The following is a 40854-nucleotide window of genomic DNA, read 5'->3' as shown; positions in this document are numbered from 1 at the left end:
ATGTTCTTTGTTTCCACCTCACGAATGAGGATTCCATTTATTACTTCTTCCATGATTTCTGTACCTCTAACACTTTATTAAATCCTTCCGGCATTTCCTGAATCATATTTTCATCCCCTATGATAGGGACAAGGTCTTCCTTCATAAACACCGGAATGCCGAGCTTATCTGCCTGATCCGCCAGAGACCATGCCCATTCCGGCTCCGTATGAATCTTCCTGCTCTGAGCTCCGGTCATGGTGCCGACAACGATCCAATTGATTTCGGAAAGGTCAACTGTGCCGGGATCGTCGAATAACGGCTCAAAGGTAACATGGTAATGTTTTGCTCTGACGTTTTTCCGAAGGGCGTCGATACGCCACAGTTCTGCTTTCCTCGTCACCGTAACGCCAAACCATGCGTTTTCCAGATCGGTATCAAAATCCAGCAAATCAGGTCGCTTGGTAAGGAACAGGAACTGATGCTGTGGATTTTCACGGATCTTTGCAAATACCTCGTCTCTCCATTCCGGCTTCCATCCGGAGAGATCGCTCATGCCGGTAAGAAGAAAGTTCTGCGGACGTTTCTTTTCCATCATCTTGAGCTTACCCGGAAAGAATTCAGGGTCAGCGAAGTCATCCATCATATGCCAGCGTTTCACATTANCTTGGTAAGGAACAGGAACTGATGCTGTGGATTTTCACGGATCTTTGCAAATACCTCGTCTCTCCATTCCGGCTTCCATCCAGAAAGATCGCTCATGCCGGTAAGAAGAAAGTTCTGCGGACGTTTCTTTTCCATCATCTTGAGCTTACTCGGAAAGAATTCAGGGTCAGCGAAATCATCAATCATATGCCAGCGTTTCACGTTGTTGCGGGCATAGCAATATGTACACCCCACTGTGCAGCCAATGACGATATTCATGTTCTGAATCTGATCTTTGATACAAATACTCATGACTTCTGCCACTCCTCAAGATTCTTTCTGATGCGGTCGAGGCATTCCTCAAACCGGGTAATTTCTTCCTCTGAAAAACCTTTGTAGTAAATACTGCCCATCTCATCAGATACAGAATCGTACTCGCCCTTTAAGGCATGTGCTTTCTCAGTCAGAAACAGGAGCGTTTTCCTTTTGTCCGTTTCAGACTGAANAGATCGGTATCAAAATCCAGCAAATCAGGTCGCTTGGTAAGGAACAGGAACTGATGCTGTGGATTTTCACGGATCTTTGCAAATACCTCGTCTCTCCATTCCGGCTTCCATCCGGAGAGATCGCTCATGCCGGTAAGAAGAAAGTTCTGCGGACGTTTCTTTTCCATCATCTTGAGCTTACCCGGAAAGAATTCAGGGTCAGCGAAGTCATCCATCATATGCCAGCGTTTCACATTATTGTGGGCATAGCAATATGCACACCCCACTGTGCAGCCGATGACGATATTCATGTTCTGAATCTGATCTTTGATACAAATACTCATGATTCCTGCCAACCCTCAAGATTTTTTCTGATACGGTCGAGGTATTCCTCAAACTGGGCAATTTCTTCCTCTGAAAAACCTTTGTAGTAAATACTTCCCATCTCATCAGATACAGAATCGTACTCGCCCTTTAAGGCATGTGCTTTCTCAGTCAGAAACAGGAGCGTTTTCCTTTTGTCCGTTTCAGACTGAACACGGCTTATCAGCCCTTGATTTTCCATTCTTTCCAGCATCGTAGTAAGAGATGTTATCGCTAATCCGCATTTAGTCGAGAGTGACCTGATTGAAATACCATCCTTCTGCCACAGCACATAAAGAATACGCCCTTGGGCTCCATTAAACGCATCAATATTCTTTTCACTGAGAATCTTCTCGAAAATCCGGTCTCCAAGCTGTTTTATTTTGGTGACAAGAAATCCTCCATTCATTTCCATACAAAAGCTCCTATATAGTAGTTTGTTAAAAACATACTATATAGGAGTTTTATTGTCAAGAGTTTATATGTCTTAATAGGTGAATTCCGTTTTTTCAATTCTCCAAACTGGAACTTGTCGGGGCGAGTCCCCTCCATCTTGCTGCCGCAAGACCGTTCTGTCGCTTAAAAGCCCCACTGGGGCTTTCATTGTTCCGCTTCGCTCCACAAACGCGAATTTTCAAATTAGTCTTTGCAAATAACCTTTGAACCTTCACCATCAATTACAATTCCCTGACGGTTGTTAATCGGGCATAGATTCAAATCCGAAAACTCAGTCATTATTTTCTCGGTAACTTTCTTAAATGGTGCTGTAAGATAATGCGGAAGAACATAGAAATCAATCAAATCAAGCCCTGCATCATCTTCTTGTGAGTAGTCCTCCGGCTTTTCATCCATTTGCTCGATATATTGGATGCTTGGAGCGCATATAATCGCACCTGCCGATTCACCAATCATCAGTTTTCCCTTTGCCAATTCTTTCTTCAACAGCTCATCCGTTCCCGTTTTACGGAGCTGGTCTATAAGGAAAAAAGAATTTCCGCCGGTAAAATATATCACATCCGCATCTTCAAAAACAGACTGTATCGTTGAATAAGCCTCCGTTGAAATATCAATTTCAGTTACGATTGCTCCCAACTTTTTGAATAATTTTCGAGCCGAGCCGACATAACCGGTGTAGCCTTCACGCAGCGAAGCTGTTGGAATAAATGCGACTTTTTTATTTTCAATTTCTTCCTTTATCAGACTTCCTACACTTGAAAAGTGCGAACATAAAAATAGTTTCATCAATATTCTCCTTTATATATAAATTCGCGTTTGTGGAGCGAAGCGGAACAATGAAAGCCCCAGTGGGGCTTTTAAGTGACAGAACGGTCTTGCGTAGCAAGATGGAGGGGCCTCGCCCCGACAAGTTTCGATTTGTTGAATCAAGTATAGCATATTGCGAACAAAAAAAGCAAAGCTGTGAATGCATGATATTATCCCGCATTGACAAAACTGCGCAGAATCAGTACAATAAAACATAGCTATCCGCAAATTTTTTGCATGAGAATAAAGGAGCGTTTTTCTATGCCGAGCAATAAAGTCCGCACCCGTTTTGCGCCGTCGCCCACGGGTTATATGCACGTTGGCAACCTGCGCACTGCCCTGTACACCTACCTGATGGCAAAGCACGAGGATGGCACCTTCATCCTGCGCATCGAGGATACCGATCAGGGCCGCTATGTGGAGGGCGCTGTGGATGTCATCTACAACACCCTGCGGGAGACCGGCCTGCTGTGGGACGAAGGCCCGGACATCGGCGGCCCCGTGGGCCCCTATGTGCAGAGCGAGCGCATGGGCATGTTCAAACAGTATGCCGAGCAGCTGGTGGCAGAGGGCAAGGCATACTATTGCTTCTGCACCGAGGAGCGTCTGGAGGCCCTGCATGCTGAGCAGCGCGCCAACGGTGAGATGACCCACTATGACGGATGCTGCCGCGACCTGCCCAAGGAGGAAGTGGAAAAGCGTCTTGCTGCCGGGGAACCCTATGTTATCCGCCAGAAGATCCCCCGCGAGGGCGTGACCGGCTTCGACGATGTGGTGTACGGCCACATCGAGGTGAACAACAGCGAGATGGACGACCAGATCCTCATCAAGACCGACGGCATGCCCACCTACAACTTTGCCAACGTGGTGGACGATCACCTCATGGGCATCACCCACGTGATCCGCGGCAGCGAGTATCTGTCCTCTACCCCCAAGTACAACCTGCTGTATCAGGCGTTCGGCTGGGAGATCCCCACCTACATCCACTGCCCGCCGGTCATGAAGGATGCGCAGAATAAGCTTTCCAAGCGCAACGGCGATGCCAGCTATCAGGATCTGGTGGCAAAGGGCTACCTGACCGAGGCCGTGCTGAACTACATCTGCCTGCTGGGCTGGAGCCCCAAGGGCGAGTATGCCGAGCAGGAGATCTTCTCCCTGCCGGAACTGGTCAAGATCTGGTCTCCGGACGGCATCTCCAAGTCTCCCGCCATCTTCGATCCCCTCAAGCTGCGGGCCATCAACGCGGAATATATCCGCCGCCTGTCCCCGGAAGAGTTCCAGAAGAAGGCGGAGCCGTGGATCGACAAGGCCGTGCACACCTCCATCGACAAGAAGCTGCTGTGCGCAAACCTGCAGCCCCGCTGCGAAGTGCTGGGCGAGATCCCGGAGCAGCTGGATTTCTTTGATGCGATGCCCGAGTACGATGTGAGCATGTACGCCAACAAGAAGCAGAAGACCACCCCGGAGACCGCCAAGGAGGCACTGGAAGCCCTGCTGCCTGTGCTCAGCGACGAAGCACTGGATTTTGGCAATCGCGATGCCGTCTTCGATGCCTGCAAGGCCAAGGCTGAGGAGCTGGGCAAGAAGAACGGCTGGCTGCTGTACCCGCTGGGCATTGCCCTTTCTGGCAAGCAGCGCACCCCCGGCGGCGGCACCGACCTTGCCTGCATGATGGGCCGCGAAACCACCCTTGCCCGCGTAAAAGCGGCAATTGAAAAGCTGAACGGCTGATTTTTGCCATAAAACCACAAAGCTCTGCAGCATTTTTGAACGCTGCAGGGCTTTTTTGCGTCTTTGGGCCGGTTTGCGGCAGAACACTGCACCGCGCCAAAAATCGCCGCGCGCCCGCGCTACAGTATATGCAGAAAGCGCGGGGAACAGAACCACAACGCCCCGCCGGAAAGCGGGGAGTTTTTATGACAGAGCGGATGGGTCTGGCAGCGGTCGGGCGGCAGAACAGACAGCGGGCAGCGCTGGCACGGCGGGCGGAGCTGCGCCCGGCAGCGCGCAGGCTGGCGGCTGTGGCAGTGGGATTTGCAGGCGGCTGGGCCGTTCTGTACGGTGCACTGATGCCTTTTGGTCTGGGCTTTGTGCTGGGCTTTGCAGAGGACTGCTTTGCCCCCTGTGCGGCGGGTGCGGCGCTGGGTGTGCTGCTGCACGGGTTTGGCGCGCTCTCGCTGCGCAGTGTCTGTATGCTGTGCGCACTGGGTGCTGCAGTGGCAGCGCGGTGGATGGGTGCCAGAACACTGACCCCGGCGGCACTGGCGGGCTGCGGCACGCTGGTGGGCGTGGCGCTGTGCTTTGCCTTTGGCGGCGGCGGGGCAGAGCTGGTGCTTTACAGTGCGGCAGATGCCCTGCTGGCCGCAGCCATGGGCTTTTGTCTGCGGCAGTTCGCGCCCGAAAAGCCGGGTGCCGGGATGCTTCTGGTGGGTGCGGCGGCAGCGGCGGCGCTGGGCAGTGTGCAGCTGTGGCAGCTGCTGCCGGGCGTGATCGTCTGCGCGGCGCTGGAACTGTATTTATGCAGCAAAGGGCAGGCCAAAGCCGCGCTTGCGGCCTGCGCGGTGCTGGGCGCTGCGCTGTGCGCGGCAGACCCGGCCCTCAGCTTTGCGGCATCCGGCCTTGCCTGTGCCACGGTGGCAGCGGCGGTGCTGGCACCCGGACGGCGCATGGAAACGGTAGCCGCCTACGCGGGCGGCTGCGTGACCGGTGCACTCTGTGTGCAGCCGCCCGGGAGCGCGTTCCAATATCTGCTGAACGTCTGCATCGGCATCACGGCCGTAGCGGCCATGCCCGCAGCATGGCTTGTGCCGGAGCCGGAAGAAAAGCCGCAGGCAGGGCAGGCCCAGCCGCAGCAGTACAGTGCAGCGGCCACCCGGCTGGAACAGGTGTCCCAGAGCCTTGCATCGCTGGCAGAGACCGTGAACGATGTCTACGAAACGCTGCCGCACCGGCGTGAGGATTTCCATTGGGTAATTGACAACACACATGATACCCTTTGTTTTAACTGCGGACGGCGGGATACCTGCTGGAAGCAGGAGTATGCCGCCACGCTGGAGGGCATGGAAGCACTGCGTCCTCTGCTGGAAAGCAGCGGCGGGCTGGAAACGGCTCAATTGCCCGGGCAATTATCCCGGTGCATCCACCCGGCAGCACTGTGCGCAGCGGCAAACCGCTCCTTTGCGCTGTATCGCAGCCGCAAGGAGGCCCGCCTTCATGCCGAAGCCATGCGCACTGCCCTGACCGAGCAGTACAGCGCCGTGGCCGAAGCGCTGGGCGTGTTGGGAGAACAGCTGGGCCGTCCGGGCGACCCGGAACCCTATAAATCCGGCCGGGTGGCGGACTTTTTTGCGCAGCTTGGCACTCCGCCGCAGGAGTGTGCCGTCACGCTGGATGATCTGGGCCGCACCCATGCGGCGGTCACGCTGCCGCGCACCCGCTTCTCGGCGCAGGAGCTGGCCGCGCTGGCCGGGGAGGTGGGCCGCATTTGCCGCCGCACGCTGGAAGTGCCGCAGGTGCTTTCCTGCAAGGGAATGACCACCCTGCTGTTCAGCGAAAAGCCTGTGCTGCGGGCCGTGTTCGGCATGGCGGGCGCGGCGGCGCGGGGCAGTATTTCCGGCGATGCGGTGCAGCAGTTCTGCAGCCCGGCGGCAGCGCAGATGATCCTGTGCGACGGCATGGGCACCGGCAGGCCTGCAGCCGTGGATGGCAACCTTGCCGCCGAGCTGACGGCCCGGCTGCTCAAGGCGGGCTTTACCGCAGAGCTGGCGGCAAGGCTGGTCAACGTGGCCCTTGCCCTGAAAAGTGAGGATGAGAGCGGTGCCACGCTGGACCTCATCAGCGTGGATCTTTACACCGGCACGGCAAGGCTGTTCAAGGCCGGTGCGGCACCGGGCTTCCTTGTGCACGGCGGGCGGGTGCGTGCTGTGGGCGACACCAGCCTGCCGGTGGGCATTCTGGGCGGAGTGAACGGCCAGAGACGGGTGGTGCATTTGACGGTGGGCGATTATGCGGTGCTGGTCTCGGACGGGCTGCTGGTGGACGGTCCGGGCTGGGTGGCAAAGCAGCTGGAGCTTTCCGCTGCGGCAGGAGAAGCGCCGGAAAAAGTTGCAAAAACGCTGGTGGAAACGGCCCGCGTGCGCGCCCAGAAGACCGGCAGGCCGGACGACATTACGGCGGCGGTGCTGCGGCTGGAAAAATGCGTTTGATGTTCATACAAACTTCGTTGATTTTCGACGGAGGAGAAGGTATACTATGGAAGCATAGAAACAAAACGGGAGGACAGAAACATGCTTACCATAACCGTAGCGCAGGATGGCAGCGGCGATTTTGCTTCGGTGTCCGAAGCGGTGCTGGCCGTGCCTTATGCCTGCGCAGCAGAGATCCGCATTGGCCCGGGAGTTTACCGCGAAAAGCTGGTGTGCGAAAAACAGGATATCACCCTGATCGGCGCAGGCATGGAAAGCACCCGCATCGTGTGGGGCGACGGCGGCAGGCTGCCGCACCCGGACGGCAGGCCCACCCACACCTTCCGCAGCTATACCGCGTTTTTCCGGGGGATAGAACTGCGGGTGCGGGACCTGACCATTGAAAACGATGCCGGCCCCGGGGCAAAGGTGGGGCAGGCCGTGGCGGCTTATGTGGACTGCTCTCACACCCTCTTTGAGAATGTGCGGCTGCTGAGCAATCAGGATACGCTGTTCTGCGCCCCTCTGCCGGAGAAGGAGCGGGAGAAGGATGGCTTCCTTGGCCCGGGCCGCTTTGCGCCCCGCCGACCGACGGCCCAGTATTACCGGCACTGCGAGATCGCGGGAGATATCGATTTTATTTTTGGCGGCGCGGACGCTCTGTTTGAGCAGTGCACCATCCGCACCGTGAACAACCACCTGCCTGCAAGCTACGTCACGGCTCCCTCGGGCCGTTCCGATGGCCTCGGGTTTGTGTTCTGGGACTGCGACTTTGTTTCGGACGACTGCCCGGCGGGCACGGTGTTTCTGGGCAGGCCGTGGCGGCCCACCGGTAAAACGGCTGTGCTGGACTGCCGTCTGGGAGCCCACATTGCACCGGAAGGCTTTTCGCCCTGGCAGAGCCGCACCGACTCGGACCTTGCCTGCTTTGCCGAAGCGGGCAGCACCGGCGAGGGCGCAGCAGCGCGCGGTGCATGGGTGAAGCAGCTGGACAGCCAGCAGGCCGAAGAGCTGCTCAGATGTGCACGGAAGCTTTGCAGACCGGAATAAAAGCGGAAAATATAAAATAAAGTATAAAACGGATTTGAAGGATCTTCTATGAAAAAACTGCCGAATTTTGTCAAATGGATCATCATTCTGGCGGCACTGGCTGCAATGGGCTGGATGATGTGGGCTGTGAATGATCGTGCCTCCCGGGTGGAAATGCCCGCACCGGATAATACATTCGGAATTTATCGCACAGCAGATTCCAGCCAGTAAATCATTTGGAATGGCCGCAGCATTGCGGGCAGAAACGATGCTCTATAGAAAAAGCAAAAGCCGGGACGACCACACGGTCATCCCGGCTTTAAAATTATTCCTGATTATTCCTGCCCGGCCATCTCGGCTGCATTGGCGGGCAGGTCGTTCATGATGAACCAGAACGTAGTGCCCATGCCAATGGCACTCTGCACACCAAAGCGGAAGCCGTGCTGCTGGAAGATGGCCTTGGTGATGGAAAGGCCCAGACCGGTGCCCTGCTTGCCGGCATCCGAACGGGAGCGGTAGTACCGATCAAAGATATAGGGCAGGTCGTCGGCAGAGATGCCGGGGCCGTGGTCCTCCACCTCGATCCGCACGCCCTCGGTGCAGCGCTGGGCCCGCAGGATGAAGATGCCGTCTTTGCCGATGTGGTGCATGGCGTTGCCCAGCAGGTTATGCAGTGCGCGCTGCATCATGTTGGGGTCTGCGTAAACGGGCAGTTCCTCGTCCGGAAGCTCCAGCTGGAGCTGCCAGCCGTTCTGGGCGCAGATGGCATCGTACCGTTCGCTCACCTCGTCGCACAGCTGGCCCATATCAAAGTGCACGCGCTCGCATTTGTCGGCACCGCTGGTCACCTTGCTCAGCTCCATCACGCTGGAGACCAGTGCGGTCAGGCGGTCGGTCTCGTCCACGATAATGTTCATCTGCTCATCGCGGTGGGCCTTGTCGTCGCCGGTAATGTCGCGCACCGTCTCGGCATAGCCCTTGATAAGGGTCAGCGGGGTGCGCAGGTCGTGGGAGACGTTGGCCAGCAGATCGCGCTGCATCTGCGAAGAATGCTGCACCTCGCTTGCCATGTGGTTGAAGTCCCGGGCCAGATCGCCCAGCTCATCGCTGCGGCGGGTATCCACCTGCACGGCATAGTTGCCCATGGCCATCTGGCGGGCAGCGCTGGAAAGCTGGCGCAGCGGCTTTGTGAACCACTCACTGAACAGCCATGCCGCCGTCATGGCAAAGGCAAAGATCAGCGCCGCTGCCATGGGCAGCACGGTGCTCAGCACCCTGCCGGCTTCAGCCACATGCACAAGGCTGGTAGTGACCAGAACGGTGTACTCGCCGCCGGAGGTGTTGCGCCCTACCAGCAGCTGTGCCGAGCCGGAGAGCCGCGGCGGATTCAGGGTCTGCACAAAGCCGCCGGTGGTGCGGCATTTCTTGCGCATGGCCACAGCGGTGGAAACGATCATATCGTTGTTGGCGGAATCCGAGAGCAGCGTTTCGTGCAGGTTGCAGTAGGACTGGTTCTCGATCTTATAGATCGTGCGCATGGTGGTATCGGAAATATCCACACAGAAGCTGTTCAGCGAACCGCTGGCGTACAGCTGAGTGGCAAGCCGGTCAAAAAACGTGGTGTTGACCGTAAGATGGCCAAAAGACCATGCCGAAAGGGCTTCGCCGTTTGCAATAGCCTTGTCCAGCTCGGCGGTGATGCTTTCTGCCTGAGTGGTCAGCTGTTTTTCAATGTGCTTGGTGTACAGCGGTTCCAGCAGCTGGGTGGACAGAAACCACACCAGTGCCAGCAGGAACAGACAGATACAACACAAAAACCACATCAGCTGGCCGCGGATGCCGGGGGAGTGATGGTGCCGCATGAATCCTCCACTCCTTTATCAGCGCGTTGCGTCGGGGTCGAATTTGTAGCCGATGCCCCACACGGTAGCAATGTAGCTGCGGCACTTGCCCAGATGGCCCCGCAGCATTTTGACATGGGTATCCACGGTGCGGTCCTCGCCAAAGTAGTCGTAGTTCCACACCTTCTGCAGGATCTTTTCACGGCTGAGGGCGATGCCCTTGTTGGAAGCAAGGAACACCAGCAGGTCGAACTCCTTGGGGGTCAGGGCCACCTCCTCGCCGGAAACGCGCACCGTGTGGCTGGCCGTGTCGATGGTCAGCTCACCAAAGGTCATGGTGTCGGAGGCAGCGGCGGGCTTGGGCATGGTGCGGTTCAGCACGGCCTTGACGCGGGCTACCAGCTCACGGGGAGAGAAGGGCTTGACAACGTAGTCGTCGGCACCGCTCTCCAGGCCGGCCAGCTTGTCGTATTCCTCGCCGCGGGCGGTCAGGATGATGACCGGCGTGTTGATGTGGCGGGCGCGCATCTCCCGCAGGCAGGTCATACCGTCCATGAACGGCATCATCAGGTCCAGAATGACCAGATCGAAGGCTCCGCCGGAAAGCTGGGTCAGCGCAGCTGTGCCGTCGGCGGCTTCTTCACAGATATAACCGGAATATTGTAAATGTTCACGGATCAGCTCGCGGATGCGCGGCTCATCGTCAACGATCAGGATCTTAGCCATAATACAGACACCTTCCTCAATAATAGACTTCTTGACCAGAATATCATACAGCAAGAATAAAAAAAAGCTGTGAAGTTTGCGTGAATGCTTTTCAAAAAAAGTGCCCGCAGCGGCGGGCTGCTTCCAGTACCAGTATACCACAGAAAAACGGCCCTGCACAGCCAGAGTTTGCGGGGCAGACCGCAGGCCCAGCCGGATGGTGGTGCTTTCCGACCTGCACAATTCCGAGTTTGGCGCATATAATAGTGAGCTTGTGGATAAGGTGCGGCGGCGCTGGCCTGCTTTTATCTGCGCATCCCGGTGGGCCATGTGGAAGCCGGACTGCGCACCTACGATCTGGATTCCCCCTATCCGGAGGAGCTCAACCGGCAGGCGGTGGGCGTGCTGGCAAGATACAACTTCGCGCCCACCGAGCAGGCCAAGCAGAACCTGCTGCGGGAGTGGTTCAGCTGGTGGACGGCACCGAGAACATTTCCAGCGTGGCACACTGCATGATTCGACTGCGGTTCGCGGTCAAGGACCTGAACAAGGCCGATCAGGAAGCGCTGAAGAAAATCCCCGGCGTGCTGTCCGTCACCCCAGCGGCATGATGTTCTGCGGTGCAGTGCCCAGAAACGCCGGTGTCTCCGGCGACGCAGCGGTCAGGTTCGTCTTGCTCACCTTCCACCACAGGCGGGTGGTGCCGTCCGGCGCGGTAAAGATCAGGTTCCAGTCAAAGGGATTCTCGCTGGTGGAGTTCAGCTGCACCGGAAGAGCGTTCGGCGCAGCTGGTGCGCAGGGGGCAAAGTCGTGGGCGCGGATGCCCACGGCGGTGCAGGTTTCCGGTACCTCGGCGGCAAGGTGAAGGGGCGCATCCCAGCCGGTCAGGCGCACGGTGTGGGCATCCACGCGGGTACAGGACAGAATGTTCTTGCAGCCGGTCAGCCGTGCGGCGGTGGTGCTCTGCGGGTCTGCAAACACCTCTTTGGTGCCGCCGGTGCGCAGCACCTGCCCGCCATCCATCACGATCATATCCCGGCACAGGCGGTAGGCTTCGTCACGGTTGTGTGTGACCAGCAGCGCCGTGCCGCCAAACCCGGCCAGCAGGCTGCCCACTTCGCCCTCCATTTCCTCGCGCAGGTAGCTGTCCAGCGCACTGAACGGCTCGTCCAGCATCAGAATTTTGGGCCTGCCCACAAGGATGCGTGCCAGCGCGGTGCGCTGCTGCTGTCCGCCGGAAAGCTGGGCCGGGTAGCGCTTGGCAAGGGATTCCAGCCGCATGGCCTGCAGCATTTCGGCGCAGCGGGCCTTACGGGCGGCCTTGTCTTTTTCGGCTTTCAGGCCGCAGAGCACGTTCTGCTCCACGGTCATGTTGGGGAACAATGCGTAGTTCTGGAACAGCAGGCCCACGCCGCGCTGCTGCGGCGGCAGGTCGATGTGCTGGGCGCTGTCAAACAGCACCCGGCCGTCCAGTACGATGCGGCCCGCATCCGGCTTTACGATACCGGCAATGCAGCGCAGGGTCATGCTTTTGCCGCAGCCGGACGCGCCCAGAATGGCCGTGGCGGTGCTGCGCGCGGCAAAGTTGGCGTGAAGGGTAAAGCCATCCAGCTTTTTGGTAATGTTCACTTCAAGACTCATGCGCGGCCACCTGCTTTCTGTTTTTTCTCCAGCAGATTCACGGCCAGCAGCACCACTGCCGAGATCACGATATCCACCAGCACCCAGCGCATGGCACCGGCTTCGTCGTTGGTGCGCCACAGCTGGTACACGGTGGTGGCAATGGTGGCGGTCTTGCCGGGGGTGTAGCCTGCGATCATGCTGGTGGCACCGTACTCGCCCAGCGCGCGGGCAAAGGCCAGCACCGTGCCGGCCAGAATGCCTTGACGGCAGCAGGGCATCCGCACCCGCCAGAAGATCCACACGTCCGACTGGCCCAGCGTTTGCGCCGACCATGCCAGCGTTTCGTCAAAGCTTTCAAACGCGCCGCGCGCCGTGCGGTACATCAGCGGAAAGGCCACCACGATGGATGCAAAGATGGCACTGTACCAGTTCATGACCAGCTTCACGCCGAAATGCTCCATGAAAAAGGCACCCAGCGGCCGCTTTGCGCCGAACAAAAGCAGTAGAAAATAGCCCACCACCGTGGGCGGCAGCACCATGGGCAGGGTGAGCACCACGTCCAGCGCGCCCTTGACAGTGCGCGGCAGCTTGGCAATATAGTAGGCGGCAAAAATGCCAAGGAAGAACACCGCCGCGCAGCTGACGAGGGCGATGCGCAGGCTGTTCCAAAGGGGATACCAGTCCATAAATGATACCTCCGAATAAAAAGGCTTCCCCCGGAGGGGAAGCTCTGAAAAACAACGGATTTACAGTGCGGTGAAGCCCACGCTCTCGAACACGGTCGCGGCGCGGTCGGTCTGCAGATAGGCCAGAAACTCCCTGGCAGCCTCGGCGTTGGGGGCGGCCTTCAGCACGGCGGCAGGGTAGATCACCTGACCGCACATCTCCTTGGTGGCCTCATCCACGGGGGTCAGGCCTGCGCTGTAGGCATCGGTGCAGTACACGACACCGGCATCCACGCTGGCTTCGGTGATCTGGGTGGTGACCTCCTTGACGTTGGAGCCGTAGGTGATGACACCGGCTGCGGCCAGTGCTTCCTCGTCCAGAGCGTAGTAGGCAAGGATCTTCTGGGTGTACTGGCCCACGGGCACATCGCTGTTGCCCATGCAGAACAGAATGTCCCCGGCCTTGAGGTGCTCGGCCAGAGAATCGAAGCTGTCGATGCCCTTATTGCCATTCTCGGGCACGCACAGAACGACCTTGTTCTCCAGCAGGTCCACGCGGGAATCGCTGTCCACGAAGTCCAGTCCTTCGGTGTTCACATCGGCGGAAGCGGTGCTGTCCAGCTGGTTCATCTGCTTCTGACCGGCGGAGATGAACAGGTCGCAGTCCGCGCCTTCCTGGATCTGGGTCTTGAGGGTGCCGGAGGAGTCGAAGTTGAAGCTGAAGGTCACGCCGGGGTTCTCGGCAGAGTAGATCTCGCCGATGGCGGTGAGGGTCTCGGTGAGGGATGCGGCGGCAAACACGATCAGCTCCATGGATCCACCGGCAGCTTCAGAAGAAGCAGCGGCAGAGCCTGCCACGGAAGATGCAGTGCTGGAAGCGGAGGAGCCGCAGGCGGTCAGGGCCGCAGCGGCACCGGCGATACCGGCAGCAGCCAGAAAGCTGCGGCGGGAAATTTTAGTGTTGTTCATGATAAGCGCTCCTGCTTTTAAAATGAATCTTTGCATTTGATACGGTACAGGATGCGGTGCCGCCCACCGGGATACTTTTTTACTTCCGGGCGCATTCGCCGTCCAGCCCGGCGGCAAGGCGGATGCCGTGCGCAAGGCTGGGCAGGATGTACTCGAGGTTTTCTTTTACGGCCTTAGGGCTGCCCGGCAGGTTCACGATCAGGGTCTTGCCGCGCAGCACACTGGCGGCACGGCTCAGCATCCCGCGCGGTGTGATGGTAAGGCTATGGTACCGCATGGCCTCGGCAATGCCGGGCGCGTTGCGTTCGGCTACGCTCAAAGTCACCTCCGGGGTGATATCCCGGGGTGCAAAGCCGGTGCCGCCGGTGGTGAGAATCAGGTTCACCTGACGGGCATCCGCAAGGCGCAGCAGCTGGGTTTTGAGCTGGGCGGCATCGTCCGGCAGAAGCAGCGCTTCCTCCACCTTGTAGCCTGTGGCGGTGAGCATTTCCACAATGAGCGGGCCGCTTTTGTCCTCCCGTTCGCCGCGGCTGCCCTTATCGGAAAGGGTGATCACTGCCGCGCGCAGGGGCAAATCTGCCGGGGTGGACAGCAGCTTCATCTCGTCGCCGGTGTGGATGGTGCCGCCTTTTACCACCCGTGCGAACACGCCCTCCCGCGGCATGATGCAGTCGCCGGTCTGCCGGCGGATGGCGCAGTCGCTGTGGCACTCCTTGCCGATCTGGGTCATTTCCAGCACGGCATCCCCAATGGCAAAAAAGCTGGGCACCGGCAGGGTGGCAAGATCGAACCCTTCCACCACCAGATTTTCGCCAAAGGCACCGTAGTCCACCCAGAGCTTTTGACGGAAAACTTCAATTTTTTCCGCGCTCAGCAGGCTGACCTGCCGGTGCCAGCTGCCGCCGTGGGCATCGCCCACAATACCCCACTCCGGGGTGAGAACAGCGGACGGCACCGGCGTTTTCAAGGTGCCGCGCCGGGGGCTTGTGCAGATAGCCAGAATTTTACCCATAAATTTGTGTTATCCTCCGATCCGGTACATCCCTCGTGTGGCGGGCATAGAGCCTTGGCCGAAGTGATGTTCCCGGGGTTTTGCCAGAATCGTGTTTTGAATGGCCTGCAAAAGGGCCGCGTCGACCGCGCCGCTGCGCAGCAGAGCACGCAGGTCGGTGCCGGATTCGCTGGCAAGGCACGGACGCAGAAAGCCCTGACTTGTCAGCCGCACCCGGTTGCAGGAAGCGCAGAATTTGCCGTGCACGGCAGCGATCAACCCGATGCTGCCGCGCCAGCCGGGCGCAGAATAATACACCGCCGGCCCATCGCCAAAGGCCGCACCGGTCACCGGCTGCAGCTGCGGCCAGCGGCGGTAAAAGCGCTCCAGCAGTTCCGGGCCGGAAAGGCCGGGCAGCCCGGCACCAAAGCCAATGGGCATCATCTCAATAAAGCGCACCTGCAGCGGATGCTCCTGTGCGAAGGCAGCAAGGCTTTCCAGCTCGCCCTCGTTCACGCCGGGCTGCGGCACACAGTTCAGCTTGACCGGAATGCCGCTGGCAAGGGCCGCCCGGATGCCGTTTTGCACGGCGGCAAGCTCGTCTTTGCCGGTGATGCGCCGGAAGGTCTCCGGGTGCAAGGTGTCAAGGCTGATGTTCACGCTGTCAAGGCCCGCCGCCAGCAGGGCGGGCAGCTTCTGGGCCAGCAGCACGCCGTTGGTGGTAAGGGCAACGCGGCGGATGCCGGGAATGGCTTTCAGGCCCGCCGTCAGTTGTTCCACGCCCTGGCGCACCAGCGGTTCACCGCCGGTGATGCGCACCGTGTCGATGCCGCACTGGGCGAACAGCGCAGCCAGCCGCAGAAATTCCTCATAGGTCAGAATATCTTCGTGGGCCAGCTTTGGCACGCCGTCCGGCATACAGTAGCGGCAGCGCAGGTTGCACAGGTCGGTGACCGAAAGGCGCAGATAGTGGATATTGCGGCCGTATGCATCAAACATAGCCGCCCTCGGCCCGCACATAGTGCCCGCTCTTGCCGCCGGTCTTCTCGACCAAGTGGATCTCGCCCAGCTCCATGCCCTTATCCACGGCCTTGCACATATCGTAGATGGTGAGCAGCGCGGCAGAAACGCCGGTCAGAGCTTCCATTTCCACGCCGGTCACGCCGATGGTCCTGGCGGTGCACACGGCCTCTACGGCCTGCTGTTCGGGCAGAAGGTGAAAATCCACAGTCAGCTTGCTCAGCGGCAGCGGATGGCACAGGGGGATCAGCTCGCTGGTGCGCTTGGCCGCCATGATGCCTGCAATGCGGGCCACGCCCAGCACGTCGCCCTTCTGGGCGGTGCCGTCCCGAACAGCGGCAAAGGCTGCCGCATTCATAGTGATGATGCCGCGGGCCACAGCCTGCCGTGCAGTGACGGGCTTTTCGCTCACATCCACCATCACGGCGCTGCCGGACGCATCAAAATGAGAAAGTTTTGTTTCGCTCATAATTTTTACCTTGATAAAGCTCTCCCCTTTGGGAGAGCTGGCAAAGCCGTAAGGCTTTGACTGAGAGGGTTTCAGCAATGCCCGAAGCCGCAGTTGGGCCAGTGGCATTCGGCGCAGCCTAAGCACAGCCCGCCCTCGCCCAGCCGGGCAATGTCCTCGGCAGTGATGGGGTCGTCGGCCAGCAGGCGCGGCAGCAGCAGGTCAAAAATGGTGCGCTTGGCGTACATCACGCAGCCGGGCAGGCCGCACACCGGCACACCGTCCAGATAGCTCACAAGGAACATGGCACCCGGCAGCACCGGTGCGCCATAGGTGATGATCTCGGCACCGGTGTTCTTGATGGCAAGCGGCGTGCGGTCGTCGGGGTCTACGCTCATGCCACCGGTGGTAAAGATCATCTCGCAGCCTGCGGCCTTTGCTTCCAGAATGGCGGCGGTGATCCCGGCGGGGTCGTCGTCGCAGGTTTTGTGATAGGTCATCTCGCAGCCGTATTCGGCCAGCTTGCCCACCAGAATGGGGGTGAATCTGTCCTCGATGCGTCCCTTGAATACCTCGCTGCCGGTGGTGATGACCGCAAACTTTTTCGGGTGGAAAGGCAGCACGTTCAGGATGGGTTCGCTGCCTGCTGCGGCCTGCATGGCATCCATCTTCTCCTGCTCGATCACCAGCGGGATGATGCGGGTGCCGGCCAGCTTCTGGCCCTTTTTCACGGGCAGGTCGCCGTGGATGGTAGCGATCATCATTTGGGGTGTGCGGTTCACGGCCAGCAGGGCGGCGCGGTCGATCTTCAAAAGACCGTCGCAGTCGGCAACCAGTTCGATCTTGCCTTCCTTCGGCTCAGTGCCGTGGATGTTGCGGCCCGCCGCTGCCTTGTACAAAAGGGCAGCGGCTTCGTCCTCGTGCAGGATGCCGGGGCGCTTCTCCCAGACATAGAGATTCTCTTTGCCAATGGAGAGCAACACGGGGATATCCTCCGGCTGGACGATGTGCCCTTTGCGGAAGCGTGCTCCCTTGAACTGGCCGGGAATGATCTGTGTGATGTCGTGGCAGAGCACCTGCCCGACAGCGTCTTCGGTACGGATGAGTTTCATGCAGAACCTCCGTTACAGGGACGGCATCTGGTTCTCGATCCAGTCTGCCAGAGCAGCAGGATCGTCCAGTGCAAAATCAGCGCCCGGCACATCGCCCACGATGGCCATGGGCTGGAACGCGGTGCCCACCGGGCTGACCGAGCTGCGCACCACCTCGATCTTGGCCCAGCCGCTGTCGCCAAAGCCTTCCAGCAGTACAAGGTCGTAGCCGTGGCGCTCGAACAAAGCCAGCAGGTCCTGCTCGTTCAGGCGGAACTGCTCGGTAAGCAGATAGCGCCCGGCAGTAAACACGGCCACACCCTCGGCACCGGCCTCATGCAGGCGGTCGGTCTCGGCGGGCAGGCGCAGATCGTCAGCCTCGCGGATCACGCCCACCTTCAGCCCGCGGCTCTTGAGCACCGGCAGCAGCGCGGCCAGCAGAGCGGTCTTGCCGCTGCCTGCGGAACCGCTGACAGCCAGCACTGCCGGATGCTTGAAGCTCAGTTCGGCGGCAAGCGCCTGTTTTTGTTCACTGTACAAAAGTATCACCCTCCGTTTTATCCCATCGGCAAAAACTGCCGGTTCACTCCTCAATGCGCACAAAGCGCGGCTGCACTTTGCCGTCCCGCTCCACGGTCTCGCACCACATGGCGGCAGGACGCACCCAAAGCCCGCGTTCCCCGTACAGGGCGCGGTACACCACCATTTCCTCTTCGGTCTCGCTGTGGCGGGCCATGCCCAGCACTTCGTATTCGTTGCCCTTGAAATGCCGGTAGCGGCCCGGCTGCACATGATATTTGAATGCTTCCATGCTATCCTCTTTTACACTGACATGCGGCATTCCGGTACAGAATGCCATATTTATAATCAGTATAGCATATTTCAGCACGGCAAAAAAGTCTTTGGCAGGAAAGATGGAGAAAAAGGCGGCAGGCGGCGGCAAAAGCCGGGAGACAGAGTTGGGTGCTTGAACTGCCGCGCCACAGATGCTATACTGAAACGATAAGGGGATACCCCCCCTGAAAAAGCTCTGAAGATAAAGGAAAAAGCCCTATGAGGATCGGACTTGTTGAATTTCTGCTCATCCTTGCCATTGCGTCGCTCACCATCGGGCCGCAGGTGGCATTGTTCGTGGATCGCTGGATGCGCCGGGCAAACCGCGCCAATGCCCGCGCTGCCCGCCGCCGTGCCGAGTATGCGGCCCAGATGGCGGTGGAGCGGGACGCGCTGCTCAAGCGGTTCCGCACGGCCAGCACGGTGTTTGGCGTGTGCATCCTGCTGGCGCTGGTGTATGCACTGGTGTTCCGGCCCATCGATACGCCGCCACAAGGCTACACCGCGCCGGATGTCCGGCAGGACACCGGTGCAGCACAGACGGCCCTTGCCGCCGATCATAAGGGAACGCTGGATCTGGGCGAATATCAGGGTGTGGACTGCATCCGCACACAGGACGGCCTTGTGTATGCCGCAGCATACGACGGCGCAGCCTTAAAAAAGCGCACGAGCGACCTTGTACGCACCGACGGCGGACACGATGCGGCCATCCTTTCCGTGGACGGTGAGCTGACCGGTTTTGCCTTTGACGGCAGCGGGGACCTGTGGCTGAGCATCCTCACGCCCGGCGGCGGCAGCCTGTGCCGCGCCGCCCACGACAGCTGGGGCACGGCGGTGGAGCAGGTAGTGACCCAGATCGACGGTGCACCGCTGGGGGCTGTCTCAGCGGTGGAAGCCGCGCCGGACGGCAGGATCTACTTTGCGGTTGCTGCCAGTGCCAGTGCCGCGGACGGGCTGGAGAGCACTCTGCGCACCGAACTGCTGGCCCACACCGGCACGGGCTGCGTGTATGTATACGACCCGGCAGCACGTACGGTGCAGAAGGTGCTGGGCGGTGTGGCCGGTGCTTCCGGGCTGGCCCTGAGCCGGGACGGCAGCACGCTGTTCGTGGCTGACCTTGGGAACCGCTGTGTGTGGAGCGCTGCCGCCGATGCCCGCGACCTGACGGCGGGCGGTAAAAACTGCCAGAGCTTTGTTTCCGGCCTGCCGGGGTATCCCGGTGCGCTTGCTATGGATGCAGACGGCACCCTGTACATCGGCTACCGGTGGGCGCGCAGCAGCTGGCTGGAAAAGAACGCCGACAGCACCCTGCTGCGGGGAATTGCCCTGCGTGCAGGCCGGAATCTGCAGGAAAAGCTATTCAGCCTGCCTGCCGATGCGCCCTGCGCGGAAGCTGTGGATACGGCAGACGGCAGCTGGAAGCGGACGGTCTCCAGCAAGGGTGCAGGCGGTGTGACAGCTCTGTGCCCGGTGGAGAGCAGGCTGTATCTCGGCCTTGCAGGCAGCGAAAAGGTGCGCAGTGCAAATCTTTGATTTTTGATAAAAACCGAGGTGTTTTTTATGACAGAAGAATTCAAAAAACAGATCGAGATGCAGGCCCGGCAGGCAGTGACCGAACTGCTGGCCGAAGCAAAGCTGAAAAAGGGCGATGTGTTCGTGGTGGGCTGCTCGTCCAGCGAGATCGTGGGCGGGCACATTGGCAAGGATTCCAGTCTGGAAGCCGCGCAGGCCGTGTACGCGGGCATTGCCCCAGTGCTGGGCGAAAACGGCATCTGGCTGGCCGCGCAGTGCTGTGAGCATCTGAACCGCGCTATTATCATCGAGCGCGAAGCCGCCGAAAAATACGGCTGGGAAGAGGTGTGCGTGGTGCCGCGCCCCCACGCAGGCGGCAGCTGGGCCACTACCTGCTGGAAGAAGTTCCGGGAGCCGGTGGCCGTGGAAGAGATCCGTGCCCATGCAGGCATTGATATCGGCGGCACCCTGATCGGGATGCACCTGAAGCGGGTGGCGGTGCCGGTGCGGCTGAGCCTTTCCAAAATTGGTGAAGCGAACATTCTGTGCGCCCGCACCCGCCCGAAGCTCATCGGCGGCGAACGCGCCAAGTATACCGAGGAGGACTGAGCATCATGGCAGAAAAGAATCTGGAACAGATGCAGGAGGCCGTGGCAGAGATCCGGGAAAAGATGGCAGCCGCGGCCCGTGAAGCAGGCCGCGACCCGGCAGCGGTGCAGCTGTGCGCCGCCTGCAAGACCCGCACGGCGCAGACCGTGGCTGCAAGCGCAGCCCTGCCCATTGATGTGTTCGGTGAGAACCATGTGCAGGAGCTGTGCGCAAACTTTGACGCAGGTGCTTACTGCGGCAAGCCCAGCCACTTTATCGGCCATCTGCAGACGAACAAAATTAAAAAAGTGCTGGGCCGTGCCAGCCTCATCCAAAGCGTGGACAGCGAGCATCTGCTGAACGCCATCGAGAAGGAAGCAGCCAAGGCCGGCATCGTGCAGAACGTGCTGCTGGAGGTGAACATCGGTGGCGAGGAGAGCAAGACCGGCGTGGCACCGGAAGCGCTCTGGCCGCTGCTGGATGCTGCTGCCGCACAGGAGCACATCCGGGTCAAGGGGCTGATGGCCATTCCGCCCGTGAACGACGACGATGCCCGCAACCGCCGCTATCTGGCCGAGGTGTACAAGCTGTTTGTGCAGGCTGGAGAGCGCGGCTATTCCAACGTGTCCATGGAGACCCTCTCCATGGGCATGAGCGGCGACTTTGAAAACGCCATCCGGGAGGGTGCCACCCTTGTGCGCATCGGCACCGCCATCTACGGCGAGCGGGATTACAGTAAAAAAGTGTAAAAATAAAAACGGCCTCGCCCTCTCAGTCGCTTGCGCGACAGCTCCCCCAGAGTGGGAGCCTTTGGCAGTCCACGCAAACTTCATCTCTTTGCCAAGGGCTCTCCCTTTGGGAGAGCTGGCAAATCCGAAGGATTTGACTGAGAGGGCGAGCCCACTGAAAAGTATCTGAAACATCCTGAATCGTAAAGGCCTAAAGAAACCAAAAAACGGAGGAACCATGTCAAAAACCAAAATCAACGACCCCGGGGCGCACCACGCAGGCAGCGGTGCGCTGATCCGGCGTTTTCTGCCCTATCTGGCAAAGTACAAAATGACCCTGTTTCTGGACCTGTTCTGTGCGGCGCTGACCACCCTGTGTGACATCGTGCTGCCCAAGATCATGAGCACTATCACCAACGCCGCCATGGGCGTGGGCATCACTCTGACGGCAGGCATCGTGCTGCGGCTGGCAGCACTCTATTTTGTGCTGCGCATCATCGACGGTGCAGCCAGCTATTACATGTCCAGCATCGGTCATATCATGGGCGTGCACATCGAGACGGATATGCGCCGCGATGCCTTTGACCACCTGCTCAAGCTGGACCACACCTACTACAACAACACCAAGGTAGGCACCATCATGGGCCGCATCACCAACGACCTGTTCGATGTGACCGAGTTTGCCCACCACTGCCCGGAGGAATTTTTCATTGCGGCCATCAAGATCGTGGTGTCCTTTATTATCCTGTGCCGGGCCAGTGTGCCGCTGACGCTGGCGGTGTTCGCCTGCGTGCCGCTGATGGGCGTGGTGTCCGTTTACCTGAACGGACGGCTGCGGGCGCGGTTCCGCCAGCAGCGCGTGCAGATCGGCGAGCTGAACTCCACCATCGAGGACAGCCTGCTGGGGCAGGGTGTCGTGAAGGCCTTTGCCGCCGAGGATGAGGAACGCGAGAAGTTTGCCAAGGGCAACAGGGATTTTGAGCAGATCAAGACCCTCGGCTACTACGCCATGGGTGCCTTCAACACCTCCACCCGCCTGTTCGACGGCCTGATGTATCTGGTGGTCATTCTGGCAGGCGGCCTCTCGCTGGTGTACGGCAGGATCACCGCCGGTGACATGGTGGCCTATATGCTGTACGTCACCACCCTTATTGCCACCATCCGCCGCATCGTGGAGTTTGCCGAGCAGTTCCAGCGCGGCATGACCGGCATCGAGCGCTTTGCCGAGATCATGGACACCCCTGTGACCATCGGCGACGCCCCGGACGCGGTGCCGCTGCAGCCCGGCCCCGGTGACATCCGGTTTGAAAACGTCAGCTTTGAGTACCCGGACGACCACAACAAGGTCCTGCACAACGTCAGTCTGGATATCCGGGCGGGCGAACGGCTGGCGCTGGTCGGCCCTTCGGGCGGCGGCAAGACCACCCTGTGCAACCTCATCCCCCGCTTCTACGAGGTGACCAGCGGCCGCATCCTGATCGATGGGCAGGATATCCGCCATGTCACCCTGAAAAGCCTGCGGCAGGATATCGGCATCGTGCAGCAGGACGTGTATCTGTTCAGCGGCACGGTGGCCCAGAACATCGCCTACGGCAAGCCCGGCGCCACCCGCGAAGAGATCATGGAAGCGGCGCGTCTGGCCGGGGCGGAAAAGTTCATTCTGGCCCTGAAGGATGGCTTTGATACCTATGTGGGTGAGCGCGGTGTCAAGCTCTCCGGCGGACAGAAGCAGCGCATCGCCATTGCGCGGGTGTTCCTGAAGAACCCGCCCATCCTCATTCTGGACGAGGCCACCAGCGCACTGGACAACGAAAGCGAGATCCTGGTGGGCCAGAGCCTTGAAAAGCTGGCCCATGGCCGCACCACCCTGACCATCGCCCACCGCCTGACCACCATCAAGGACTACGACCGCATCCTTGTGCTGGGCGAAGAGGGCATCGTGGAATCCGGCACCCACGACCAGCTGCTGGCAAAGCAGGGCGTCTACTACCGCCTGTGGAACCAGCTGCCGGGGGAAGATACGCTGTAAAAAAGCACGCATACAAAAAAGCTCTGCCGCAAGCACGGCAGAGCTTTTTGCGTACAGAGGGATCATTCGCCCACGATCAGGCGCACAGAACCATAGATACCGGCATCGTTGCCGAGGATGGCGGGCACGATGGGGGTCTCACGGCAGGACTTGAAGGCATAGACCTTGAAGTGCTCCCGCAGCGGGGCAAACAGCACATCACCGGCGCGGGACACGCCGCCGCCGATCATGAACATTTCCGGGTCCACGGTGTTGGCAACATTGGCCAGCGCCATGCCGAGGGTGTCGGTCATCTCGTCCACCTCACGGGCGGCAAGGGCGTCGCCATTGCGGGCGGCATCAAACACGTCCTTGGCGGCAAACTCGGTGCCGCGCAGGGTGCAGGGGGTGTCCGGGTTCTCGTCCAGCAGCTTCTTCATGCAGCGCACAACGCCGGTAGCACTGGAATACTGTTCCAGACATCCGTGCTTGCCGCAGCCGCAGGCGGCGGTCTCGTGGCGGTCCACCGTGATGTGGCCGATCTCACCGCCGGCACCGTGGGTGCCATCGATGACCTTGCCGTTGACGATGACGCCGCCGCCCACACCGGTGCCCAGCGTGACCATGACTGCGCTGCGGCAGCCCTTGGCTGCGCCCATCCAGATCTCGCCCAGAGCGGCCACGTTGGCGTCATTGCCCACAAGGACCCGGATGCCGCCCAGCATGGTGCTCAGCTCTTCGGCTACATTATGCTTGCCCCAGCCGCCGAGGTTTGCGCAGATGATGGGCACGATGCGGCTGTCCAGCACAGGGCCGGGCACGCCCACGCCCACGCCTTCCACCTGAGCGGCGGCAAGACCCTTTTCCTGCATCTTGCCCTGCACGGCAGCGGCCAGATTTTCCAGAATGTGTTCACCGGCGTTGGAGGTGTCGGTGGGAACTTCCCACTTTTCCAGCAGCTCGCCGGTGGTCTTGAACAGGCCGATCTTAGCGGTGGTACCGCCCAGATCGATGCCGAATGCGTATTCCTTCATAGTTCATTTACCCCTTCTGCGGCCCGGGGCCGCATTTTTCATTCATACAGCCAGTATAGCACACCCGCTCCGAAAAGAGCAGTGCCGCTGCGGATTTTCATGCAAACAGACGGAAAACGCAGCGGATATTTGGCACAAATGCCAGTGCTCACCGCACGGTGTTGGTCAGGCTGCCAATGCCGTCGATTTCGCAGCGCACCGTGTCGCCGGGCTTCAGGAACTGCGGCGGGTCCATGCCCATGCCCACGCCTGCCGGGGTGCCGGTGGCAATGATGGTGCCGGCCTTCAGGGTCATGCCCTGAGTCAGCTCGTGGATCACATGGTCGATATCAAAGATCTGCAGGCCGGTGTTGGAGTCCTGCCGCTTTTCGCCGTTGACGAAGCTTCGGATGCCCATTTTGGGCGGGTAGGTGTCGAATTCGTCTGCGGTAACGATGCAGGGGCCGATGGGCGTGAAGCCGTCCAGACTTTTGCCGAAATACCACTGCTTGTGGGCGGTCTGCACATCGCGGGCGGAAACGTCGTTCAGGATGGTGTAGCCGAACACATAGTCTTTTGTCTGCCCGGCGGGCACATCCCTGGCATCTTTGCCCAGAACCACAGCCAGTTCGCATTCGTAGTCCAGCTTCTGCACAAGGTCAGTGTGAGCTTCAATAAAGCCGCCGTCCGGCACAGCGCGGGAAACGCGCTTGGAAAAATAAATGGCATCCTGATGTTTGGTTGCAAAGGCATCGGCAGAGTATTTCTCCGCTTCGTCCGAGTGGGCCATGTAGTTGATGCCAAGGCACACCACATCCTGCGCCGGGCAGGGAATAGGGCTTTGCAGCTGCACGGCATCCACGGGCAGGGCCGGGATGCCCGCAATGGCAAGCTGCAGGCCTGCCCGCACCTGCGGGGTCAGAAAGGGGATGGCATCGGACAAGGTTTCATAGGAAAGGCCCAGCCAGCTCAACGGCCAGATCTGTGTGCCGTCCGGCGAAAGAATGGCCGGATCTTCTACGCCGTCCGGCAGGCGGCAGGTGACAAAACGCATTTCAGTTTCCTCCCTCAGTGGCGGTAGGCGATGGCGTTCTGGATGCGGTCGGCCTCAGCCTGCCCGGCCAGCTGGCGCACCAACTCCAGCGCAAAGGGGATGGCACCGCCCAGACCGTAGCTGGTGGTGATATTGCCGTCCACTACCACTTCGGTATCCAGCACCTCAGCACCGGCCAATTTGTCTTGGAAACCGGCGTGCGCCGTGGCTTTTCTGCCCTCCAGCAGGCCGAGAGATGCCAGCACGCTGGGTGCTGCGCAGATGGCAGCTACCTTTTTGCCGCTCTTTGCAAAGGAAACGCAGGTGTCGGTAACGGTCTTGTTGGCGGCAAGGTTCGGGGTGCCGGGGATGCCGCCGGGCAGCACCACCATGTCCACATCCGAATAATCCACCTCTTCGGCCAGTGCGTCGGCGGTGATATGCACCTTGTGGCTGCTCACGATCTCGCGGCTGCCGGATGCGCTGGCCACGGTCACCTCCACCTTGGCGCGGCGCAGCAGATCGACCACCAGCAGGGCTTCACATTCCTCGGTACCCTCGGCAAAAAATACAACAGCTTTGCTCATAAAAATCAAACCTCCCTGATTTCTGATGAAGACGGCGCATCTGCACCGCATGAGGAAAAACGATAGAAGGACCCCGCTGGCGTGGGGACTTCTGCCTTCCCGGTTGAATGATAAAAGCCGCATACCGCACGGGCGGCACGCGGCATGGTTTGTGTGGAAGTTCAGTTTTGATCGTCGGCAGCTTTTTCCGCTTCCAGCAAGGCGCGTAACACGCTGTCGTTGGCACTCAGCACCCGGCTTACCCGGCTGATGATGGCGCTGGATGCACCGGTCTTATCCATGATCTCGGTGTAGATGCGCTTGTCCACCAGCATTTCGGCAATGTTGTAGCGCTGCTCCATTGCGCTCAGCTCGGAATAGCTGCACACATCCTGTAAAAAACGGTAGCACTGTTCCGGGGTCTTGAGCTGCAAAAATGCCTGATACAGACCGGACTGGCCGGTAGGATGATCTTTTGCCATGTTGTTCTCCTTTTTTGCGGATGCCGCCCACAGGCAGACACTTTATTACACTACACCAGTGTAGTACAAACGGGGAGAAATTTCAATAGCATTTGCGGCTTTTTAGCCCAGCGTGTGCTCAAATACCACTTCGTCCCGGGGGACGGTGCCGTTTTCCTGCTCGGCGGGCTTTAAATTGCGGTAGCGCAGGGCCTTGAAGAACTGCTGCACCGGCAGGGCCTTGGCGTGCACGGTGCACCACACACGGCCCTTGCCCTCGCCGCGGGCCAGCCGCTCGCAGGAGAGCACGATGTCCCGGCCCAGTGCCTTGCCGCGGTATTCGGGCCTGAGGTACAGGTGCATCAGATGCAGGGCGGTGTTCTCCATCTTCCACGCAAAGTAGCCGATGGTCTTGCCGCCCAGAACCACGAGGAAGTAGTTCACATCGTTGTCGATGTCCTCCTCAATGGCATCGGCGCTCTGCAGCTCTTCCACAAGGGTGTCCAGCTGCTTTGCGGGGTAATAGCGCTTGTACACCTCATGCCAGAGTTCACTGGCAAGGTCGGCGGTGGCGTGGATATATTTGGCCTTGGCGACCAGCTTGTAATCAGGCTTCATAGTTCTCCTTACACTTTTACGATATAATCCGGCTTGCGGGGTGCTGCGGGCTTGGGGTCTGCAGCAGGGTAGCCCAGAATGCAGTGGCCGATGCCGACCCAATCGCCCTCGATGCCCCACTGCCGGAGCAGGGCCTTGCCCTCTTCTGTTTCAAACTCTTCCTTTGCGCGGTTGATCCAGCAGCTGCCCAGCCCCAGCGAAGCTGCAGCCAGCATCAGGTTGCCCATGACAAGGCTGCCGTCCTGCACGGCATTTGCGGCGTGAGCATCGGCCAGCACCACCAGAATAGTGGGAGCGCCGTACATGGGGTCGGTGTCCTTGCCCATGACAGCGGCGTTCATGCGGGTGAGCTGGGCGCGAGCGGCAGCGTCCTGCACGACCACGATCTTTGCGCTCTGGCGGCCCATGGCGCTGGCGGCGTAGGTGCCGGCTTCCAGCACGGCATCCAGTTCTTCGTTTGTGATCTGCTCCGGCTTATAGGCACGGCAGCTGCGGCGGTTTTTGATGGTTTCCAAGGTTTCGTTGGTCATAGCAATTCCCTCCCTTAAAACATGTGCCTTTATTGTATCACAACAAAGGCCGGAGTGCAAAGAGAAACCAGCAGGAAACGCTTTTGTTGCACGTAAACGTTATCGTTGCGGGAATCATGTCAAAATGCACAATAAAACGTAAAAAGATTATGGAAAAGCATTCTTGCTGCCAAAGGACAAATACGCTATAATAGGGCTACCAAACTGGAAAGGAGTCGTGCTCTATGGCAAAGGCATCGCAGGCAGTCATTCTGGAAAATGAATTTTATATCATCAAAGCCCCCAATGGAAAGGTACTGGAAGTAAAGAACTTCAACACCGAGAACGGCGCGGCCATCCAGCTGTGGAGCTATGCAGGCCATCCGTGGCAGCAGTGGCAGTTCGTGGATGCAGGCGAGGGCCGCTGGCGCATCTGCAACCGCTTTACCGGCAAGATGATGGATCTGGCCCTTGGCGGTGTGGTGGAGGGCACATGGCTGCACCAGTGGGACCGCACCAGCGGGCTGAGTCAGTGCTGGGCGCTGGAGCCCACCCGCAGCGGGCGCACCCGCATCCGCAATGTGCTGGCGGATAAATACATCGACCTTGTGGGTATGAACACCTCCAACGGCGCACAGGCCCAGATCTGGAACTTTGTGGCCGGCGGCAATCAGGAGTGGACGCTGGAACGCATCGATCCGGACACCGCCCAGAGCGGCCGCCGCGCTGAGGAGGCCAAAGACCCGCAGCCCACGCCCAGCCAGCGCAAGCATCAGAACGACCTTGTGCGCAAGCTGAACAATGCGGGCAAGGGAAGAGCAAGCCGGAAGGGGCAATGATTTTAAATTGCCGCCGCGTTGCTCTGGCATATTCAGAGGAAAAAGTTATTTTTGGTTTGCACCCCCGGCAAAGCCTGCGGGCTTTGCCGGGGGTGTTTTTTCACGGGAGAGGCCGCAGCGAAAAACGGCATTTTCCACAAAAACAAGATCAAAAGGAGAACTCAATGAATCTAGGAGCCTTCATGAACCCGGAATTTCCCATTTTCAGCACCACGCTGTGCTATCTGGAACGGGACGATGCCTACCTGATGCTGCACCGTATCAAAAAGCAGGACGACTACAACCACGACAAATGGATCGGTGTAGGCGGAAAGTTTGAGCGGTTTGAAAGCCCGGAGGACTGCCTGCTGCGGGAAGTGAAGGAGGAGACCGGCCTGACGCTGAAGCGCTTCCGCGCCCGGGGTCTGCTGACCTTTATTTGGGGCAACATGACCGAGTTCATCCACCTGTACACCGCTGATGAATGGACGGGCGAGATGGTGCAGGGCGATGCCTGCAGGGAAGGCGTGCTGGAATGGGTGCCGAAGGATAAGGCGGCTGAACTGCCCATCTGGGAGGGCGACAAAATCTTCTTCCGGCTGCTGAATGAGGAACGGCCTTATTTCTCCCTCAAGCTGGTGTATGAAGGCGACACCCTCACGCAGGCAGTGCTGGACGGAAAACGAATCGTTTGAGCGCTTCCTGTGCAGAGCGTCGTCACGTGTTTAACCGTGAAAAGACAAATCCCGGCAGACCGCAGCCTGCCGGGATTTGCTCTATCAAAAAGCAAAAAGAATTTTCCGCTTAAAAATCAGTTCAGCTTCAGGTCGCCCTCTTTGATCCAGCCCAGCTTGCGCTCGATCTCGCAGAAGATCACGCTCAGCACGGCGGGCAGAACAAAGCACAGCAGCACCATGGCAGCCCAGTCCACCGGGGTGATGGCGGCTTTGGTACCGGCGGCAATGTCGCTGACCCAGCCGGTGTACACGCCGATCTGGCCCACCAGACCGCAGGTGCCCATGCCGGAAGAGACAGCGGCACCGTTCATCTCAAAGTGGAACACACAGGTGGCCAGCGGGCCGGTGATGGCACTGGCCAGTGTGGGCGCGATCCAGATACGGGGGTTCTTGACGATGTTGCCCATCTGCAGCATGCTGGTGCCAAGGCCCTGACTGACCAGACCGCCCACGCCGTTCTCCTTGTAGCTCATCACGGCAAAGCCGATCATCTGGGCGCAGCAGCCTGCCACGGCGGCACCGCCGGCAAGGCCGGTCAGACCCAGCGCGGCGCAGATGGCGGCAGAGGAAATGGGCAGGGTCAGCGCCACGCCCACAATGACGGATACCAGAATGCCCATGACCAGCGGAGCCTGTTCGGTGGCCCACATGATCAGGGTGCCCACCTGACTTGCGGCAGCGCCAATGGGTGCGGCGATCAGCATGGAAAGGCCCACGCCGGAAAAAATGGTCACCAGCGGGGTCACGAGGATGTCCACGCGGGTCTCCTTGCTCACGGCCTTGCCCAGCTCGGAAGCTACGATGGCAATGATGAGCACGGCCAGCGGGCCGCCTGCGCCGCCCAGAGCATTGGCCGAGTAGCCTACGGTGATCAGGCTGAACAGCACCAGCGGCGGGCAGTGCAGTGCCCAGCCAATGGCGCAGGCCATGGCCGGGCCGCTCATGGCCGTGGCATAGCCGCCAAGGTCTACCAGTACGTCAAGGCCGGTCTGCTGGCCCAGCGTCTTGATGATGGTGCCGATCAGCAGGCTGGCAAACAGGCCCTGCGCCATGGCACCCAGCGCTTCAATGAGATAGCGCTGCGGGGTGATGACGATATCCTTGCGTTTTAAGAAATCTTTCACATTTGACATGAGAAACTGCCTTTCTGTTTCAAGATGGTGGATTCAATGCAAAAACTGCATGTCAAGTATAATACCATACACATGTCAAGACAACAAGACAAAATGCTGATTTTGCTGGAAATATCTGCAATTTTTGGCTTTGTGCAATGTTTTTGCGGGCTGAGACGTATCTGTTTTGGAGCATTTTCTGATACCGGGGCGGCAGCTTTTCGGAGCTGCGCTTTGCAGTGTGCGGCAATTGACGGGGGCTTGCCCGCGGGTGTATACTGAAAGAGTATTGAGAAAATGAAACGCTGCCCTTTTTGCGAAGGGCGGCATCCCGATAAAAATGCATGAGGTTTGGAGCACAGCATGAAAAAAACATTCTGGAATAAACTGACTGCCCGCGGCACCCGCAGCAAAACGCGGTGTGCAGCGGCAGTTCTGGCATTGGCAATGACCTTTTCAATGGGCGCACCGCTGGCACTGGCTGCACAGCCGGAAGAAAGTACCGCGGCAGTGACCGAGACTGTTTCTGCACAGCAGGAAACGGCAATGCCCACCCTGCAGACGGAGACCCCGGAGCTTGCTGCACAGGACCCGGAAGCACCGCCTGTACAGGCCACCGAAGCGGAGGAGAACAGCACGAACCAGCACACGCCGGAAAACAGCGTGGTGCTGACACCGGAAGAGATCCGTGCCGCGCTGGATGCAGGTGCCATGGATGCCGCCGAGGCCCAGTGCATCGACCTGAGCGATGAGAACGGATTTTTCAGCTGGCTGCTCAATTTCCTGTTCGGCTGGCTGGGCAAAGACGAGTCCCAGCCGGAGCCGGCCTACTCCGGCTGGCGTACCTCCGGCGGCAAGACCTACTACTACAGCCAGACCACCAACAAGCCGGTGGTGGGCATCCAGTGCATCGACAATAAACTCTATTACTTCAATGCGGACGGTGTGCTGGAAAATGGCAAGACCTTTGGTGTGGATGTTTCCAAGTATCAGAAGAACATCGACTGGAAACAGATCAAAAAGGCAGGCGTGAGCTTTGTGATCGTCCGCATCGGCTACCGCGGCTATGGTGCTTCCGGCACGCTGGTGCTGGACCCCATGTTCGAGGAGCATTTCACCAATGTGAAGAATGCGGGCCTGAAGGTGGGCGTGTATTTCTTCAGTCAGGCTACCACCGAGGAGGAAGCCAAGGAGGAAGCCTTTGCCTGCGCCTACGTACTGAACGGACGCAAGCTGGATTACCCCATCTTCTTTGACACCGAAGCATCCGGCGCTTCCAATGGTTCCGGCCGCGCCGACGGTCTGGGTATGGAGGACCGCACCAAGTGCGCCATCGCCTTCTGTGAGGAGGTCAAGGCACAGGGCTACAAACCCGGTGTGTATGCCTCTACCCTGTGGTACCGCAAGCGTGTCGATCTGAACAGACTGAAAAAATATACCATCTGGAACGCACATTATGGTGTTGCCAGCAGCCCCATCGACTGCGCCCTGTGGCAGGGCACCTGCACGGCACGCCTGCCCGGCTATAAGGGCGATATGGACGTGAACATCAGCTACATCGGATAAGTGAGGAAACTGCAATGGACCGCATTCGCCTGATCGCATCGGACATGGACGCGACCCTTCTGGACGAGTACAGCCAGTTGCCGCCAAAGTTTACCGAGACCATCCGTGCACTGGCCGGGCAGGGCATCTTGTTTGCCGCCGCCAGCGGGCGGCCTCTGTACACACTGGAAACGATGTTCCCCGATCTGCTGGAGGAGATCATTCTCATTGGCGACAACGGCGGCGCTGCCCGCTGGAAGGGAAAAGACCTGTTTGTGTCCGAAATGCCTGCCGATGGCTGGCGGCAGCTGGCCCGCAGCACGAAGCAGGCCGGAGACGTGGGCCTTTTGTGCGGACTGCAGGCGGCCTACGCGGAAAAGCAGGACGAGAAATACGATAAAGTTTTCAAGAATTTTTATACCCGGGTGGAATACGTGGATGACCTGACTGCGGTGGAAGCGGCGGCGGATAAGTTTACCGTCTATCTGCCCAACGACGACTCGCAGAAAGCCTTCGACCGGATCTACGGCGCCTTCCACACCGGAAATGGCGGTGCATTCTCGGTGGCAGTGGCAGGCAGAAACTGGGTGGATGTGATGAACCCAGGTGTGCACAAGGGTGCAGCACTGGCAAAGGTGGGTGCACTGCTGGGCATTCCGGCCGACAGCATGATGGCCTTTGGTGACACCTACAACGATGCCGAGATGCTCACCACCGCGAAGTACGGCTTTTTGATGGAGAACGGCAGCGGACCGCTGCGGGCGCAGGTGCCGTTTCTGGCACCGTCCCACCGGGAATACGGCGTGATGCAGGTGCTGAAACAGGTGCTCCGCCAGAACGGCGAAGTAAGCTCGGAAGATTTTACAAAAGCACATTGATCGATATTGACAAAAGGGCAGGTTTTACCTGCCCTTTTGTCATACACCCCAGCTGTGCTGAATAAATTGTTCTCAGAGCAATAAACAGGCTGGGGAGGCATGGGGATATGTTTGTAGTTACACTGAGCAAAACGAGCCTGAAAAAACTGGGTCTGGGTGCCATGTGCTGCGCACTGGTGGTGGGCAGTGCTCTGCTGGGCCGGTTCATCAGCAACCGCACCGTTGCGGTCTCGGCGGCGGTGAACAAAATTGAGAGTGCACAGGACATCCAGACATGGTTCACCGGCTACGGTCTGGATGTGGACGGCGCATCCATCACGGCAGACAAGGTTAAGATCCCCCGCAAGTGGGATGACAGCTTTTCGGCCTTCAACGGGGTGGTGCAGCAGAGCGGCATGGACCTTGCACGCTACAAGGGCAAGACCGTGGAAAAATGGACGGCGCTGATCCCGGCGGCAAGCAGTGGCGAGACCAGCCGCTACGGCGTGCTGTTGGTGTACCGCAAAAAGGCCGTGGGAGCTTACCTGCTGGAACGGCCCTCCGGCGTTGTGGTGGGCCTGAAAGACATGCAGGCCGCCATGGCGGAAGCTGAGGCAAAGCAGACTTCCGGCGAGGACTACGAGGGCGACTGGGGTGAGCGCCACGACGAAGAGCTGACCGGCAGCGAACCGGCACAGCAGACCTCCGGCGAGGACTACAGCGGCGATTGGGGCGAACGCCATGACGAGGAATTGACCGCCCAGCAGACCTCCGGTGAGCCGGATGCCGTGCCGCAGGCTGTGCCTTATACGGAACTGCCGCTGGATGCCGAGGGATATCCGGTGGAATAAGCACCGGAACGACCTGCCAAAGCCGGAAACGACCGGGAACAGCTTCGGGTTTTGATGCAAAACCAGGTCGCAATTTGCCTAAAATTTGCGCACAAGCAGAAGAAAAAGTGAAATGCGTGCATTTTTGTCACATTTGTATGTTCAATTGTACCAAAATTTTGCATAAAAAATTAGCAATATGAAATGGTGAAAAATTACCGGCAAGGGTTTATAATAGATGTATCAACCGTGCCGCGGCTCGGCCGCGTCTGGTGCAAGTGCAGAAGCGCCGCACGGGATCAAGTAAGGAGAAAATGATTATGAAGGAATTCCAGTATACCGTTAAGGATGCATGCGGCATCCACGCTCGTCCCGCCGGCCTGCTCGTCAAGACCGTCAAGGGCTTTGCCAGCAGCGCTACCCTGGAAAAGGACGGCAAGAGCTGCGATATGCGCAAGCTGATGGCTCTGATGGGCATGGGTGTAAAGCAGGGTGAGACCGTTACCGTCAAGGTTGAGGGCGACGACGAGGAAGCTGCTGCAGCAGCCATCCAGAAGTTCCTGACCGAGAACGTCTGATTCCGCAGTTAAGATGAGGAAGGCCCTCGCGGGTGAGCTGCGGGGGCTTTTTTTGGACTGTCGGACCAGTGCGGCCCCGGCACAGATGAAGAAGGAGTAGTGTGCAATGCAGGTAGGCACCGGTAAGAGCGTCCTGAATGGCATCGCCATCGGCAAGCTCAAGATCTACAAGAAAAAGGATACTGCCATTTCTGCCGCAGAGGTAGCGGATACCGCAGCGGAAGTGGCGCGTTTTGAAGAAGCGCAGCAGAAGGCCATTGAGCAGCAGACTGCGCTGTATGAAAAGGCACTGGCAGAGGCTGGCGAGGACATCGCCGAGGTGTTCAACATCCACGCCATGATGCTGGAAGACGACGACTTTGTGGATGCCATCAAGGAGATCATCAACGGCCAGAAAAAGTGTGCCGAGTACGCCGTCAAGACGGCAGGCAACAATCAGGCTGCGGTGTTCGCCGCCATGGATGACCCGTATCTGCAGGCCCGCAGTGCAGATGTCATCGATATCGCACAGGCCATTCTGGACATCCTGCAGGGGGTGGACAACGCCAGCCTGCAGGGCACCGAGCCCAGCATTCTGGTCGCGGAGGATCTGGCCCCGTCTGAGACCGTCCGCATGGATAAGAGCCTGCTGCTGGGCTTTATCACCCGTGAGGGCAGCTCCAACAGCCACACCGCCATTCTGGCCCGCAGCATGAACATCCCTGCCCTGATCCAGTGCAAGGATATTCAGGACGACTGGGACGGCAAGATGGCGGTCATCGATGGCTACAACGCCTGCGTTTACGTTGAACCCACCCCCGACCTGCTCAAGAGCCTGAAGAAGCGCCAGCAGGAAGATCAGAAGAAGCAGGCCCTGCTGCAGGAGCTGAAGGGCAAGCCCAACACCACGTTGGACGGCAAGACCATCAATGTCTTTGCCAACATCGGCGGCATGAGCGATGTGGGTGCTGTGCAGCAGAACGATGCCGGCGGCGTAGGCCTGTTCCGCACCGAGTTCGTCTATCTGAACTGCAAGGACTTCCCCACCGAGGACTACCAGTTCGAGGCCTACAAGCAGGTGGTGGAGAGTCTGGCTCCCCGCAAGGTGGTCGTCCGTACCTGCGACATCGGTGCCGATAAGACCGTCGATTACATGAAGCTGGATCACGAGGAGAACCCCGCTCTGGGCTACCGCGCCATCCGCATCTGCCTGACCCGCAGGGACTTCTTCAAGACCCAGCTGCGCGCTCTGCTGCGTGCTTCTGCCTACGGCAACATGAGCATCATGTTCCCCATGATCACCAGCCTGCGGGAGCTGCAGGATGCCAAGGCTGTTCTGGAAGAGTGCCGTGCAGAGCTGACCGCCGAGGGCGTGAAGATGGGCCAGAACATCGAGGTAGGCACCATGATCGAGACCCCCGCCGCTGTGCTGATCGCGGACGAGCTGGCTGCCGAGTGCGACTTCTTCTCCATCGGCACCAACGACCTGACCCAGTACACCTGTGCGCTGGACCGCCAGAATGCAAAGCTGGAGCCGTTCTTCAACCCGCACCATCCCGCTGTGCTGCGCGCCATCAAGATGACCATTGAGGCGGGCCACCGCCACGGCATCTGGGTGGGCATCTGCGGTGAGCTGGGTGCCGACACCGCCCTCACCGAGACCTTCCTGCGCATGGGTGTGGACGAGCTGTCCATGAATGCCAAGAGCATCCTGCCGGTGCGCAAGATCATCCGCAGCGTGGACCTGAGCAAGCCTTCTGAGAAGTAATTCATCCGAGAATCCCGGTTTACCGTTCCCATAAAGCTCCCCGGCAGGGCATCCCGCTCTGCCGGGGCTTTTCTATACCGGGCAAAAGTTTTCGGAAAATACTTTAAAACGATAAAGCGAAATGCTATACTATAAGCGATGACAGGGTATGCAGGTGTCCAGCGCTGCCCATGGAGGACCGTTATGACTCAGTTTTTGATTCGTCTTTTCATCCGCCAGCCCGACCATGCGCAGGACCCTAAGGTGCGCGCCGCCTACGGCAACCTTGCCTGCTGGGTGGGCGTGGCATGCAACCTGCTGCTGTGTCTGGGCAAGCTGACCGTGGGCACTCTGTTCGGCTCCATTGCCATCATGGCAGATGCCCTGAACAACCTGTCGGATGCCTCGTCCAACGTGGTCAGTCTGGTGGGCTTCAAGCTGGCCGGCAAGGCCCCGGACGCAGAGCATCCCTTCGGCCATGCCCGGTATGAATATCTGGCGGGGCTGGTAGTCAGCGTGACCATTCTCGGCATCGGCTTTTCGCTGCTGAAGGAATCTGTGGTCAAGGTGCTGCACCCCACCCCGGTGATGTTCAGCTGGCTGACGGTGGCCGTGCTGATCGCATCCATCCTCGTCAAGCTGTGGATGAGCGGCTTCAACCGCACCATCGGGCGTATCATCGGCTCCGAGACCCTCATTGCCACTGCTGCGGACAGCCGCAACGATGTGCTGAGCACCAGCGCGGTGCTCATTGCAGCGGTGCTGTGCCGCGTGACCGGCTGGGATGTGCTGGATGGCCTGATGGGCGTAGGCGTGGCGGCGTTCATCCTGATCTCCGGCTGGGGTCTTGTGATGGATACGCTCAGCCCGCTGCTGGGCGAAAGCCCCAGCGAGGATCTGGTGGACCACATCGAGCAGAAGGTGCTCTCTTATCCCGGCGTGCTGGGAATGCACGATCTGATGGTGCACGACTACGGCCCGGGACACCAGTTCGCCTCCCTGCATGTGGAACTGCCTGCCGAGCAGGACCCGCTGGAGGCACACGACCTGATCGACAACATTGAACGGGATTTTCTAAAGAATGACCGGCTTTTGGTTACCATCCACTACGACCCCATCGTTACCTCGGATGCTGCCGTGGGCGTGCTGCGCGCCCGCCTGACCGAAAAGCTGCGCCAGCTCGACCCGGCCCTTTCGCTGCACGATCTGCGCATCGTGCCGGGCAGGACCCACACCAACGTGCTGTTCGATCTGGTGCTGCCGGCAGGCTATGCAGGGGATAAGGTAGAGCTGCTGGAACAGCTGGAACAGTTCATCAAGGAACAGGATACAGCCTACAGCTGCATCATCAAGGTGGAGCAGAGCTATACGGCTGCCCACAAATAAACTCTCGGGGGAAAGTATTATGCTGAACGAGACTTATCGCGCGATGCTCGGCAATAAGAGCGTCATCCGCGAGACCTTCATGTACGGCAAGCAGCGTGCTGCCGAGATCGGATATGAGAACGTGTTCGATTACTCGCTGGGCAACCCCAGCGTGCCCTGCCCGCAGGAGTTCACTGCCGCTATGCAGGCTCTGCTGGCCAACGAAGAGCCGGTAAATCTGCACGGCTACTGCCCCAGTCAGGGTGACCCGGGCTTCCGCACCGATGTGGCAGCGCACCTGACAAAGACCTTTGGCCTGCCCTATGAGCAGAAGCACATCTTCCCCACCACCGGTGCGGCGGGTGCCATTGCCCATGCCATCCGTGCGGTCACGCAGCCCGGCGACGAGGTGCTCACCTTTGCGCCCTACTTCCCGGAGTACGGCCCCTATGTGGCGGGCACCGGGGCGGTCCTCAAGGTGGTGCCGCCGCAGACACCGACCTTCCAGCCCAATCTGGACGCATTCGAGCAGATGATCGGCGAAAAGACCACCTGTGTGCTCATCAACACCCCCAACAACCCCACCGGCGTGGTCTACTCTGCCGGGACGCTCACCCGCATGGCAGAGATCCTGACCGAAAAGAGCAAGGCGTTCGGCCACAATATCTTCCTCGTCAGCGATGAGCCCTACCGGGATATCGCATTCGACGGCAAAAAGGTGCCCTACCCGGCGGCGTTCTACCCCCACACTCTCACCTGCTTTTCCTACTCCAAGAGCCTGAGCCTGCCCGGCGAGCGTCTTGGCTATGTGGCGGTGCGTCCGGGCTGTGAGGGCGAGGATGTGCTGGTGGACATGATGGCCCAGATCTCCCGCTTCACCGGCCACAACTGCCCGCCCAGCATCATCCAGCGGGCCGTAAGCCGCTGTCAGGATGTGACCAGTGATCTGAGTGTGTATGAGACCAACATGAACCTGCTGTACGATAAGCTCACCGCGCTGGGTTTTGAGGTGGAGCGCCCCGGCGGTACCTTCTACATCTTCCCCAAGGCTCTGGAAGAGGATGCCAACGCTTTCTGCATGAAGGCCCGGGAGTTTGACCTGCTGCTGGTGCCCAGCGACAGCTTCGGTGTCAAGGGCTATGTGCGCCTTGCCTACTGCATCGATACCGAAAAGGTCAAGCGCAGCCTGCCGGCCCTTGAAAAGCTGGCAGCCGCTTACTGCAAATAAACATTCTGCCGAACTGCCCGCGCGGCATCTGGCAGTGCAGCGCGGCTGGAGAAACGATCCAAAGAGAGGAAAGGGAACCCTGCTATGGAAAAGATTAAAATGACCACACCCCTCGTCGAGATGGACGGCGACGAAATGACCCGCATTCTGTGGAAGATGATCAAGGACGAACTGATCCTTCCGTTTGTGGACCTCAAGACCGAATATTACGATCTGGGCCTGCCCAACCGCGACGCTACCGCCGACAAGGTGACCATGGATGCCGCCCTTGCCAACAAGAAGTACGGCGTTTCGGTCAAGTGCGCCACCATCACTCCCAATGCCCAGCGCATGGACGAGTATAAGCTGCATGAGATGTGGAAAAGCCCCAACGGCACCATCCGTGCGGTGCTGGACGGCACTGTGTTCCGCGCACCCATCATGATCGACAGCATCAAGCCGGTGGTCAAGAACTGGAAAAAGCCCATCACCATTGCCCGCCACGCCTACGGCGATGTGTACAAGTGCACTGAGTTCCGCATCCCGGGTGCAGGCAAGGCTGAACTGGTGTTCACCGGTGCCGATGGCTCTGAGCAGCGCGCCACCGTCTTTGACTTTGAGGGCGCTGGCGTTCTGCAGGGCCAGTACAACAAGGATGATTCCATCCGCAGCTTTGCCCGCAGCTGCTTCAACTACGCACTGGATGTGAAGCAGGATCTGTGGTTCGGCGCAAAGGATACCATCTCCAAGAAGTACGACCACACCTTCAAGGATATCTTCCAGGAAGTGTACGATGCCGAGTATAAGGCAAAGTTCGAGGCCGCAGGCATCACCTACTTCTACAGCCTCATTGACGATATCGTTGCCCGCGTCATTCGCAGCGAGGGCGGCTTTGTCTGGGCCTGCAAGAACTACGACGGTGACGTGATGAGCGATATGGTCTCCACCGCCTTTGGCTCTCTGGCCATGATGACCAGCGTGCTGGTCAGCCCGGACGGCAAGTACGAGTTCGAAGCCGCCCACGGCACCGTCACCCGCCATTACTATAAGTATCTGAAGGGCGAAAAAACCTCCACCAACCCCATGGCTACCATCTTTGCGTGGTCTGGCGCGTTCAAGAAGCGCGGTGAACTGGATGGCCTGCCGGAGCTGGTGAAGTTTGGCGAGGCACTGGAAGCCGCCAGCCTGCAGACCCTGAACGACGGCATCATGACGAAAGACCTGTGCGGTCTGGCTGAGGGCATCACTCCCACCGCTGTGGACAGCGAGGGCTTTATCAAGGCCATCCGCACCCGTCTGGAAGCCAAGCTGGCATAATCATCTCTTTGTGACATAAAAAGAAAGACCGGAACTGTAAGTGCGACCTACAGCTCCGGTCTTTTTTGTTAAAATGATGCGAACGAGCCTTGAATGTACCCGACAAAGAATGCAATAAATGTGCTGATAAGAATGCAGCCAAGCCACAAAAGGTCTGCGAGAAGCCGTTTGCCGGTCAACTGCTGGATAGTCTTTGAATAATCCAAAGCAAACCACAGCATGGCAGCAGAAAACAGAATGGAACTCCAATGAAGCCGAAAAGACAGCACCATGCTGAGAAGCACATAATTGATAAGCGTGTAAAAAATACTTCGCAAAAGAAGTTCTGGGAGAGCAGAATACTTCTTTTTCATAAAAGCTCCTTTCTGGATTTATAAATGCAGTGCATCCAATACTTCGTTTACGACCTCCAACGATACCTGGCCCGGTGCACTGGCCTGTCCGGGATTGGCAAAGGTCATGGCGGAGCCAAGGGCTTCGCCGGAAAGGCGGCTCACCGCGCCCAGAGCTCCCATGCTCATGGTAATGATGGGAGTCTCCGGATGCCGGTCGGCCATTTCAGCGGTGGCAGCCAGAAGCTCCAGCACATCGGCACGGCTCTGGGGCATCACAGCCAGTTTGGGCAGATCAGCCCCGGCCTGCTGCATGGCAACCATGCGGCTCACCAGTTCGGCGCGCAGCGGCGTTTTATGGAAGTCGTGGCTGGAACACACCACTGCAGCCCCGGCGGTGTGGGCCTCTTCGATCAGCGCGGGAAGCTCTGCGCCCGCAGTGAAAAATTCAATGTCAATCAGATCGGCGCAGTCGGTGGCAAGAACGGTGCGGATAAAATGAAGATACTCTTCGTGGGCCAGAGCGACTTTGCCGCCCTCGGCCTTTGTGCGGAAGGTGAAAAGAAGCAGCTGATCCTTCAAGACAACGCGAAGCTTTGCGGCACAGTGCACAATGGCCGGATAGTCTTTTGCACCTTTAAAGCAATCGATGCGCCATTCCACACAATCGGCGCGCAATGTGGAAAACTCGGCGGCCTTTTCCAGAACGGCGGTTTCCGTGGGCTCTACAATAGGAATAATAACTTTGGGGCGGCCCTCGCCGATGCAGCAGTCGCGGATGTTGACACAGGACATGGCGCTTCTCCTTTATGTAATAAGTATAGCTACCTTATACAGGATACGGGGATGACTCCATAATACGTTCTGCCCGCCGCCTTGTCAAGAAAAAGGCACGTCCTGTAACGGGTGAAAAACAGGGAGATCCTTTATTCTGCAAAGAAATTGGAAAAAATCTGTCAAAAAGTGTTGACAAGGAGGCGGGGGTGTGGTATTATACTTGAGCGCCAAGCGCTGAGGCAAAAGAATGACTTCCGAAGCCTCAGCAGGAAGCCCTTGAAAAGAACCAATAGACGCTGAAAAGTTTTGCGGTTGCGAAAGCAATGAATCGCCCCAGTGGGGCGTTCAAGCAAACAGAGCGGTCTTGCGACAGCAAGATGGAGGGGGCTCACCCCGACAAGCTCACAGTTTGTTCTGAGAAACTTCTTGGATGTCCAAGTTCAGAAAGTTCAAAAGCTTCTAAAAAATAAGGCTTGACAAAA

Annotated in this window: 40 protein-coding genes and 6 pseudogenes; 20 read left to right on the top strand and 26 right to left on the bottom strand. The window is 58.9% G+C overall.

Annotated features, from left to right (window positions below; genetic code table 11):
* Positions 1–40: 40 nt before the first annotated feature.
* From GKG34_RS14115 to GKG34_RS14090, 6 genes and pseudogenes are all read right to left on the bottom strand, one after another.
* A pseudogene (locus tag GKG34_RS14115) lies at positions 41–643 on the bottom strand (DUF5131 family protein); the annotation flags it as partial.
* Between the two features lie 2 nt (positions 644–645).
* A pseudogene (locus GKG34_RS14110) lies at positions 646–936 on the bottom strand (DUF5131 family protein); the annotation flags it as partial.
* Positions 933–1127: pseudogene (locus tag GKG34_RS14105) on the bottom strand (MarR family transcriptional regulator); the annotation flags it as partial. The pseudogenes GKG34_RS14110 and GKG34_RS14105, both read right to left, overlap by 4 nt.
* A gap of 3 nt (positions 1128–1130) precedes the next feature.
* A pseudogene (locus GKG34_RS14100) lies at positions 1131–1453 on the bottom strand (DUF5131 family protein); the annotation flags it as partial.
* Positions 1450–1887, bottom strand: a complete 438-nt coding sequence (locus tag GKG34_RS14095; protein WP_154256613.1) for a radical SAM mobile pair system MarR family transcriptional regulator — start codon at positions 1885–1887, stop codon at positions 1450–1452. The gene GKG34_RS14095 and the pseudogene GKG34_RS14100, both read right to left, overlap by 4 nt.
* Before the next feature lie 224 nt (positions 1888–2111).
* The gene (locus GKG34_RS14090) at positions 2112–2714 is read right to left on the bottom strand and encodes a Type 1 glutamine amidotransferase-like domain-containing protein (RefSeq protein WP_015563755.1); all 603 of its coding nucleotides are present in this window, start codon (positions 2712–2714) and stop codon (positions 2112–2114) included.
* Positions 2715–2996: 282 nt separating this feature from the next.
* On the opposite strand from GKG34_RS14090, the gene gltX reads away from it, so the two are divergent.
* The 4 genes from gltX to GKG34_RS15720 all read left to right on the top strand — a co-directional run bounded on the left by gltX (position 2997) and on the right by GKG34_RS15720 (position 8179).
* A complete protein-coding gene (gene gltX / locus GKG34_RS14085) occupies positions 2997–4466 on the top strand; it encodes a glutamate--tRNA ligase (protein WP_082210819.1) in 1470 nt (489 codons plus the stop codon).
* A gap of 185 nt (positions 4467–4651) precedes the next feature.
* Positions 4652–6940, top strand: coding sequence for a PP2C family protein-serine/threonine phosphatase (locus GKG34_RS14080; protein WP_243139278.1), 2289 nt, complete (start codon positions 4652–4654; stop codon positions 6938–6940).
* An 81-nt stretch (positions 6941–7021) separates the two neighbouring features.
* Positions 7022–7969, top strand: a complete 948-nt coding sequence (locus tag GKG34_RS14075) for a pectinesterase family protein (protein ID WP_154256609.1) — start codon at positions 7022–7024, stop codon at positions 7967–7969.
* A gap of 48 nt (positions 7970–8017) precedes the next feature.
* Positions 8018–8179, top strand: a complete 162-nt coding sequence (locus tag GKG34_RS15720) for a hypothetical protein (RefSeq protein WP_165852638.1) — start codon at positions 8018–8020, stop codon at positions 8177–8179.
* Between the two features lie 104 nt (positions 8180–8283).
* Here the strand turns inward: GKG34_RS15720 and GKG34_RS14070 are convergent, their stop codons facing one another.
* Together GKG34_RS14070 and GKG34_RS14065 are read right to left on the bottom strand one after the other, a co-directional pair.
* Entirely contained in the window at positions 8284–9810 is a 1527-nt protein-coding gene (locus GKG34_RS14070) for a HAMP domain-containing sensor histidine kinase (RefSeq protein WP_154256606.1), read from the bottom strand.
* 18 nt (positions 9811–9828) lie between these two features.
* A complete protein-coding gene (locus tag GKG34_RS14065) occupies positions 9829–10515 on the bottom strand; it encodes a response regulator transcription factor (protein WP_044953253.1) in 687 nt (228 codons plus the stop codon).
* A 270-nt stretch (positions 10516–10785) separates the two neighbouring features.
* Between GKG34_RS14065 and GKG34_RS14060 the strand changes: the two are divergent.
* Both GKG34_RS14060 and GKG34_RS16155 read left to right on the top strand, forming a co-directional pair.
* A pseudogene (locus GKG34_RS14060) lies at positions 10786–10956 on the top strand (UDP-N-acetylglucosamine 2-epimerase); the annotation flags it as partial.
* Positions 10956–11006 (top strand): annotated as a pseudogene (locus tag GKG34_RS16155) (hypothetical protein); the annotation flags it as partial. The pseudogenes GKG34_RS14060 and GKG34_RS16155, both read left to right, overlap by 1 nt.
* 82 nt (positions 11007–11088) lie before the next feature.
* Here GKG34_RS16155 and GKG34_RS14050 read toward each other — a convergent pair.
* From GKG34_RS14050 to GKG34_RS14010, 9 genes are all read right to left on the bottom strand, one after another.
* Positions 11089–12135, bottom strand: coding sequence for an ATP-binding cassette domain-containing protein (locus GKG34_RS14050; protein WP_154256604.1), 1047 nt, complete (start codon positions 12133–12135; stop codon positions 11089–11091).
* The gene (gene modB, locus GKG34_RS14045; RefSeq protein WP_097774260.1) at positions 12132–12803 is read right to left on the bottom strand and encodes a molybdate ABC transporter permease subunit; all 672 of its coding nucleotides are present in this window, start codon (positions 12801–12803) and stop codon (positions 12132–12134) included. Before modB ends, GKG34_RS14050 begins: the two co-directional genes overlap by 4 nt.
* Before the next feature lie 60 nt (positions 12804–12863).
* Entirely contained in the window at positions 12864–13751 is an 888-nt protein-coding gene (gene modA, locus GKG34_RS14040; RefSeq protein WP_154256602.1) for a molybdate ABC transporter substrate-binding protein, read from the bottom strand.
* A 79-nt stretch (positions 13752–13830) separates the two neighbouring features.
* Complete coding sequence (locus tag GKG34_RS14035; protein ID WP_154256601.1) at positions 13831–14763, bottom strand: MOSC domain-containing protein; 933 nt, start codon at positions 14761–14763, stop codon at positions 13831–13833.
* Positions 14764–14772: 9 nt separating this feature from the next.
* Entirely contained in the window at positions 14773–15741 is a 969-nt protein-coding gene (gene moaA, locus GKG34_RS14030; RefSeq protein ID WP_154256599.1) for a GTP 3',8-cyclase MoaA, read from the bottom strand.
* A complete protein-coding gene (gene moaC, locus GKG34_RS14025) occupies positions 15734–16231 on the bottom strand; it encodes a cyclic pyranopterin monophosphate synthase MoaC (RefSeq protein WP_097774263.1) in 498 nt (165 codons plus the stop codon). Before moaC ends, moaA begins: the two co-directional genes overlap by 8 nt.
* Before the next feature lie 71 nt (positions 16232–16302).
* Complete coding sequence (locus GKG34_RS14020) at positions 16303–17322, bottom strand: molybdopterin-binding protein (protein WP_097781229.1); 1020 nt, start codon at positions 17320–17322, stop codon at positions 16303–16305.
* Positions 17323–17334: 12 nt separating this feature from the next.
* Positions 17335–17850, bottom strand: a complete 516-nt coding sequence (locus GKG34_RS14015) for a molybdopterin-guanine dinucleotide biosynthesis protein MobB (protein WP_223388288.1) — start codon at positions 17848–17850, stop codon at positions 17335–17337.
* 34 nt (positions 17851–17884) lie between these two features.
* Positions 17885–18112, bottom strand: coding sequence for a DUF1653 domain-containing protein (locus tag GKG34_RS14010; protein WP_154256597.1), 228 nt, complete (start codon positions 18110–18112; stop codon positions 17885–17887).
* 242 nt (positions 18113–18354) lie between these two features.
* On the opposite strand from GKG34_RS14010, the gene GKG34_RS14005 reads away from it, so the two are divergent.
* The 4 genes from GKG34_RS14005 (at position 18355) to GKG34_RS13990 (ending at position 22992) form a co-directional block, all read left to right on the top strand.
* Complete coding sequence (locus GKG34_RS14005; RefSeq protein WP_154256595.1) at positions 18355–19668, top strand: SMP-30/gluconolactonase/LRE family protein; 1314 nt, start codon at positions 18355–18357, stop codon at positions 19666–19668.
* A 27-nt stretch (positions 19669–19695) separates the two neighbouring features.
* Positions 19696–20256 (top strand): TIGR01440 family protein, encoded by a 561-nt coding sequence (locus GKG34_RS14000; RefSeq protein ID WP_154256593.1) that lies wholly within the window; start codon positions 19696–19698, stop codon positions 20254–20256.
* Between the two features lie 5 nt (positions 20257–20261).
* A complete protein-coding gene (locus GKG34_RS13995) occupies positions 20262–20984 on the top strand; it encodes a YggS family pyridoxal phosphate-dependent enzyme (RefSeq protein WP_005937660.1) in 723 nt (240 codons plus the stop codon).
* A 217-nt stretch (positions 20985–21201) separates the two neighbouring features.
* Positions 21202–22992 carry an ABC transporter ATP-binding protein gene (locus GKG34_RS13990; protein WP_154256591.1) on the top strand — a complete coding sequence of 597 codons (1791 nt, stop codon included), beginning with the start codon at positions 21202–21204 and terminating at the stop codon, positions 22990–22992.
* 62 nt (positions 22993–23054) lie between these two features.
* Here GKG34_RS13990 and GKG34_RS13985 read toward each other — a convergent pair whose 3' ends face one another.
* From GKG34_RS13985 to GKG34_RS13960, 6 genes are all read right to left on the bottom strand, one after another.
* On the bottom strand, positions 23055–24005 hold the full coding sequence (locus GKG34_RS13985; RefSeq protein ID WP_154256589.1) for an ROK family glucokinase: 951 nt from the start codon (positions 24003–24005) through the stop codon (positions 23055–23057).
* A gap of 148 nt (positions 24006–24153) precedes the next feature.
* Positions 24154–25038: a fumarylacetoacetate hydrolase family protein gene (locus GKG34_RS13980; RefSeq protein ID WP_154256587.1), complete on the bottom strand. Its 885-nt coding sequence runs from the start codon at positions 25036–25038 to the stop codon at positions 24154–24156.
* A gap of 14 nt (positions 25039–25052) precedes the next feature.
* Positions 25053–25604 carry a DJ-1 family glyoxalase III gene (locus GKG34_RS13975; protein WP_097774274.1) on the bottom strand — a complete coding sequence of 184 codons (552 nt, stop codon included), beginning with the start codon at positions 25602–25604 and terminating at the stop codon, positions 25053–25055.
* 161 nt (positions 25605–25765) lie between these two features.
* Positions 25766–26065 carry a YerC/YecD family TrpR-related protein gene (locus GKG34_RS13970; protein WP_005937644.1) on the bottom strand — a complete coding sequence of 100 codons (300 nt, stop codon included), beginning with the start codon at positions 26063–26065 and terminating at the stop codon, positions 25766–25768.
* A 102-nt stretch (positions 26066–26167) separates the two neighbouring features.
* Positions 26168–26662: a GNAT family N-acetyltransferase gene (locus GKG34_RS13965; RefSeq protein WP_097776984.1), complete on the bottom strand. Its 495-nt coding sequence runs from the start codon at positions 26660–26662 to the stop codon at positions 26168–26170.
* A gap of 8 nt (positions 26663–26670) precedes the next feature.
* Positions 26671–27192: a nitroreductase gene (locus GKG34_RS13960; protein WP_154256585.1), complete on the bottom strand. Its 522-nt coding sequence runs from the start codon at positions 27190–27192 to the stop codon at positions 26671–26673.
* Between the two features lie 224 nt (positions 27193–27416).
* On the opposite strand from GKG34_RS13960, the gene GKG34_RS13955 reads away from it, so the two are divergent.
* Both GKG34_RS13955 and GKG34_RS13950 read left to right on the top strand, forming a co-directional pair.
* Positions 27417–28010 carry an RICIN domain-containing protein gene (locus GKG34_RS13955; protein WP_097781238.1) on the top strand — a complete coding sequence of 198 codons (594 nt, stop codon included), beginning with the start codon at positions 27417–27419 and terminating at the stop codon, positions 28008–28010.
* A gap of 164 nt (positions 28011–28174) precedes the next feature.
* The gene (locus tag GKG34_RS13950; protein ID WP_044953245.1) at positions 28175–28684 is read left to right on the top strand and encodes an 8-oxo-dGTP diphosphatase; all 510 of its coding nucleotides are present in this window, start codon (positions 28175–28177) and stop codon (positions 28682–28684) included.
* A gap of 116 nt (positions 28685–28800) precedes the next feature.
* Here the strand turns inward: GKG34_RS13950 and GKG34_RS13945 are convergent, their stop codons facing one another.
* Positions 28801–29859: a PTS sugar transporter subunit IIC gene (locus GKG34_RS13945; RefSeq protein WP_097776987.1), complete on the bottom strand. Its 1059-nt coding sequence runs from the start codon at positions 29857–29859 to the stop codon at positions 28801–28803.
* Positions 29860–30201: 342 nt separating this feature from the next.
* Here GKG34_RS13945 and GKG34_RS13940 point away from each other — a divergent pair, with 342 nt between their 5' ends.
* From GKG34_RS13940 to GKG34_RS13905, 8 genes are all read left to right on the top strand, one after another.
* Positions 30202–31404, top strand: coding sequence for a GH25 family lysozyme (locus GKG34_RS13940; protein WP_243139277.1), 1203 nt, complete (start codon positions 30202–30204; stop codon positions 31402–31404).
* Positions 31405–31418: 14 nt separating this feature from the next.
* Entirely contained in the window at positions 31419–32261 is an 843-nt protein-coding gene (locus tag GKG34_RS13935) for an HAD family hydrolase (RefSeq protein ID WP_154256581.1), read from the top strand.
* A gap of 107 nt (positions 32262–32368) precedes the next feature.
* The gene (locus GKG34_RS13930; protein ID WP_005937622.1) at positions 32369–33091 is read left to right on the top strand and encodes a DUF4830 domain-containing protein; all 723 of its coding nucleotides are present in this window, start codon (positions 32369–32371) and stop codon (positions 33089–33091) included.
* A 293-nt stretch (positions 33092–33384) separates the two neighbouring features.
* Positions 33385–33648, top strand: a complete 264-nt coding sequence (locus GKG34_RS13925; protein ID WP_005937619.1) for an HPr family phosphocarrier protein — start codon at positions 33385–33387, stop codon at positions 33646–33648.
* A gap of 106 nt (positions 33649–33754) precedes the next feature.
* Positions 33755–35395: a phosphoenolpyruvate--protein phosphotransferase gene (ptsP, locus tag GKG34_RS13920; RefSeq protein WP_005937616.1), complete on the top strand. Its 1641-nt coding sequence runs from the start codon at positions 33755–33757 to the stop codon at positions 35393–35395.
* Positions 35396–35578: 183 nt separating this feature from the next.
* Positions 35579–36760: a cation diffusion facilitator family transporter gene (locus GKG34_RS13915; protein ID WP_005937613.1), complete on the top strand. Its 1182-nt coding sequence runs from the start codon at positions 35579–35581 to the stop codon at positions 36758–36760.
* A gap of 19 nt (positions 36761–36779) precedes the next feature.
* Entirely contained in the window at positions 36780–37967 is a 1188-nt protein-coding gene (locus GKG34_RS13910) for a pyridoxal phosphate-dependent aminotransferase (protein ID WP_005937610.1), read from the top strand.
* Positions 37968–38051: 84 nt separating this feature from the next.
* On the top strand, positions 38052–39263 hold the full coding sequence (locus GKG34_RS13905; RefSeq protein ID WP_005937607.1) for an NADP-dependent isocitrate dehydrogenase: 1212 nt from the start codon (positions 38052–38054) through the stop codon (positions 39261–39263).
* A 68-nt stretch (positions 39264–39331) separates the two neighbouring features.
* On the opposite strand, the gene GKG34_RS13900 is transcribed toward GKG34_RS13905, so the two are convergent.
* Positions 39332–39616, bottom strand: a complete 285-nt coding sequence (locus tag GKG34_RS13900) for a hypothetical protein (protein ID WP_005937604.1) — start codon at positions 39614–39616, stop codon at positions 39332–39334.
* A gap of 18 nt (positions 39617–39634) precedes the next feature.
* Positions 39635–40390 (bottom strand): type I 3-dehydroquinate dehydratase, encoded by a 756-nt coding sequence (gene aroD / locus GKG34_RS13895; protein WP_005937601.1) that lies wholly within the window; start codon positions 40388–40390, stop codon positions 39635–39637.
* Positions 40391–40854: the final 464 nt, after the last annotated feature.

The organism is Faecalibacterium sp. BIOML-A4 (assembly GCF_009679665.1).
Classification (GTDB): Bacteria; Bacillota; Clostridia; order Oscillospirales; family Ruminococcaceae; genus Faecalibacterium; species Faecalibacterium taiwanense.
This window is presented reverse-complemented; position numbering and strand designations above follow the sequence as displayed.

What these genes read in the sequence shown, in the direction of transcription:
- GKG34_RS14095 (WP_154256613.1), bottom strand. Translation starts at nt 1,887, where the DNA reads ATGGAAATGAATGGAGGATTTCTTGTCACCAAAATAAAACAGCTTGGA.
- GKG34_RS14090 (WP_015563755.1), bottom strand. Translation starts at nt 2,714, where the DNA reads ATGAAACTATTTTTATGTTCGCACTTTTCAAGTGTAGGAAGTCTGATA.
- gltX (WP_082210819.1), top strand. Translation starts at nt 2,997, where the DNA reads ATGCCGAGCAATAAAGTCCGCACCCGTTTTGCGCCGTCGCCCACGGGT.
- GKG34_RS14080 (WP_243139278.1), top strand. Translation starts at nt 4,652, where the DNA reads ATGACAGAGCGGATGGGTCTGGCAGCGGTCGGGCGGCAGAACAGACAG.
- GKG34_RS14075 (WP_154256609.1), top strand. Translation starts at nt 7,022, where the DNA reads ATGCTTACCATAACCGTAGCGCAGGATGGCAGCGGCGATTTTGCTTCG.
- GKG34_RS15720 (WP_165852638.1), top strand. Translation starts at nt 8,018, where the DNA reads ATGAAAAAACTGCCGAATTTTGTCAAATGGATCATCATTCTGGCGGCA.
- GKG34_RS14070 (WP_154256606.1), bottom strand. Translation starts at nt 9,810, where the DNA reads ATGCGGCACCATCACTCCCCCGGCATCCGCGGCCAGCTGATGTGGTTT.
- GKG34_RS14065 (WP_044953253.1), bottom strand. Translation starts at nt 10,515, where the DNA reads ATGGCTAAGATCCTGATCGTTGACGATGAGCCGCGCATCCGCGAGCTG.
- GKG34_RS14050 (WP_154256604.1), bottom strand. Translation starts at nt 12,135, where the DNA reads ATGAGTCTTGAAGTGAACATTACCAAAAAGCTGGATGGCTTTACCCTT.
- modB (WP_097774260.1), bottom strand. Translation starts at nt 12,803, where the DNA reads ATGGACTGGTATCCCCTTTGGAACAGCCTGCGCATCGCCCTCGTCAGC.
- modA (WP_154256602.1), bottom strand. Translation starts at nt 13,751, where the DNA reads ATGAACAACACTAAAATTTCCCGCCGCAGCTTTCTGGCTGCTGCCGGT.
- GKG34_RS14035 (WP_154256601.1), bottom strand. Translation starts at nt 14,763, where the DNA reads ATGGGTAAAATTCTGGCTATCTGCACAAGCCCCCGGCGCGGCACCTTG.
- moaA (WP_154256599.1), bottom strand. Translation starts at nt 15,741, where the DNA reads ATGTTTGATGCATACGGCCGCAATATCCACTATCTGCGCCTTTCGGTC.
- moaC (WP_097774263.1), bottom strand. Translation starts at nt 16,231, where the DNA reads ATGAGCGAAACAAAACTTTCTCATTTTGATGCGTCCGGCAGCGCCGTG.
- GKG34_RS14020 (WP_097781229.1), bottom strand. Translation starts at nt 17,322, where the DNA reads ATGAAACTCATCCGTACCGAAGACGCTGTCGGGCAGGTGCTCTGCCAC.
- GKG34_RS14010 (WP_154256597.1), bottom strand. Translation starts at nt 18,112, where the DNA reads ATGGAAGCATTCAAATATCATGTGCAGCCGGGCCGCTACCGGCATTTC.
- GKG34_RS14005 (WP_154256595.1), top strand. Translation starts at nt 18,355, where the DNA reads ATGAGGATCGGACTTGTTGAATTTCTGCTCATCCTTGCCATTGCGTCG.
- GKG34_RS14000 (WP_154256593.1), top strand. Translation starts at nt 19,696, where the DNA reads ATGACAGAAGAATTCAAAAAACAGATCGAGATGCAGGCCCGGCAGGCA.
- GKG34_RS13995 (WP_005937660.1), top strand. Translation starts at nt 20,262, where the DNA reads ATGGCAGAAAAGAATCTGGAACAGATGCAGGAGGCCGTGGCAGAGATC.
- GKG34_RS13990 (WP_154256591.1), top strand. Translation starts at nt 21,202, where the DNA reads ATGTCAAAAACCAAAATCAACGACCCCGGGGCGCACCACGCAGGCAGC.
- GKG34_RS13985 (WP_154256589.1), bottom strand. Translation starts at nt 24,005, where the DNA reads ATGAAGGAATACGCATTCGGCATCGATCTGGGCGGTACCACCGCTAAG.
- GKG34_RS13980 (WP_154256587.1), bottom strand. Translation starts at nt 25,038, where the DNA reads ATGCGTTTTGTCACCTGCCGCCTGCCGGACGGCGTAGAAGATCCGGCC.
- GKG34_RS13975 (WP_097774274.1), bottom strand. Translation starts at nt 25,604, where the DNA reads ATGAGCAAAGCTGTTGTATTTTTTGCCGAGGGTACCGAGGAATGTGAA.
- GKG34_RS13970 (WP_005937644.1), bottom strand. Translation starts at nt 26,065, where the DNA reads ATGGCAAAAGATCATCCTACCGGCCAGTCCGGTCTGTATCAGGCATTT.
- GKG34_RS13965 (WP_097776984.1), bottom strand. Translation starts at nt 26,662, where the DNA reads ATGAAGCCTGATTACAAGCTGGTCGCCAAGGCCAAATATATCCACGCC.
- GKG34_RS13960 (WP_154256585.1), bottom strand. Translation starts at nt 27,192, where the DNA reads ATGACCAACGAAACCTTGGAAACCATCAAAAACCGCCGCAGCTGCCGT.
- GKG34_RS13955 (WP_097781238.1), top strand. Translation starts at nt 27,417, where the DNA reads ATGGCAAAGGCATCGCAGGCAGTCATTCTGGAAAATGAATTTTATATC.
- GKG34_RS13950 (WP_044953245.1), top strand. Translation starts at nt 28,175, where the DNA reads ATGAATCTAGGAGCCTTCATGAACCCGGAATTTCCCATTTTCAGCACC.
- GKG34_RS13945 (WP_097776987.1), bottom strand. Translation starts at nt 29,859, where the DNA reads ATGTCAAATGTGAAAGATTTCTTAAAACGCAAGGATATCGTCATCACC.
- GKG34_RS13940 (WP_243139277.1), top strand. Translation starts at nt 30,202, where the DNA reads ATGAAAAAAACATTCTGGAATAAACTGACTGCCCGCGGCACCCGCAGC.
- GKG34_RS13935 (WP_154256581.1), top strand. Translation starts at nt 31,419, where the DNA reads ATGGACCGCATTCGCCTGATCGCATCGGACATGGACGCGACCCTTCTG.
- GKG34_RS13930 (WP_005937622.1), top strand. Translation starts at nt 32,369, where the DNA reads ATGTTTGTAGTTACACTGAGCAAAACGAGCCTGAAAAAACTGGGTCTG.
- GKG34_RS13925 (WP_005937619.1), top strand. Translation starts at nt 33,385, where the DNA reads ATGATTATGAAGGAATTCCAGTATACCGTTAAGGATGCATGCGGCATC.
- ptsP (WP_005937616.1), top strand. Translation starts at nt 33,755, where the DNA reads ATGCAGGTAGGCACCGGTAAGAGCGTCCTGAATGGCATCGCCATCGGC.
- GKG34_RS13915 (WP_005937613.1), top strand. Translation starts at nt 35,579, where the DNA reads ATGACTCAGTTTTTGATTCGTCTTTTCATCCGCCAGCCCGACCATGCG.
- GKG34_RS13910 (WP_005937610.1), top strand. Translation starts at nt 36,780, where the DNA reads ATGCTGAACGAGACTTATCGCGCGATGCTCGGCAATAAGAGCGTCATC.
- GKG34_RS13905 (WP_005937607.1), top strand. Translation starts at nt 38,052, where the DNA reads ATGGAAAAGATTAAAATGACCACACCCCTCGTCGAGATGGACGGCGAC.
- GKG34_RS13900 (WP_005937604.1), bottom strand. Translation starts at nt 39,616, where the DNA reads ATGAAAAAGAAGTATTCTGCTCTCCCAGAACTTCTTTTGCGAAGTATT.
- aroD (WP_005937601.1), bottom strand. Translation starts at nt 40,390, where the DNA reads ATGTCCTGTGTCAACATCCGCGACTGCTGCATCGGCGAGGGCCGCCCC.